Origin of the sequence: Streptomyces sp. NPDC002809 (genome assembly GCF_040295435.1) — a bacterium.
Classification (GTDB): domain Bacteria; phylum Actinomycetota; class Actinomycetes; order Streptomycetales; family Streptomycetaceae; genus Streptomyces.
In genome coordinates this window covers 1-57671 of sequence record NZ_JBEOVJ010000035.1, presented here as the reverse complement: position 1 = coordinate 57671, position 57671 = coordinate 1, and the positions used below count along the sequence as shown (strand labels likewise).

Sequence of the window (57671 nt, the reverse complement as noted above, 5' to 3'; positions counted from 1 at the left end):
CCAGGACCGGCGGCGGTACGCGGGCGGCATCCTCGTCGTCTCGCCGACGCCGCTGCTGGTCGCGTACACCGAAGGCGTGCTGCCCTCGCTCGGTGAGGAGGGCCAGGTCGCGATCCGTGCGGTCGGCTCCCTGTCCGACGAGGCGGCCGGCACCGAGGGCGCCACCACCTACGACGAACCGGCCGTCGCGCGGATCAAGGGCTCCTCACGGATGCTCCACGTGCTGCGCAAGGCGGCCCGCGGGGCGCTGGAACAGCCCGTGCCGCGTCCGGCGGCCCAGGAGGGCCAGCTGGCGTTCGGAGAGGCCGACGAGGCCCCTCAGGAGGCCGGCACGCCCACCCGGCTCAGGGTGGTGGCCTTCGGCGCCCGCGTCGAGCTGCACGAGGACGAGCTCCGGCGCATCCGCAACAACGTGCTCAGCGGCACCGCACCGGTCAACCTGCTGCGCCCGCGCGCCCGCAAACTGCTGCTCGACGCGCTGTGGAACAGGTCGTCGGGCCGGGGCCGCTACACCGATCAGGAGCTCGCGGCCGAACTGCGCTCGTCGTTCGACGAGGACGTCTCGACCGAGACGCCGTTCATCGAATTCCTGAACGCCTGGTGGCCCGAGCTCACCCCGCGCGGGGTGCTCGCGGCGATGGCCGACGAGAAGCGGCTGGCCCGCTGGGCACGCCGGACCCTCAACCAGGGCGAGGTGCGCCGGTTCGCGCGCTCCCTGAAGCGGCTGGACGCGGAGGGCCGCGGGCCTCTCTCGGTCCACGACGTGGCCATCCTCGACGAGCTCCAGACCCTGCTCGGCACCCCGAACCGGCCCAAGCGCAAGCGCGAGTTCGATCCGCTGGACCAGCTCACGGGGCTGGAGGAGCTGATGCCGCAGCGCGAGGAGACCCAGTGGGAGCGGGCCGAGCGGCTCGCGGCGGAGCGCACGGAGTACGCGCACGTCATCGTCGACGAGGCGCAGGACCTCACGCCCATGCAGTGGCGGATGGTCGGCCGACGCGGCCGGCACGCGACCTGGACGATCGTCGGGGACCCGGCGCAGTCCTCCTGGTCCGATCCGGACGAGGCGTCGGCGGCCCGTGACGAGGCGCTGGGCAGCCGCCCGCGCCGGAACTTCACGCTGACCGTCAACTACCGGAACCCGGCGGAGATCGCCGAGCTCGCCGCCAAGGTCCTGGCGCTCGCGATGCCGGGCATGGAGTCACCGGCCGCGGTCCGCTCCACGGGCGTGAAGCCGCGCTTCGAGACCGTGCGGGACGGCGATCTGGCCGCCACCGTGCGCGAGGAGGCGCGGCGGCTGCTCGGCGAGGTGGACGGCACGGTCGGTGTCGTCGTCGCGATGAACCGGCGGGCGCAGGCCCGTGGGTGGCTCGCGGAGCTCGGCGAGCGCGTGGTGGCGCTGGGCAGCCTGGAGGCTAAGGGCCTGGAGTACGACGCGACGGTGGTCGTCTCGCCCGCGGAGATCGCGGACGAGTCCCCGGCGGGGCTGCGGGTGCTGTACGTGGCGCTGACACGGGCGACCCAGCAGCTGACGGTCGTCTCGGGGGAGCGGGACCTGCCCGACGAGGACGGGGTGCCGGACCTGCTCAGGGACTGACGGGCCCCGGACGGCGGGGCGCGGAGCCTTTTCGCGGTCAACCTGCGCTCGGGGAATCACTTCTCCGGGGTGTTTGTTAGCCTGGAGTCGGCACCGGCTCGATCCAAGCCCCCGGGCCCAACCTTCGTCGCTTCGAGCGACCACTTGCCGCGAGGCGAGCATGGCGGGTCGGTGCCGTTCAACTGAAGAAGACAGACCCGCGTCACCCTCCGGTGACGCGGGTCTGTTTCTGTTTACGGGTCCGGCGGGGTTCCGCCGGACCCGCCAAATCTCGTATGGTGGAAAACTCTTTCCGAAGAGCGGCAGTCATTACCGGCTACTCGCCGGTAGGTGCGAATATCGGAAGGCGTGTCCGGCGGCTACAGATCCGGCCACGCATAGCAATGAAGCTAAGGAAAGCGAAGGACTCGGCCATGGCAACGGCGCCCAGCGTCTCGTACTCGATGACGGTCAGGCTGGAGGTGCCCGCGAGCGGCACAGCGGTCTCCCAGCTCACCACGGCCGTGGAGTCCTCCGGCGGCTCGGTCACCGGCCTCGACGTGACCGCTTCCGGCCACGACAAGCTGCGGATCGACGTCACGATCGCAGCCTCCTCCACGTCGCACGCCGACGAGATCGTCGAAGGCCTGCGCGACATCGAGGGCGTCATCCTCGGCAAGGTGTCCGACCGTACGTTCCTCATGCACCTCGGCGGCAAGATCGAGATGCAGTCGAAGCACCCCATCCGCAACCGTGACGACCTCTCGATGATCTACACCCCGGGTGTGGCCCGGGTCTGCATGGCGATCGCCGAGAACCCCGAGGACGCGCGGCGCCTCACGATCAAGCGCAACTCCGTCGCAGTCGTGACGGACGGCTCCGCGGTGCTCGGTCTCGGCAACATCGGCCCGATGGCCGCCCTCCCCGTGATGGAGGGCAAGGCGGCCCTCTTCAAGCGCTTCGCGGGCATCGACGCCTGGCCGATCTGCCTGGACACCCAGGACACCGACGCGATCGTCGAGATCGTCAAGGCGATCGCCCCCGGCTTCGCGGGCATCAACCTGGAGGACATCTCCGCGCCGCGCTGCTTCGAGATCGAGGCCCGGCTGCGCGAGGCCCTCGACATCCCCGTCTTCCACGACGACCAGCACGGCACCGCCATCGTCGTCCTGGCCGCCCTGACCAACGCCCTGCGCGTGGTGGGCAAGGGAATCGGGGACGTACGGGTCGTCATGTCCGGCGCCGGAGCGGCCGGTACGGCCATTCTGAAGCTGCTCATCGCCGCAGGCGTCAAGCACGCGGTCGTCGCCGACATCCACGGTGTGGTGCACGCCGGCCGCGAGGACCTGGTCTCCGCCGACGCCGACTCGCCGCTTCGCTGGATCGCCGACAACACCAACCCCGAGTCCGTCACCGGCACCCTCAAGCAGGCCGTCGTGGGCGCCGACGTCTTCATCGGCGTCTCGGCCCCGAACGTGCTGGACGGCGCCGATGTCGCGGCCATGGCCGACGGTGCGATCGTGTTCGCGCTTGCGAACCCGGACCCCGAGGTCGACCCGGCAATCGCACGTCGGACGGCGGCGGTTGTGGCCACCGGCCGCTCGGACTTCCCCAACCAGATCAACAACGTCCTGGTCTTCCCCGGCGTCTTCCGCGGGCTGCTGGACGCCCAGTCCCGCACCGTCAACACGGAGATGATGCTCGCCGCCGCGCGCGCCCTCGCCGACGTCGTCGCCGAGGACGAGGTGAACGCGAACTACATCATCCCGTCGGTCTTCAACGACAAGGTCGCCGGAGCCGTCGCGGGAGCCGTCCGGGAGGCCGCGAAGGCGGCCGGTACAGCTGTGACGGGCCCCACGTCCGTCTGATATCCGGCGCGTCGCGGGTCGCGGCGCCCCAAACGCCCCTTTAGGGTGGGCGGGCGACGCGTCCCGCAGAGCCCCGCATCCGCTGCGGACCGCTTTCGGGGAGTCGACGGAACGTCACCACGACGAGGCAGTGGTGCTTTTCGTGTGACTCCGGAGGGTGCCGGATTGGCTTTCCCGCCGCAGGTGGGGGCAGGATGCTTCCTCAGGACTACGTCCAGGGGAGACCCCACAGGGCGCGAGGTTAAGAGGGTCCGGTTGCGGATCCTCTTAGGACAGACCCGGGTCCGGGAACTGTCCGAGGGCCCTGGCAGCATCGGCTTCGATCTCACGCCTCACAGGCAAGAAGAACACGGGAGTAACAACATGAACCGCAGTGAGCTGGTGGCCGCCCTGGCCGACCGCGCCGAGGTGACTCGCAAGGACGCCGACGCCGTGCTGGCCGCGCTCGCCGAGACCGTCGGTGAGATCGTCGCCAAGGGCGACGAGAAGGTCACCATCCCCGGTTTCCTGACCTTCGAGCGCACCCACCGTGCCGCTCGCACCGCTCGTAACCCGCAGACCGGCGACCCGATCAACATCCCGGCCGGCTACAGCGTGAAGGTCTCCGCGGGCTCGAAGCTCAAGGAAGCCGCCAAGGGCAAGTAACACCCCTGGGTACGACGAAGGGCGGTCACCCCGACCAGGGGTGGCCGCCCTTCGGCGTACGGGCCGCAGAACGCCGTTCCGGGCCTCCGGAGGCGCAGTCCCGGGGGCCCGGGCCCCCGGGACGCGTCCTCAGACCAGCGAACCGCCCGGCAGCTCCACCTTCGCGCCGAGCTTCTCCAGCTTGTCCATGAAGTTCTCGTAGCCGCGGTTGATCAGGTCGATCCCGTGCACCCGGGATGTCCCCTGGGCCGCCAGGGCGGCGATCAGGTACGAGAAACCGCCGCGCAGGTCCGGGATGACCAGATCGGCGCCCTGCAGCTTCGTCGGCCCGGAGACGACCGCGGAGTGCAGGAAGTTGCGCTGGCCGAAGCGGCAGTCGCTGCCGCCCAGGCACTCGCGGTAGAGCTGGATGTGTGCGCCCATCTGGTTGAGCGCCGAGGTGAAGCCGAGCCGCGACTCGTACACCGTCTCGTGCACGATCGACAGGCCTGCGGCCTGCGTCAGCGCCACGACCAGCGGCTGCTGCCAGTCGGTCTGGAAGCCGGGGTGCACGTCCGTCTCCAGCGCGATGGCGTTGAGAGCGCCGCCCGGGTGCCAGAAGCGGATGCCCTCGTCGTCGATCTCGAAGGCACCGCCGACCCGGCGGAAGGTGTTCAGGAACGTCATCATCGAGCGCTGCTGCGCGCCGTGGACGTAGATGTTGCCCTCGGTCGCCAGCGCCGCGGACGCCCAGGAGGCGGCCTCCAGGCGGTCCGGGATCGCCCGGTGCGTGTAACCGTCGAGGCGGTCGACACCGGTGATCCGGATGGTCCGGTCGGTGTCCATGGAGATGATCGCGCCCATCTTCTGCAGTACGCAGATGAGGTCCTCGATCTCCGGCTCCACGGCCGCGTTGGACAGTTCGGTGACACCCTCGGCGAGCACCGCGGTCAGCAGCACCTGCTCGGTGGAGCCGACCGAGGGGTACGGCAGCCGGATCTTGGTGCCGCGCAGCCGCTGCGGGGCCTCCAGGTACTGGCCGTCCGCCCGCTTCTCGATCGTCGCGCCGAACTGGCGCAGCACGTCGAAGTGGAAGTCGATGGGCCGGCCGCCGATGTCGCAGCCGCCGAGCCCCGGGATGAACGCGTGGCCCAGCCGGTGCAGCAGCGGGCCGCAGAAGAGGATCGGGATGCGCGACGAGCCCGCGTGGGCATCGATGTCGGCGACGTTCGCACTCTCGACATGAGTGGGGTCGAGGATCAGCTCGCCCGGTTCGTCACCGGGACGGACCGTCACACCGTGCAGCTGCAGCAGCCCGCGCACCACCCGCACATCGCGGATGTCGGGCACGTTGCGCAGCCGGCTGGGCCCGCTGCCGAGCAGCGCGGCGACCATTGCCTTCGGCACCAGGTTCTTGGCGCCTCGGACGCGGATCTCGCCCTCCAGCGGGGTTCCGCCGTGGACAAGCAGGACATCGTCTGTGCCGGTCATGAATCTCGCGTTCCGGAGTGGTCGGGCAGGGGGCCAACCGAAAGGGTAATGGCCCGGCACCCCCCTTCCATAAGAGAGCGGGGGGTGTACGAACGTCATGAATCCGCCACAACACGCTGTGCTCCCCCGATCTTGCGGAGGGTTACCGTCCGGATCGGCCGTCGGGCCGTGCGCTCCTTGTGCACCCGTGCGCCCTGAGCTGCGCTCGGGCACCCTGGGCGACGAGGGAGTCACTTGGCCCCCGCGAACGCCGAAGATGCGGGATCATTTCTGCCATGACGGAGGTGTCCTCGCTCACAGGGCGACTGCTCGTGGCCGCACCCGCCCTCGCCGACCCGAATTTCGACCGCGCGGTGGTGCTGCTCCTCGACCACGACGAGGAGGGCTCGCTCGGCGTGGTCCTGAACCGCCCGACCCCGGTCGGCGTCGGTGACATCCTCGCGTCCTGGGCCGAGCTGACCGGCGAGCCGGAAGTCGTCTTCCAGGGCGGCCCCGTCTCGCTGGACTCGGCGCTCGGTGTGGCGGTGATCCCCGGCGACGAGGGCCCCCTGGGCTGGCGCCGGGTGTACGGGGCGATCGGCCTGGTGGACCTGGAGACGCCCCCGGAGCTGCTGGCCGCGGCCCTCGGCTCGCTGCGGATCTTCGCCGGTTACGCGGGCTGGGGCCCGGGCCAGCTGGAGGCGGAGCTGTCCGAGGGTGCCTGGTATGTCGTCGAGTCGGAACCGGGTGACGTCTCCTCGCCGCGTCCGGAAAGCCTCTGGCGGGCGGTCCTGCGCCGTCAGCGCAGCGAACTGGCCATGATCGCCACGTATCCGGACGACCCTTCGCTGAACTGATGCCCGGTCTTTCAGTACGCTTGGCGGTTATGAGCACTCTTGAGCCCGAGCGCGGGTCAGGCACCGGAACCCTCGTGGAGCCGACACCACAGGTGTCGAACGGCGACGGCGACCACGAGCGCTACGCCCATTACGTCCAGAAGGACAAGATCATGGCGAGTGCCCTGGAGGGCACCCCCGTGGTCGCACTGTGCGGCAAGGTCTGGGTACCGGGGCGCGACCCCAAGAAGTACCCGGTCTGCCCCATGTGCAAGGAGATCTACGAGTCCATGGGCGCCGGCGGCGACAAGGACAAGGGCAAGGGCGGCAAGGACAAGAAGTAGTCCCAGCGGCACCACGAACAGCCCGGGAGAGCCCCCGGGGCACGCAGGCGCGTGCCCCGGGGGCTCTTCCGTGTGCGGGGCCGCGGGCGTTGCACGGGCTGCGTCCGTGGGTCACAGAGTGGTCGAGACCACTTGTCGGCGCCCTGGTCCGGACCTACCCTCCTGCAAGTTGTGCAGAACGAAACGCGCGTTGCATATGTTGCAACGCCTACCGGTAGGGGTTCCCGGATGAAGTTTTCTGCCCGAATCGCCGCCCCGGCCGCGGCGCTTGTGCTGGCCGGCCTGACCACCACCGCCTGCGGTGCGCCGCAGACCTCCGGCACCGGCGCCGAGGGGGACGAGAAGACCGGCACGCTGCGCGTCTGGCTGTTCCAGGAGGTCGGCAACAAGCCCAAGGAGAAGGTCGTCGACGCCGCCGTCGCCGGCTTCGGGAAGGCCCACAGGGGCGCGAAGGTCGAGATCGAGTACATCCCGGTCGAGACCCGCGCCCAGCGCGTCAAGGCCGCGTTCAACGACCCGAAGAGCGCCCCCGACCTCATCGAGTACGGCAACACGGACACCGCCGGCTACGTCAGGGACGGCGGACTGGCCGATGTGAGCGCCGAGTTCGCCGCCTGGGACGAGGCCAAGGACACCGACCCCGCCGCCAGGCAGTCCGTGACGGTCGGCGGCAAGGTCTACGGGGCGCCGCTCTTCGTCGGCGTACGGGCGCTGTACTACCGCACCGACGTCTTCGCGGAGCTGGGGGTCGAGGCCCCCAAGTCCCAGGCCGAACTGATCTCCACCGCGAGGAAGATCCACCGGGAGAAGCCGGATCTGTACGGTCTCGCGGTCGGCGGCGCGTACACCTACGGTGCGATGCCGTTCATCTGGGCCAACGGCGGCGAACTGGCCGACGGGAGCGGCTCCTCGTACAGGGCCTCCATCAACAGCGACGAGGCGCGCAAGGGCATCGAGGCCTACACCTCGCTCTTCGGCGACACCAACTGCCCGGCCGCCAGGTGCGCCGCCATGGGCGGCAACGCGACCGTCACCGCCTTCGCCGCAGGCAAGGCCGCCATGGCCATCGGCGGCGACTTCAGCCACACGGCCGTCGAGGCGGGCACGGTGAAGGGGAAGTACGCCGTGGTGCCGCTGCCGGGAGTGGCCGAGGGCTCCGTCGCCCCGGCGTTCGCGGGCGGCAACAACATCGGCGTACTGAAGAGCAGCACGCACCGCACCCTGGCCGTCGAGCTGATGAAGGCGCTCACCGGCAAGGGGACCCAGGCGAGGATGTTCGACGCGATGGGCTTCCTGCCGACGTACACGGACGTGCGGGCCGATGCCGCGAAGCGGGAACCGTTCGTCGAACCGTTCGTCAGGACGCTGGGCGCGGGCGCCAGGTTCGTCCCCGCCTCGCCGGCCTGGGGGCAGATCGACTCCTCGCTGATCCTGCCGACGATGTTCCAGGAGATCGTCAGCGGCCGTAAGGACGTGGCGAAGGCCTCGGACGACGCGGCGAGGAAGATGGACGCGGCGTTCGCCGACGCGGGCTGACGATGACGGCGAACAGCACGGCGTACGAAGCGCCCCCCGTACCCGGAGCGGACGTTCCCCCTCCCCGCCCGCTCCGGCGCCGCGGCCGCCCGGCCTCACCCGCCGGGCGGCCGGGCTGGACTCCCTGGCTCTATCTGCTGCCCGCACTCGTGGCGATCGGCGGGCTGCTGGTCTACCCGGTCTACCAGCTGGGCCTGATCTCCTTCCTGGAGTACACCCAGGCCCAGGTCAGCGGAGGCGAACCGGCCACCTTCCAGGGCTTCGGCAACTACGCGACGCTCTTCCGCGACAGCCAGCTCTGGCAGGTGCTCCTGGCCACCGTGGTCTTCGCCGCGGCCTGCGTCCTGGCCACCCTGCTGACCGGCTGCGCGCTGGCCGTCCTGCTGACCCGGGTGCGGGCCGTGCCCAGGCTCGCGCTGATGATGGCCGCGCTCGGTGCCTGGGCCACCCCGGCGATCACCGGCTCGACCGTCTGGGTCTTCCTCTTCGACGCCGACTTCGGGCCGGTGAACCGGCTGCTGGGGCTCGGCGACCACTCCTGGACGTACGGGCGCTACAGCGCCTTCGCGCTGGTGCTCCTCGAAGTCCTGTGGTGCTCGTTCCCGTTCGTGATGGTGACCGTGTACGCGGGCATCCGGGCGATCCCCGCCGAGGTGCTGGAGGCGGCCGCGCTGGACGGGGCCTCGCAGTGGCGGATCTGGCGGTCGGTCATGGCGCCGATGCTGCGGCCGATCCTGGTCGTCGTCACCGTCCAGTCGGTCATCTGGGACTTCAAGGTCTTCACCCAGATCTACGTCATGACCAACGGCGGAGGCATCGCCGGCCAGAACCTGGTGCTCAACGTGTACGCGTACCAGAAGGCGTTCGCGTCCTCGCAGTACAGCCTCGGCTCGGCGATCGGTGTCGTGATGCTGGTGATCCTCCTGGCCGTCACGCTCGTGTATCTGCGCCTGATGCGGCGCCAGGGGGAGGAACTGTGAGTCTGCCGTCCCTGTTGCGCGTCCGCCGGCCCGGCCGGCTCGCCGCCGAGGCCGCGGCCCTGCTGATCGCCGCCGCCGTCGCCTTCCCGCTGTACTGGATGGTGCTCTCCGCCCTCAAGCCTGCGGGCGAGATCCAGTCCGCGCACCCGCGGCCCTGGACGCTGTCGCCGTCCCTGGACTCCTTCCGCCGGGTCTTCCAGCAACAGGACTTCGGGCGCTACTTCCTGAACAGCCTGCTCGTCGCCGGCACGGTCGTCGTGGCCTCCGCGCTGATCGCCTTCCTGGCGGCCACGGCGGTGACCCGGTTCAGGTTCCGCTTCCGGACCACCCTGCTGATCATGTTCCTGGTCGCGCAGATGGTGCCGGTCGAGGCACTGACGATCCCGCTGTTCTTCCTCATGCGGGACTTCGGCCAGCTGAACACGCTCGGCTCGCTGATCCTGCCGCACCTGGCCTTCTCGCTGCCGTTCGCGATCTGGATGCTGCGCGGCTTCGTCAAGGCCGTCCCCGAGGCCCTGGAGGAGGCCGCGTACATCGACGGGGCGAGCCGTACCCGGTTCCTGTGGCAGATCCTCTTCCCGCTGGTCCTCCCGGGGCTGGTGGCGACCAGCGTCTTCTCGTTCATCTCGACCTGGAACGACTTCCTGTTCGCGAAGTCCTTCCTCATCAGCGACACCTCCCAGTCGACGCTCCCGATGGCGCTGCTGGTCTTCTTCAAACCGGACGAAAACGACTGGGGAGGGATCATGGCAGCCTCGACGGTGATGACCGTGCCCGTGCTGGTCTTCTTCGTACTCGTACAGCGACGCCTGGTCTCGGGACTGGGCGGAGCGGTTAAGGACTGACGTCATGGACATGGAACTGATCCCGGCGCCCGTGAGCGTCGGTGACCAAGGGCGGTGCGGATTCCTCCTGGATCCGTCCACCACCATCGCGGCGGCACCCGGCACCGAGGGCACCGAACGGTGGCTGCGCGCCACGCTCGGCGCCGCCTTCGGTCTGCCGCTCGCACCGGGCGGCGAGGACGCCGCGCGCGCGATCCGGCTGCGCGTCGACCCGGCGTTGGCGTCCGAGGGCTACCGGCTGACCACCCAGCCCGACGAGAGCGTCGTGATCACGGGCGGCAGCCCCGCCGGAGTCTTCTGGGGAGCCCAGACGCTGCGTCAGCTGCTGGGTCCTGAGGCCTTCCGCCGGGCGCCCGTCGACGGCCGCACCGAGACCGCCCTCGCGTTCACGGACATCGAGGACCGCCCCCGCTTCGGCTGGCGCGGCCTGATGCTCGACGTGGCACGGCACTTCCTGCCGAAGGACGACGTCCTGCGCTACCTCGACCTCCTCGCCGCCCACAAGCTGAACGTCTTCCACTTCCACCTCACCGACGACCAGGGCTGGCGCGTCGAGATCAAGCGTTACCCGCGCCTGACCGAGGTGGGCGCGTGGCGTTCGCGCACGAAGTACGGCCACCGGGCGTCCGAGCTCTGGGACGAGACGCCGCACGGCGGCTACTACACGCAGGACGACATCCGCGAGATCGTGGCGTACGCCGCCGAGCGCCACATCCGGGTCGTCCCCGAGATCGACATCCCGGGCCACTCGCAGGCCGCCATCAGCGCCTATCCGGAGCTGGGCAACACCGACGTCACCGACACCACCGCGCTGACCGTCTGGGACAACTGGGGCGTCAACCCGAACGTGCTCGCCCCCTCCGACCACACCCTGCGCTTCTTCGAGGGCGTCTTCGAGGAGCTGCTGGAGCTCTTCCCCGCGGACACCTCGCCGTTCGTCCACGTCGGCGGCGACGAGTGCCCCAAGGACCAGTGGAAGCAGTCGCCGGCCGCGCAGGCGCGCATCAAGGAACTCGGCCTCGCCGACGAGGACGGGCTGCAGTCCTGGTTCATCCGCCACTTCGACACCTGGCTCACCGCGCGGGGCCGCCGGCTCATCGGCTGGGACGAGATCCTGGAGGGCGGGCTGGCCGAGGGCGCGGCCGTCTCCTCGTGGCGCGGGTACGCCGGCGGCATCGCGGCCGCCGAGGCCGGGCACGACGTCGTGATGTGCCCGGAGCAGCAGGTGTACCTGGACCACCGTCAGCACGGCGGCCCCGACGAGCCGATGCCCATCGGATACGTCCGCACCCTGGAGGACGTCTACCGCTTCGAGCCCGTGCCGCCGGGGCTCTCCCCGGAGGCGGCCCGTCATGTCCTCGGTGCCCAGGCCAACGTCTGGACCGAGGTCATGCAGAACCGGTCCCGCGTCGACTACCAGGTCTTTCCCCGCCTCGCGGCCTTCGCCGAGGTCGCCTGGTCGGCCCTGCCCGCCCCCGCGGACCGGGACTTCGCGGACTTCGAGCGCCGGATGTCCACGCACTACGCGCGACTTGACGCGCTCGGTGTCGACTACCGGCCGCCGGGCGGCCCGTTGCCGTGGCAGCGGCGCCCCGGTGTCCTCGGGCGCCCGATCGAGGGAACACCCCCGAACGTGTGAGTCCGGACGCCGTCCGGTTGCCGCCACCACCGCCCCCGGGGCCGTGGTGGCGGCGTCGTTCGGGAGGGGAACCCACCCGGGGAAGCCTCCGCCCACCGGAACGGATATGTCGTACAAGCACGTGTAAGCACGGCAATTCGCACTCCGTGCCGAAGAGGTGCGAAACGGGATCATTCCCCTGGTCGGGGACGGATACTCCCTTCGTGGACCCTCGCGTCGGGCCGGTCCGAAGATGTGCCAGAGTTGCCACGTCCGGGCCTTGAGCACGTACCGTACGGCGAAACAGGCCGGACGCCGGGACACCGGGAAGGGGCAGCTGGGTTGACCACGCACGCACCGCAGGCGACGCAGTCCGTCACGCTGCCTGCCTCGCTGGACGAGGCCGTGGCGGCACTCGGCGCCATGCCCGCCGCCGTCCCCGTGGCAGGCGGCACGGACCTGATGGCGGCTGTCAACAAGGGGCTCCTGCGCCCCTCCGGGCTGGTCGGTCTCGGCCGGATCAGCGAACTCCGCGGCTGGCACTACCAGGACGGCCACGCCCTGCTGGGCGCCGGTCTCACCCACGCACGCATGGGGCGGCCCGACTTCGCCGCCCTCATCCCCGCGCTCGCCGCGTCCGCGCGCGCGGCCGGCCCGCCCCAGATCCGTAACGCCGGAACGCTCGGCGGCAACATCGCCACCGCCGCACCGACCGGCGACGCCCTGCCGGTGCTCGCCGCCCTGGAGGCCGAGCTCGTCATCGCGGGCCCCGGTGGCGCGCGCCGCGAGATTCCGGTCTCGCACCTGCTGGCAGGCCGCGAGATGCTGGAGCCCGCCGAGCTGATCGGCTTCGTCCGCGTCCCCCTGCTGCACGCCCCGCAGGTCTTCCTCAAGGCGACCGGACGCACCGGCCCCGGCCGTGCCACCGCCTCCGTCGCGATCGTGCTCGACCCGGCCCGGCGCGGCGTGCGCTGCGCGGTCGGCGCCATCGCGCCGATGCCGCTGCGGCCGCTGGAGGCCGAGCACTGGATCGCCTCACTGATCGACTGGGACGGCGAACGAGGCCTGGCCCCCGACGCGCTGGCCGCCTTCGGCGAGTACGTCGCCGCGGCCTGCATCCCGGACCAGGCACCACCGGCCGACGGGGGTCAGGCGCCACCGCTGCCTCCCGCCGTACTGCACCTGCGGCGCACCGTCGCCGCGCTGGCCCGACGCGCGCTGGGGAGGGCACTGTCGTGAGCAACGAGGACCGCACCGATCAGCACGGGGGCTGGGAGCCCACCCCGCAGAGCGGCGAGTACGACGCGGAGGCGACCGCCTTCGTCCACCTGCCGCCGGAGGACCTGGCGAACATCCCGCTGGCCGCACCCGGCCAGGGATACGTGCCGCCGATGATCCTTCCGCTGACCCCCGCGGCCGGCCTCGACCCGGCGGCCACCGGCAGCTGGCTCGTCCAGACGCCGGACCAGCAGGACCAGCACGGCAGGCCGGACCCGCAGGGCCCCGGTGCGGAGCCCGCGCCCGCCGCGGTGCACTGGCCGGACCCCAACCAGCAGCAGACACCGTACGGATACCCGCAGCCCGGGTCGCAGTCGTCCCAGGAGTACCCGGACCGGTACCCCGTGGACCCGGCCGCCACCGGCCAGTGGAACTTCGCCGAGTCCGGAGGCCCCGCCGAGCCGGCCGGCCACACCGGACAGTGGACGATCCCGGTCGCCGACGGCGAGCTCCCGGAGGAGTCCGGCGAGTTCTCGGCCTCCGCGCTGGCCGCCGGCCTGTACGCGGACCGCACCCCGCCGGCCACGCTGCCGGGCGGTGCGCCCGCGCCGTGGGCGACGCAGGAACCGCAGCCCGGCGCCAGGGACACCCCGGTGCTGGGGACGGACCTGGGCCACCTGCCGGAGCCCGCCTCCGGCGAGCCGGCCGACGTCCCCGCGGACGAGCCCGGCCCGGACCCGGTCGCCGGCCCCGTGGCGGAAGCCGTCCCGGGCACACCCGAGGACCCCGCGCACCGGACCCCGGTGGACGAGGCCGCGCCGGACGCCGTTCCCGAGGGCGACGCGCAGCAGCCCGCCCCGGAGCAGCCCGACGCGGCTGCCCCGGACAACGCGGCCCACGACGACACGGCTCACGACGACACGGCTCACGACGACACGGCTCACGACGACACCGCCCACGACGACACCGCCCAGGACAACGCGGTCCCGGACAACGCGCCTCCGGACGAAGGGGAGCCGGCTGACGCGGCCCCCGACGACGTCGTCGCGGAGGCCGTGCCCGCCGCCCCGCTCGACCTGCCCAGTGAGCATCCCGCCGCCTCCTACGTGCTCCATGTGAACGGTGCCGACCGGCCCGTCACCGACGCCTGGATCGGCGAGTCGCTGCTCTACGTACTGCGCGAGCGCCTCGGCCTCGCCGGCGCCAAGGACGGCTGCTCGCAGGGCGAGTGCGGTGCCTGCAACGTCCAGGTGGACGGCCGTCTCGTCGCCTCCTGCCTGGTCCCCGCGGCCACGGCGGCGGGCAGCGAGGTCCGTACGGTCGAGGGCCTGGCCGTCGACGGCGAGCCGTCCGACGTCCAGCGGGCCCTGGCGCACTGCGGTGCCGTCCAGTGCGGCTTCTGCATCCCCGGCATGGCGATGACCATCCACGACCTGTTGGAGGGCAACCACGCCCCCAGCGAGCTGGAGACCCGACAGGCGCTCTGCGGCAACCTCTGCCGCTGTTCCGGTTACCGCGGCGTGCTCGACGCCGTGAACGAGGTCGTCGCGGGCCGCGAGGCCGCCTCCGAGGCGGCCTCCGTACCCGCGCAGGAAGTCGCGGAGCCTGACGAGGCCCGCATCCCGCACCAGGCGGCGCCGGGCGCGGGTAGTGTGCAGGCCCATCTGCAGGACGGAGGGATGGCGTGAGCAACGACGCGGCCACCGCTGCGGGCGCGACCCACACGGCGATCAGCATCCCGTCACTGGACGGCCCGGGCGGCCCCGAGACCGAGCAGCCGCTGCTCGGCCTGGGCGCCTCCCTGCCGCCCGCCGACGCCCGCGCGAAGACCGAGGGCACCTTCCCGTACGCCGCCGACCTGTGGGCCGAGGGACTGCTCTGGGCGGCCGTGCTCCGCTCCCCGCACCCGCATGCCCGCATCCTGTCCATCGACACCTCGGCCGCCGCCGAGATGCCGGGCGTCCGCGCGGTCGTCACCCATGAGGACGTCCCCGGCGAGAGCGACTACGGCCGCCTCGTCGTCGACCGGCCCGTCTTCGCGTCCGACCTGGTCCGCCACCACGGCGAACCGATCGCCGCGGTCGCCGCCGACCACCCCGACACCGCCCGGCTGGCCGCTGCCGCGATCGCCGTCGAGTACGAGGTGCTGGAACCGGTCACCGACCCGGAGAAGGCGTTCGCCGCCGAGCCGCTGCACCCCGACGGCAACCTGATCCGCCACATCCCGCTGCGCTACGGCGACCCCGAGATCGTCGGCGAGGTCGTCGTCGAGGGCCTGTACCGCATCGGCCGTCAGGACCCGGCCCCGATCGGCGCCGAGGCCGGACTCGCCGTGCCCCGCCCCGACGGCGGCGTGGAGATCTACACCGCGTCCACCGACCCGCACACCGACCGGGACCTCGCCGCCGCCTGCTTCGGCCTCGAACCGGACCGGGTGAAGCTCGTCGTCACCGGCGTGCCCGGCGCGACCGGCGACCGCGAGGACCCCGGCTTCCAGCTCCCGCTCGGCCTGCTCGCGCTGCGTACCGGCTGCCCGGTCAAGCTGGCCGCCACCCGCGAGGAGTCCTTCCTCGGTCACGCCCACCGCCACCCGACCCTGCTCCGCTACCGCCACCACGCGGACGCCGAGGGCCGCCTGGTCAAGGTCGAGGCCCAGATCCTCCTGGACGCGGGCGCGTACGCCGACTCCTCGTCCGAGTCCCTGGCCGCCGCCGTCGCCTTCGCCTGTGGTCCGTACGTGGTCCCGCACGCCTTCATCGAGGGCTGGGCGGTCCGTACGAACAACCCGCCGTCCGGCCACGTCCGGGGCGAGGGCGCGATGCAGGTCTGTGCCGCGTACGAGGGCCAGATGGACAAGCTGGCGGCCAAGCTCGGTATCGAGCCCGCCGAACTGCGGCTGCGCAACGCCCTGTCCACCGGCGACATCCTGCCCACCGGACAGACGGTGACCTGCCCCGCCCCGGTCGCGGAGCTCCTGCGCGCCGTACGGGACTTCCCGCTGCCCTCGCTGCCCAAGGACACCCCTGAGGACGACTGGCTGCTGCCGGGCGGCCCCGAGGGCGCGGGTGAACCCGGCGCCGTGCGGCGCGGGGTCGGGTACGCGCTCGGCATGGTCCACATGCTCGGCGCCGAGGGTGCCGACGAGGTCTCCACGGCCACGGTCCGGGTCCACGACGGCATCGCCACCGTCATCTGCGCCGCCGTCGAGACGGGGCAGGGCTTCTCGACGCTGGCCCGTCAGGTCGTGCAGGAGACGCTGGGCATCGAGGAGGTGCACGTCGCGTCCGTCGACACCGACCAGCCTCCGGCGGGTCCGGCGACGCACGGCCGCCACACCTGGGTCTCCGCCGGAGCGGTCGAACGCGCGGCGAAGATGGTCCGCACCCAGCTGCTCCAGCCGCTGGCCCACAAGTTCGGCATGTCCACCGAGCTGCTCCAGATCGCCGACGGCAAGATCACCTCGTACGACGGGGTGCTCTCCACGACCGTCGCTGAGGCGATGGACGGCAAGGAGCTCTGGGCCACCGCCCAGTGCCGCCCCCACCCCACCGAGCCGCTCGACGAGTCGGGTCAGGGCGACGCCTTCGTCGGTCTCGCGTTCTGCGCGATCCGTGCGGTGGTGGACGTCGACATCGAGCTCGGCTCGATCCGTGTCGTGGAGATGGCGATCGCCCAGGACGTCGGCCGGGTCCTGAACCCGTCCCAGCTGGCGACCCGGATCGAGGCGGGCATCACGCAGGGCATCGGCACCGCCCTGACGGAGAACCTCCGCACCGCCCGCGGCCTCATCCGCCACCCCGACCTGACGGGTTACGCCCTGCCGACCGCGCTGGACGCACCGGACATCCGCATCGTCAAGCTCGTCGAGGAACGCGACGTGGTGGCCCCCTTCGGCGCCAAGCCCGCCTCGGCGATCCCGGTCGTGACCTCGCCGGCCGCCGTGGCCGCGGCAGTCCGCTCGGCCACCGGACGCCCGGTCAACCGCCTCCCGATCAGGCCCCAGGCGGCCGTCGCCGCGCCCAGGACCTGATCCCGGCCCCCGGCGCGGTGACGGAGGACATGGCCGCGCCGGGCCGGACCGGGTCACTATGTGCGGATGCACCCCTTTGAGACGGACCGCCCCGAAAGCGGTCCCACCCTGGCGCAGCTCCTCGCGCTGATCGCCGCCGGGACGGTCGATGTCGTCGCGGCACCGTGCGGCACCGATGTGCGGGTGTCCGACGTGGTGCTGCACGACCCTGGCGACGACAGGGACGAAGAGACGTGGGCGGCCACCGGCCTGGTCCTGCTGGCCGTCGGCGTGGAGGCCGCATCGCCCGAGGCGGCCGACGTCCTGCGGGCCGCCGACCGCGCCGGAGCGGCGGCCGTGGTGATGCGGCGCGGCACCCGGGGACCCGGGACGGCTCTGCTGGACGCTGCGGAGCGGGGGCGTACGGCCTTGCTGACCCGCGGGCCGGGGCAGGGCTGGACCGAGGTGCTCGGCCGGTTGCGGACGGCGCTGGCGCACAGCGTCCCCGACCGGTCCGCGGGCGCGGGCGGGGTGGACGGCCTGCGGCTGGGCGATCTGTCGGGCCTGGCCAACACCGTGGCGGATCTGGTCGGCGGCGCGATCACGATCGAGGACCCGCAGTCGCGGGTGCTGGCGTACTCGCGCATGGACCACGAGCCCGATCCGATGCGCAGGCTCACGATCCTCGGCCAGGAGGTGCCGCGCTGGCGGGTCACCGAACTGCGGGAGAGCGGCTTCTTCCAGGCACTGTGGAACACCGACGACGTCGTGCGGCTCCCCGCCGACGACCGGTACGCCGAACGGCTGGCCGTCGCGGTGCGGCACGGCTCCGAGGTGCTCGGCTCGATCTGGGCCGCAGGCGACGGGCGTCCGCTGGCCGACGACGCGGTGGCGGCCCTGCGGACGGCGGGCCGCGCGGCGGTGGCACATCTGTCGCACCACCGCACATGGGGCCGGGCCGCGGCCCGGGCGCGTGAGGGCGCGGTGCACGCGCTCCTGGCGGGCAGCGCGCAGGCGGCGCACGACGTCGGGATCGTGCGGGGCCGGCCCTACGCGGTGCTGGTGGCGGAGGCGTACGACGGTCCGCAGCCCGCGCCGGGTGACGTCGGGCAGCGGGTGCTGGACGTCCTCGCGCTGCAGGCCGCCGCCTACCGCCCCGGGTGTGTGACCGCGCGGTCGGGCCGGCGGCTGTACGCCCTGGTGCCTGCCGCCGACGGCGAGGCGGACCCCGCGCGCACCCTGCTGGCGACGGCCCGGGGGCTGCCGCGCGGCGCGGTCTTCGCCGGCGCCGGGCCCGTGGTCGCGGATCTGGCGGAGCTGCCCGCCTCCCGTGACGCGGCGGAGCTGGTGGTGCGGGTGCTGAGGGAGCGGGCCGCACGCCTGCCGGCCGGCGGGGCCGTTTCGGCGGTGGCCTCGTACGCGGAGGTGGCGGCCGAGGCCGCGGTGCTGCGGCTGCTCGACCGGGTGGAGCCGCTGTGGGGATCCGTGCGCGGGCCGGTGCACGCGATGACCGAGCACGACCGGGCGCACGGATCGCGGTACGGCGAGTCGGTCGCCGCACACCTCGACGCCTTCGGCGACACCGCCGCCGCCGCGCGGCACCTCAATGTGCACCCCAACACGCTGCGGTACCGGCTGCGCCGGGCCAGGGAGCTGTTCGGCGTCGACCTGGCCGATCCGGCCGTGCGGCTCCTGGCGGACGTGGGGCTGCGACTGGGGCGGCGTACCGAGTGAGCCGGGGGCGCCGACTGTGACCCGACATGATCATTTGGTTGTGGTGCCGGACAGGAGAGCCGTCCAGGTGTGGTCGTGAACGACGAAGACATGACGGGCTCCGCACCCCGAAGCTGGGCACAACGGCCCGCGTCCCGATGGACGCGGTGCACGAGCGACCCCCAGGAGTGTGGTTCAGGTGACTTCCGGTTCGGCCCCCCAGCGCAAGCGCGCCCGCGAGGCGGCGCTGGCCCGTGCCGTCGAGGACGGCCTGCTCGGCCCCGGCGCGCCCCTGGTCGGCCTCCTCGACGTCGACGGGGTGCTGGCCGCGGTGGACGCGCTGAACGAGGCGTTCGAGGGACCGGCCACCGTCCAGCACACCTTCGCGGCCAAGGCATGCGGACTGGTGCCGGTCCTGCGGCTGCTCGCCGAGGCCGGCATGGGCTGCGAGGTCGCCTCACCCGGCGAGCTGGAGCAGGCCCTCGCCGCCGGCTTCACGCCCGACCGGCTGGTCTTCGACAGCCCCGCGAAGACGGTCGAGGAGCTGGAGTTCGCGTTGGAGCACGGCATCGCGATCAACCTGGACAACTTCCAGGAGCTGGAGCGCGTCGACCGCCTGTTGGCCGGCCGCGAGCCGTCGGGACCCATCGGGCTGCGGGTGAACCCCCAGGTCGGCGCGGGCGCCATCGGAGCGATGAGCACCGCGACCGCGACGTCCAAGTTCGGCGTCGCCCTGCGCGACCCGGGAGCCGTGGACGCGGTCGTCGACGCCTTCACGCGGCGCCCCTGGCTCGACCGCCTGCACGCGCACGTCGGCTCCCAGGGCTGCCCGCTGCCGCTCATCGCCCAGGGTGTCAGCGCCGCGTACGAGCTCGCGGAGCGGATCAACGGGCAGCTGGGCCGCGCACAGATCACCGGCCTGGACATCGGCGGCGGCCTGCCCGTCAACTTCACCGACGAGGACGACCGCCCCACGTACGGCGACTACGTCCGCGAACTGCGCGCCGCCGCCCCGGGACTCTTCGACGGCCGGTACACCCTCGTCACCGAGTTCGGCCGCTCGCTGCTGGCGAAGAGCGGCACCATCGGCTCGGTCGTCGAGTACACCAAGTCGGCCGGCGGCCGGCGGATCGCGGTCACCCACGCCGGTGCCCAGGTGGCCACCCGTACCGTGTTCATGCCGGACGCCTGGCCCCTGCGCGCCGGTGTGTTCGACGCGGCGGGCCGGCCCAAGGAGGGCCCGCTCCAGGTCGTGGACATCGCGGGGCCGTGCTGCTTCGCCGGGGACCTCACCGCCATCGCCCGTGAACTCCCGGCGATCGAGCCCGGGGACGTGGTGGCGCTGTACGACACCGGGGCGTACTACTTCTCCTCGCACTTCTCGTACAACTCCCTGCCCAGACCCGCTGTGTACGGCTACCGCACGGACGCGGCCGGGCAGGTCCGTCTCGCCCTCGTCCGCGAGGCCCAGAGCGTGCGCGAAGTCGTCGAGGAGAGCGGCCTCTCGCACGCGGACGCCCTCGTGGCGCTGTGCGCGGACGGCTCGGAGCCGGCGGGGAAGCAGGAGGTGGCGGGGTGAAGCGGGTCCTCATATCCGCCGACATGGAAGGGGCGACGGGCACCGTCTCCCCGGCGGACGTCGAAGCGGGGACACCGCGCTACGAACGCTTCCGCCGCCTCCTCACCCGGGACGTCAACGCCGCGGTCGCCGGATTCGCCGACGCGGGTGCGGACGAGATCGTCGTCAACGACGCCCACTGCGGCATGGACAACGTGCTCATCGAGGAACTCGACCCGCGCGCCGTCCTCATCGTCGGCCGCCACAAGCCGCTCGGCATGATGGAAGGGCTGGAGGACGGCCTCGACGCGGTGGCGTTCGTCGGTTACCACACCGGCGCCGGCGAACAGGGCGTCCTCGCGCACACCTACCTCTCGCACAGCATCCTCGGCGTCCGCATCGACGGCGAGCCCGTCGGTGAGGGCCACTTCAACGCCCTGGTCGCCGCCGAGGCCGGCGTCCCCGTCGTCCTCGTCACCGGCGACGACGTGACCTGCCGCGAAGCGGCCGTGTACGCACCCGGCTGCCGGACCGTCACCGTGAAACGGGCGATCTCCCGGCACGCGGCCGTCTGCCGGACCCCCGCCGTCACGGAGGCCGACATCCGCCGTGAGGCCGCCGCGGCGCTCTCGTCACCCCCGCCGCGCCCGGCCCCGCGCCCCGCACCGCACGTGGTGGAGGTCGACGTGGACAGCCCGCACCTCGCGGACCGTGCGGGCGCACTGTCCGGAGTCGAACTGTCCGGCCCCCGGACCGTCCGCATCCAGACCCCCGACGCCGTGACGGCGCTGCGCCGCTTCCGGTCGCTCAGCTGGGTGATCGGCGGCGGTCGCGAGGGCGACTGGACCTGAGACCACCGCCGCCCCGGCGGCCCCGGCGGGATCCCTGCCGCGGGGCCGCCGCTTCCCGACGGCGCGCCCGCACCCGCCCGAGGGGTTTCCCCGCCCCCTTGTACGACGTTGCCCCTGACTGGAGCTGCCATGACTTCTTCCGTACCGCAGAAAGAGCCGCAGAGCCCGCAACCGGAACTCAGCCGCTCCCTGCGCAACCGCCACATGTCCATGATCGCGATCGGCGGCGCGATCGGCGCCGGACTGTTCGTCGGCAGCGGCTCCGTGATCAAGACCGCGGGCCCCGCCGCGATCGTGTCCTACTGCCTGGCCGGTGCCCTGGTGCTGTGCACCATGCGGATGCTGGGCGAGATGGTCGTGGCGAAGCCGTCCGCGGGCTCCTTCGCCGACTACGCCCGCACCGCCATCGGGCCGTGGGCGGGCTTCACCATCGGATGGCTGTACTGGTACTACTACGTCATCATCGTGGCCGTGGAGGCCGTCGCGGGCGCTGCGATCCTGCACGCGTGGCTCGATCTGCCGCTCTGGGTCCTGGCCATGGGCCTGATGGTCGTGATGACCGCGACCAACCTGCTCTCCGTGAAGTCGTTCGGCGAGTTCGAGTTCTGGTTCTCGTCCGTCAAGGTCGCCGCGATCGTGGCCTTCCTGATCGTCGGCGGTCTCTACGTCTTCGGCGCCTGGCCGGACTCGTCCTTCGACTTCTCCAACCTGACCGCGCACGGCGGCTTCACCCCGAACGGCTTCACCGCCATCTTCTCCGCGATCGTCGTGGTCATCTTCGCGTTCGGCGGAGCCGAGATCGTCACCATCGCCGCCGCCGAGAGCAAGGAGCCCGAGCGGTCGGTGGCCCGTGCCACCACCGGCATCATCTGGCGGATCATCCTCTTCTACGTCGGCTCCATCGTCCTGGTCGTCACCATCGTGCCGTGGGACAGCGCCCAGGTCCTGGCCAGCCCCTACGTCGCGGCCTGGAAGATCATCGGGCTGCCGGGCGCGGGCGTCGTGATGGACATCGTGATCCTCACGGCCGTGCTGAGCGTGCTCAACTCCTCGGTCTACGTCTCCTCCCGGATGCTGCGGGCGCTGGCCACCCACGGCGACGCCCCCACGTGGCTGGTGGCGACGAACAAGCGCCAGGTCCCGGTCCGCGCGATCCTGGCCGGAACAGTGGTCGGCTGGATCTCGGTTCTCCTGGCCTATCTGTCCCCGGACACGGTCTTCACGTACCTCGTGAACTCCTCGGGCGCGATCGCCATCTTCATGTACCTCATGATCGGCGTGTCCCAGCTGCGCATGCGGCGCCGGCTGGAGCGTGAGGCGCCCGAGCGGCTGACCCTGCGGATGTGGCTCTTCCCGTATCTCACCTGGGTGGTGATGGCCGGGTTCGCGGCCGTCCTGGTGGCCATGGCGGTCATCGCCGACCAGCGCACCCAGCTGCTGACGAGCCTCGGCAGCCTGGCCGTCGTCCTCATCGCGTACGCGGTCCGCAAGGCGCGCGGCGCGCGCCCGCTGCCCGCCGAAGCCGCCGACGGGGGCGCCCAGGAGCCGGACGCGGTGTCCACGCGCTGACCCCGCCCACGACGAAACCGCCCGCCCCCGCTACAGCGGGAGCGGGCGGTTTCGTCGTGGAGACCGTGACCGGATTCGAACCGGTGTAACTCGAGTTGCAGTCGAGCCCCTGAGCCTCTCGGGCACACGGTCGGGCGGTGTTGCGTGGTGCGATGGCTCGACCGTACGGCCGCGGCGGCGCGGCGGACAAGAGTGCGGGCCGCCGTGCAACGCGACTGCCATGCGGCGTTCACGATCCTCGCGGTTGCGCGCGCTCCGGTCCTACGACCAACGGACGAGAACCCGGGCGACCCGCGACAGGTCCCATGCCGTATTTCGCCCCTTACTCTTGGGCTCATGACCGCCCTGGAACCGCGCGACGCCGATGTCTCGCCCCCTGCCGAAGACATTGACGCCACCCGCGGCCCGGCCGTCGCCCCGAAGCCGGAGGGCGTCCTGGGGCGGACCTACCGGGCGCTCAGTATCGGCATCGTCTCCGTCGTCTTCCTGATCGCCTTCGAGGCGACCGCCGTGGGGACCGCGATGCCGGTCGCCGCCCGTGAGCTGCACGGCATCCCGCTGTACGCGTTCGCGTTCTCGGCGTACTTCACCACCAGCCTCTTCGCCATGGTGCTGTCCGGCCAGTGGGCCGACCGGCGCGGCCCGCTCGCACCGCTCGCCACGGGGATCAGCGCCTTCGGCGCGGGGCTGCTGCTGTCCGGGACCGCGGGCACGATGTGGATGTTCATCGCGGGCCGGGCGGTGCAGGGACTGGGCGGCGGGCTGGTGATCGTCGCGCTGTACGTGGTGATCAGCCGGGCCTACCCGGAACATCTGCGGCCGTCGATCCTGGCCGCGTTCGCCGCGAGCTGGGTGATCCCGTCCGTCGTGGGACCGCTGGCCTCCGGGAGCGTCACCGAGCACCTGGGCTGGCGCTGGGTCTTCGTCGGCATCCCGGTGCTGGTCGTCTTCCCGCTGGCGCTCGCGCTGCCCGCGATCCGGCGGACGGCGTCGGGCCCGGCGGACCCGGCGGCGCCCGTGGAGTCGTACGACCGCCGGCGCATCGCGCTCGCGCTCGGCATCTCGCTGGGCGCCGGACTGCTCCAATACGCCGGGCAGGAGCGGAACTGGTTCTCCCTGCTGCCGGCCGCCGCCGGTGTCGCCCTGCTCGTCCCCGCGATCCGCGGTCTGCTGCCCCCGGGCACCGGCCGCGCTGCGCGCGGGCTGCCCGCGGTGGTGCTCCTGCGCGGAGTGGCGGCCGGGTCGTTCATCGCCGCCGAGTCGTTCGTCCCGCTGATGCTGGTCACCCAGCGCGGGATGTCCCCGACGATGGCCGGGCTCTCGCTCGCCGCCGGCGGCGGGACGTGGGCGCTCGGCTCCTACGTGCAGTCCCGGCCCCGCATGGAACCGCACCGCGACCGGCTGATGGTGGGCAGCATGGTGCTCGTCGCGGCGGCGATAGCCGCGGCTCCGGCCGTGCTGATCGACGGGGTGCCGGTCTGGACGGTCGCCGTGGCCTGGGCCTTCGGCTGCTTCGGCATGGGCATGGTGATCGCCTCGACGAGCGTGCTGCTGCTGAAGCTGTCCGCGCCGGAGGAGGCGGGCGCGAACTCCGCGGCCCTGCAGATCTCCGACGGCCTCTCCAACGTCCTGCTGCTGGCCGCGGGCGGCGCGGCGTTCGCGGCGCTCGGCGGGGGAGCGGTGGGGGCCGTGCACGAGGCGGTGGAGGCGGGCGGCTCCGGCTCGCACCCGGGGGCGTTCGCGGTGGTGTTCCTGCCGATGGCGGCGGTGGCGCTGGTGGGGGCCTGGGTGGCTACGCGGGTGCGGACGTCGTAACCGGTACCGGTTCGGCCCCACGCCCATCCGGACGTCGACGAAGCGGCCGCACTGCTCCAGTCCCTGGCGATCAACCATCCGCCCTTCGACGGCAACAGACGCACCGCCCGGCTTTCGTGCATGACCTTCCCGGCGATGAACGGCGTCGACCTCCGCCCGCACACCGACGCGGCGGAACGCCTGGTCATCGCCGTCGCCACCGGCGACATGGACGAGGCCGAGGCCATCTCCCAGGGGCTGCGGGAACTGGTCGTCGACGCGGTGTGAGAGCCGTCGCAATTACGTACGGGGCGGCGCAGTCCGAGGCGGATCGCCCCCCGTCCCCCGGTAGGGTGGCCCGGTTGTCGTATCGCGTACGGGCCCGTCCCGGTCCGTGCGGACAGCACCACACGTACCCGAGAGACCCGAACCGGAGACCGTGACTACTACCGCCTCCCACCACCTCTCACCCGCCTTTCCCGGCCGCGCCCCCTGGGGCACGGCCGGCAAGCTGCGAGCCTGGCAGCAGGGCGCCCTCGAGAGGTACATCCAGGAGCAGCCGCGCGACTTCCTCGCAGTCGCGACCCCCGGCGCCGGGAAGACCACCTTCGCGCTGACCCTCGCCTCATGGCTGCTCCACCACCACGTCGTGCAGCAGATCACCGTCGTCGCGCCGACCGAGCACCTGAAGAAGCAGTGGGCGGAGGCGGCCGCCCGGATAGGGATCAAGCTCGACCCCGAGTACAGCGCGGGCCCCGTGAGCAAGGAGTACCACGGGGTCGCGGTCACGTACGCGGGTGTCGGCGTCCGCCCGATGCTGCACCGCAACCGGTGCGAGCAGCGCAAGACCCTCGTGATCCTCGACGAGATCCACCACGCCGGTGACTCGAAGTCCTGGGGCGAGGCCTGCCAGGAGGCGTTCGACCCGGCGACCCGTCGGCTCGCCCTCACCGGCACCCCGTTCCGCTCCGACACCAACCCGATCCCCTTCGTCGCGTACGAGGAGGGGAACGACGGGATCCGGCGTTCCTCGGCCGACTACACCTACGGCTACGGCAACGCGCTCGCCGACGGCGTCGTCCGCCCCGTGATCTTCCTCAGCTACAGCGGCAACATGCGCTGGCGCACCAAGGCCGGTGACGAGATCGCCGCCCGGCTCGGCGAGCCGATGACCAAGGACGCCATCGGCCAGGCCTGGCGCACCGCGCTCTCGCCCACCGGCGACTGGATCCCCAACGTCCTCAGCGCCGCCGACAAGCGGCTGACCGAGGTCCGCAAGGGCATCCCGGACGCCGGCGGGCTCGTCATCGCCACCGACCAGGAGTCGGCACGCGAATACGCCAAGATCCTCAAGAGGATCTCCGGCGAGAAGGTGACCGTGGTCCTCTCCGACGAGAAGGCCGCGTCGAAGAAGATCGACCAGTTCACCGAGGACGAATCGCGCTGGATGGTCGCGGTCCGCATGGTGTCGGAAGGCGTCGACGTGCCGCGCCTGGCCGTCGGCGTGTACGCGACCACCATCTCGACGCCCCTCTTCTTCGCCCAGGCCGTCGGCCGTTTCGTCCGCTCCCGAAGGCGCGGCGAGACCGCCTCCGTCTTCGTGCCGACGATCCCGATGCTCCTCGACTTCGCCAACGAGATGGAGGTCGAACGGGACCACGTCCTCGACAAGCCCAAGAAGGGCAGCGACGAGGAGAACCCGTTCGCCGAGGAGGACAAGCTCCTCGCCGACGCCGAGAAGCTGGAGGACGAGGAGACCGAGGAGCAGCTGCCCTTCGAGGCGCTGGAGTCCGACGCGGTCTTCGACCGGGTGCTGTACGACGGTGCCGAGTTCGGCATGCAGGCACACCCGGGCAGCGAGGAGGAGCAGGACTACCTCGGCATCCCGGGGCTGCTCGAACCCGACCAGGTGCAGTTGCTGCTCCAGAAGCGGCAGACCCGGCAGATCGCGCACAGCCGGCAGCGGCCGGCCTCGGAGGCGGACCTGCTGGAGAAGCCGGCCGAGGACCGTCCGGTGGTCACGCACAAGCAACTGCTGGGGCTGCGCAAGCAGCTGAACACCATGGTGTCGGCCTACACGCACCAGAGCGGCAAGCCGCACGGGGTCATCCACACCGAGCTGCGCCGGGTGTGCGGCGGGCCGCCGAGCGCGGAGGCCACGGCCGGGCAGATCGAGCAGCGGATCAAGAAGGTCCAGGAGTGGGCCACCCGCATGACGTGAGCCGGTATCGGCGGGCACGCACCGGCCCGGCGCGGGGACAGCTGTCCTCACGCCGGGCCGGCGTCATGCGCGGGCCGCTACCAGACGAACGCCGCGGACTGGACGGACGTCGCCACACACGGCACAGTGGCGGACGTCGGGGACGAGGTCACGATCTGCAGTGACCAGTTGGTGGCGGTCGCGGGAGCGGCAAGCACCACGGAGTTGGTGCTGTTGCCGGTCGCCAGCGTGCCGGAGCTGAGCTTCAGCGGCCCCAGGGTGATCGGGTTGGGGTAGCTCATGCCCGGGTTGGCCTTGGCGGAGAACTGGACCTGACTGGTGACGCCGCCCACGGTCTTGGAGACCTTGAGCGTCGTCGTGATGCTGTTCGGGTCGGCACTCGAACCGGACGGCATCGTGATCGCCGACGACGTGAGCTTGATCGTCTTGGTCGTGCCGTTGTCGGCGGCGGTCAGGGTGGCGAGACCGCTGCCCCACGAGCCGCAGTCGAAGGTGGCCGTCGCGGTGAGCGGAGTCACCGCGGAGGCCGTCGGGGCGGAGAGGGCGAGCAGTCCGGCTGTCGAACACGCCGCCGCCAGGATCAGCGGCAGGCGTCTTCGGCCGGACGCGTGGGTTGAAGAGATCGACATGACGGGTGGAACTCCTTCCGGTTTGAATTTCGCGGATCCGCCGTCTCGCTGCACTCGGTGCATTCGCTGTACGTGCGGATCTGCGTGCCGGGCCCGGCATGTCGGGTGCAGTGAAACGGTGATCTTCGAAGAAGTCAACAGGTATGCGAAAAACGTCTGCCAAAATCCGTTTGGGGCATTTCAGAAAAGGATCAATCGGCTCTCTCTTGACTTCTCTGCACGTGACCTCCTCAATGTGCGCAATCAATGGTCCATGAAAGGGTGTCAGGTGATCCGACGACGAAGACCCGGTGTGACCGGTCTGCTCGCGGCCTGCTTCGTACTGTCACTGGGCTGCGTCGGGGCGACGGCCGCACCGTCCCCGCCCGCCGATGCGGTCGCCGCCGCCGGGACGGTGACCCCGACCGTGCACTGCGTCCTGCCCGCGGGTCAGGGAGAGGCGACCGGGCCGCAGCAGATGACCGTCGACCTGTCGCCGGCCGTCGTCGAACCGGGCGGCAAGGTGCACGCGAAGGTGACACTGGGCCCGTCCCCGGCCACCAGCCAGATCGCCCTGGAGGACGTGCCGACCACCATCAGCCTCGACCTGGCGATGTCCGGCGGGGCCACGGGCACCGTCACGGTGCGGGGCGCCGAGTTCGGCATGAACGTCCCGGTCGGCACGCCCATGGAGTTCCCCCCGTTCGAAGGCGACTTCCTGCTTCCGGCGGACGCCTCGGGCGAGATCTCGCTGGCTCCGATCCGCACGCTGACGCAGACGAAGGTGTTCGGATCGGTCTTCGAGACACCCTGCGACATCGTCGACGGCGGCGGCTCCATCGGCACGGTCACCGCGGAGGGCTCCGCCGCGGAGCCCGCCACCCTGACCGCGCCCACCGACCCGGTACGCCCGAACACCGCCGTGAAGCTGGGCGGATCGGGATGGACCCCCGACGCCTCTCCGGTGCCGTCCCTGTGCGCGGTGGGCGGTGGGGGCTGCGACCCGCTGAAGTTCACCGCCCACGCCCTCAGGATCGACTCCTACGGCACACTCACCGGCACCGCGACCCTCAGTGAGGCCGGAGCCGTACCCGACGGCAGCTACGTGGTGAAGGTCAACGACGGGACGAAGGAGGCCACCGCCCCCCTCACCGTCCAAGCGGTCGCGGCCGGCAACCGGGAGATAGAGCTGTCTTCGGACAGCGGCCCGGTCGGCAGCGTGATCACCGTCAGCGGCCGGAACTACAACCCGGACCGCTGGATCAACGTGATCGGCCTCGACGCCTCGGGCGCGACGCTCGACGACAGCGCGGTCTACGTCAAGAGCGGCACGGACGGCACCTTCGCCGTCGAGTTCACCGTCATCTCCGATGCCGTCGCCGCCGTCCAGGCCGACGAGGGCAACGACCCGGCGACCGTACGCACCGCCCCGTTCACCGTCACCACCGGTGGCGGCGGGGGCGGCAGCACGGCCGAGCAGCAGTTGAGCACCCAGGTCAGGGCGGGAACGCTCTCCATGACCCAGGACGGTGACACCGTCGACTTCGGTACGACGGTCCTGGGCGCGGACAGCGGCGTGCAGAGAGCCCACCTCAACCGGGTGGAGGTGCAGGATGCCCGCGGCGTCAACAGCGGCTGGTCCCTGACCGCCACCCTCACCGGCTTCACGAGCGCCGACGGGGGCACCATCCCGGCCGGTGCGGTGCGGTGGGCGCCGGCCTGCACGGCACAGGACGGGAGCGTGGGGGCGCCGGTCGCCGGATCGCCCACCGCGCTCGGGAGCGAGGCGGCGAGCCTCTGCCGGATGAATCCGGACGGATCACGTCCGTTCACCGGCGGGAAGTTCGACGCCGAGGCGGGGCTCGCCCTCACGGTTCCCGAATTCACCCGGCCCGGAGATTACAGCGCCACCCTGACCCTGACCCTGCTGTGAGTTCGTAAAGGTCATCGAGGCCGCAGGGCCGTCAAGGCCACAGGGGTCATCAGGGAAAAGCACCGAGGACGCCCGTCTGTTCCGTACGGCAATGGAGCAGGCGGGCGTCGTCCATTCCGCATTCGGATCAGTCGCATTCCGTTTCCTTTGGAGGAGCCGCATGTTCGCGCATCGCAGACTCACCGGAAGACAGCGCCGCCCGGCATGGCGCCGCGCCGTAGCCCTCGGCGCCGGAGCCGTGCTCGCGTGGACCGGGGGAACCGTCGCACTCGCCCCCCTCGCCCACGCCGGCACCATCACCCCGACCGTCCACTGCACCCTGCCCGCCGGCCAGGGTGAGGCGACCGGGCCCCAGCAGTTCGGCATCGAGCTGACGCCCGACGTCGTCGACCCGGGTGGCAAGGTCCACGCGAAGGTGACGCTCGGCCCGTCCCCCGCCACCAGCGGACTCAGCCTCAACGACGTGCCCACCACCCCGAGCGTCGACCTCGCCATGTCCGGCGGCGCCACCGGTACGGTCACCGTCACCGGGCCCGAGGTCACCCTCGACGTCCCCTCCGGGAAGCCGATCGAGATCCCGCCGTACGAAGGGGACTTCCTCATCCCCGCCACCGCGAGCGGCCCGATCACCTTCACCCCGCTGCGCAACGTCACCCGCACGAAGGTGCTCGGCTCCACCTACACGACGACCTGTGAGATCACCGCGGGCGGCGGCTCCATCGGCACCGTGACCGCGGAGGGCAGCGCCGGCCAGCCGGCCACCCTCATCGCCCCCACCGCACCGGCCCGGCCGTCCAGCTCCGTCGCCCTGTCGGGCAGCCGCTGGACCGTGGGCGCCACCCCCGTACCGTCGCTGTGCGCGACCGACGGCGGCGGCTGCGACGCCGGGAAGTTCGCGAGCAGCTCCCTCGCGATCAACAGCTCCGGACAGCTGACCGGCAGCGCCGTGCTCGCCGCGGCCGGCGCGGTGCCGGACGGCTCGTACCTCGTGAAGGTCGGCGACGGTACGAAGGAGGCGACCGCACCCCTGACCGTCACGGCCTTCGTCCCCGACGGGCCCCGCGCGATCGCCCTGTCCCGCGGCAGCGGACCGGTGGGCAGCGTCATCACCGTCAGCGGCAGCGACTACTACCAGGACCGGTGGATCAACACCGTCGGCCTCGACGCGACCGGATCGACGCTCGACGACACGGCCGTCTACGTGAAGAGCCGCCCCGACGGCACGTTTGCCGTGGACTTCACCGTGTCGGACCCGGCGATCGCCTCGATCCAGGTCGACGAGGGCAACGATCCGGCCACCGTGCTGACCACTCCGTTCACCGTGACCGAGGCCACCGCGACGCTCTCCGCGGGCGTGGCCAAGGTCAAGCCGGGCGGCGCGATCGGCGTGTCCGGTGACGGCTGGCCCTCGGGCGTCACTCCCGCCGCTGCCCTGTGCGCGGCCGACGGCAGCGGCTGCGCCGCGGCCGGGATCAGCGGCTCCACCCTGCGGATCGCGGCCGACGGCACGCTCAGCGGTACGGTCACCGCCGCCGGATCCACCGCCCGCGGCGTCTACGCGCTCCGGGTCACCGCCGGCAGCGCGCAGGCCCTCACCCAGCTGACCGTCGCCCCGACCTTCGTCGTCCTCACCCCGGCCGCCGGACCGAAGGGCACCGCGGTCACCGTTCTCGGCCAGGGCTTCGCGAAGGTGGCGACCGTGTCGATCGTCGGGCTGCGGGCCAACGGCTCGCAGACCTCCGACCCGGTGCGCACCAAGGTGGTCGGCCTCGACGGGGCGTTCTCGCAGACCTTCACCGTCAACGCGGCCGACACCGTCGCCCTCCGGGTCCGCGAGGTCCTCGTCAACCCGCGCACCGAGACGGCCGCCTTCACCGTCCAGGACGGCACCGTCCCCGCCGGGGCCTCCTTCGCGCTCTCGCCGCCCGAAGGACCGCCCGGCACGGTCGTCCAGGTGACCGGCCGGGGCTTCGCCCCCGTCGCCACGGTCTCCGTCACCGGACGCACCGCTGACGGCAAGCAGACCGCCGACTCCTACGTCACCCGGGTCATCGGACTCGACGGCACCTTCGCGCTCAACTTCACCGTCCGGGACCCGGCGACGAAGGCGATCAGGGCCTGCGAGGTACTCGTGAACGGAAAAACCGTCCAGCAATTGTTCACAGTGAGTTAACGCCGGTTCACATCCGGTGTACGGAGCGTCGCGAGGGAGTCGGCCGACATGGACGCGCGTAGATGCGCGCCGGTCGGCCGACGTCCCGCTGACCGGCACTTATGCTCTTCCGGCACAACCGTGGTTTCGTGAGCGCCCGGATTCTGGACGAGGTCTTCCGCTGAGCGGACTGGCTCGCTACTGTCCCAAAAATGTGAACGCCCCGTGGCAACGCCGCCGCGGAGCGCAGCCGGTGCCTGGCCAGGCCGGCGGCCTCTCCGTGCGTCGCCGCTGGGACCGGTGACGCACAATCCGTGGGAACAGCCGCCGCCGCTCACCAAAGAGGGAGAGGGCGTCGTGACCGCGGAGACCTCCCAGACGCTCGACCGAGGACTGCGTGTCCTCAAGCTGCTCGCCGACACCGACCACGGCCTGACGGTCACCGAGTTGTCCAACAAACTCGGCGTCAACCGCACAGTGGTCTACCGTCTGCTCGCCACGCTGGAACAACACACCCTGATCCGACGAGACCTGGGCGGCCGGGCGAGAGTCGGCCTGGGCGTTCTGCGTCTGGGCCGACAGGTGCATCCGCTCGTACGGGAGGCCGCGCTGCCCGCGCTGCGTTCCCTGGCCGAGGACATCGGGGCCACGGCCCACCTCACGCTGGTCGACGGCTCGGACGCGCTTGCCGTCGCGGTCGTCGAACCGACCTGGACGGACTACCACGTGGCCTACCGGGCCGGCTTCCGTCACCCCCTCGACCGGGGCGCCGCGGGCCGGGCGATCCTCGCCGCACGGCTGAAGCCGGTGGCCGAGACGGCCTTCACCCTCACCCACGGAGAGCTCGAAGCGGGGGCCAGCGGAGCCGCGGCCGCGCTGATGGGAGTGACGGGCGTCGAGGGCAGCGTCGGCGTGGTGATGCTCGCGGACGCCGTCCCGGAGCGAGTGGGGCCCCGGGTGGTCGACGCGGCGCGCGAGGTCGCGGACGCGCTTCGGTAGCGGGGCCCTTGGGTGGGCGGCCGTGGGGGTCCTTGGTGCGGGGTTCCGTGGTGCGGGGTTCCGTCCTCAAGCGCCGGACGGGCTGTTTGTGCGGGTCCCCCGCGGGGTTCGCCGCTACCCGGTGGTGGGGTCCGGGGCCCCTCCGGGGCGTCTCCTCAAACGACGAACGTTCCGCCGGTACGCAGAGCGGTCCGGGTATCTGTTCGTCGTCCTGCGGGGACTCCCCTGCACGGCCCCGGACCGGCCGTCCTGCGTCTGCGGCAGTCGCTGGGCCGGTGTGCAGACGCGACTGATGCCGGGTGGGGACGTGCAGGGGAGTCCCCGCAGGAAATGGCGTACGACCCGGGTACATCGCGATCCCGGGTGCACACGCCATTTCTGAGGAGACGCCCCGGAGGGGCACCACCCCCACCCACCGGGCAGCGGCGAACCCCGCGCCCCACGGGAACACCCGCACCAAAGCCCGTCCGGCGATTGAGGACGGAACCCCGGCAGTGGTGGGGCCGAGACCCGCAGCGCGCGCGGGCCGTTAGATTGGGCGGGTGTTCACACGTCGCTCGCGCCCCCGCACCCTCGCCCTGTGCGCCCTCCCGGTCCTCGCCCTCTTCGGCGTCGCCGCCTTCGCACCGCTGCCGTTCACGCTGGCGCAGCCGGGGACGACGACGAATGTGCTCGGTGACGACCACGGCACTCCCGTGATCAGCATCGAGGGCACTCCGACCCGGCCCACCGATGGCCAGCTGCGGATGACGACGATCGTGGCGACCGGACCCGACGCCGATGTCGGGTTCGGCGACGTGATCGACAGCTGGTTCCGTACGGACCGGGCGGTCATGCCGCGCGACTCCGTCTACCCGTCCGGCGGCTCCGAGAAGGAGATCGAGAAGCACAACCTCGACGACATGGTGAAGTCGCAGGACTCGGCGGTCGACGCCGCTCTGAACTACCTCGGCAAGAAGCCCGGCTCGGTCGACGTGACCCTCCACCTCGCCGACGTGGGCGGCCCCAGCGCCGGCCTGTTCTTCGCGCTCGGCATCGTCGACAAGCTCGACGGCGACGGCTCGGGCGGCGATCTCACCGGCGGCCGCACCGTCGCCGGTACGGGCACCATCCAGGCGGACGGCGAGGTCGGCGCGGTCGGAGGTGTCTCGCTCAAGACGCAGGCGGCCCGGCGCGACGGGGCCACCGTCTTCCTCGTGCCGAAGGCGGAGTGCAAGGAGGCGAAGTCCGAACTGCCGAAGGGGCTTCAGCTGATTCCGGTCACGACTCTGAAGGGTGCGGTGTCCTCGCTGAGGGCACTGGATCACGGGGGGAAGGTCCCGAGCTGCTGACCGCGGGCGGTCCGCAGGGCCGCCGGGACCGCTACGGCTACGCGGTGCGGGGTGTGCGCGGCGACAGGGCGGTCCGGTCCGGCAGGACGCGCAGGCCCAGTTCGACCATGGTCCAGCCGAGCCGTGTGCGCAGGTCCTTGCGCGGGGCGACGGGGCGCTGTGCAAGGCGGAAGGCGTCCGCCCGGTCGCGGAGTTCGGCGGAGCGGATGCGGTGGAGCTGAAGGTGCGTCTCGGGATGCATGGCGGGTGGTCCCTTCAGTCGGTGGGGCGCGGAAAGACGTGCAGTTGGGTGCGGACGACGGCGGATCCCTCGGTGTCCTCGGGGACACGTCCGCGGTAGCTGTTGACCAGTTCGTGGACCTTGTCGGCGAGTTCCCTGGAGAGTTCGGGGGTGAGCCGCACCTTGAAGTCGCTGAGGTCGGAGCCCTCGTACCACTCCCGGGGCCACTCGTGCATCGTGCCGAGCCAGGTGTTCAGCTCCTGTGCGTGCATCGTCGCGACCTCGTGGAGTACGACGCCCATGGCGCCGCGCACCTCGGGATCGGGGTCGTACAGGAACTCCGGGTCGAAGGAGGCGCCGGCGTGCACGGCCCGCCACCAGCGCTCGCGTCCCTTGCCGAGCGTCGGGTCGTCCTCGACGAAGCCGTACGAGGCCAGCTGCCGCAGGTGGTAACTGGTGGCGCCGCTGGACTCGCCCAGCCGCTCGGCGAGGCCCGAGGCGGTCGCGGGTCCGAACTCGCGCAGCGAGCTGAGCAGCCGCAGACGCAGCGGGTGGGCGAGGCCCCGCAGGGAGCGGGCGTCGATGCTGAGGACCTTCGGGTCCGGCGCGGTGGCGGTGTTGTCGTCGCCGTCTGTCGTTGGCATGCCTCCACCGTAGAGTTACAAAGACAGCTTTGCAACATGTCTTTGCAACATCTTCTTTGGAAGTCTCCCCCGGGGCGCCCTCCCCGGAACCGGCAGCCCCGTCACCCCTCCTCGATGAACCCCTCCTCGATCAGCCACTCCTTCGCCACCTCGTGCGGGTCCTCCCCGTCGACGTCCACCTTGGCGTTCAGCACCTGTGCGACCTCCGTGGTCAGCCGTGCGCTGAGCGGGTCCAACAGGTCGGCGATCACCGGGTACTTGTCGAAGGTCGCGGTGTGGATGACGGGCGCCGCGTTGTAGTTGGGGAAGAAGTGCTTGTTGTCCACCAGCACGTCCAGGTCCATCGCCTTGATGCGGCCGTCCGTGGTGAACACCTCGCCCAGCAGGCAGGAGTCGGACTTGGACACCTGGGTGTAGACGATGCCCGCGTCCATCTTCTTGATGTTGGCGGCCGGGATCGACATCCCGTACGCCTTCTCCATCCCGGGCAGTCCGTCGTTGCGCGAGGCGAACTCGTTCTCCACGCAGATCGTCACCGCCGAGGGGTTCTTCTTCGACAGTGCGGCGACGTCGGAGAGCGTCTTCAGGTGGTACTTCGCATTGTTCTTCTTGCTGATGGCGAGCGCGTAGGTGTTGTTCAGGGTGGACTGCGGCAGCCACGTCACCCCGTTCTTCCGGTCCGCGTCGCGCACCGCCTCCCACTGCTCCAGCGGGTCGGTGATGGGTTTGGCGTGGCCCAGATACGTGATCCAGCCGGTGCCCGTGTACTCGTACATCGCGTCGGCGTCGCCCTGCGCGATCGCCTCGCGGGCGCTGATGGAGCCGGGCAGGTTCGTCCGGTCCAGGACCTCGGCCCCCGCGGCCTTGAAGATCAGGCCGATCATCTGGCCCAGGATGATGTTCTCGCTGAAGTTCTTCGAGGTGACGGTCAGTGAGGCGCCGTCCAGCGGCTGACCCTGCACGGACGGCCCCGGCACCACGTCGTCCACCATCGGTGAGCCGCTCTTCAGCCCGCACCCCGCCAGCGCGAGGGCCAGGGCGGCCGCACCCGCCAGGACCGTACGCACGCGTCGCTTCCTCATTGCCCCGCCTCCAGTCCGCGCGGCGTCAGCGCCACCTCGACCAGCGAGGCCAGCCAGTCCACCAGCAGCGCCAGCACCACCGTCAGCACGGAACCGAGCACCAGCACCGGCATGCGCTGCGTCTGGATGCCGGACGTGATCAGGTCACCGAGCCCGCCGCCCCCGCCGAACGTGGCCAGGGTCGCCGTGCCCACGTTGAGCACCAGCGCGGTCCGCACACCGGCCAGGATCAGCGGCACGGCCAGCGGGAGTTCGACCCTCCTGAGCGTCCCCATCGCCGACATCCCGATGCCGCGCGAGGCCTCCACCAGCGTCGGTTCGATCGCCTTCAGGCCGGCCACCGTGTTGGAGAGCACCGGCAGCACCGCGTAGATCACCATGCCGGTGATCGCCGTCGACGGGCCGATGCCCAGCCAGATCACCAGCAGTGCCAGCAGACCGATCGCCGGGGTCGCCTGCCCGATGTTGGCGATTGCGGTGACCACCGGAGCGGCCTTGCTCAGACCCCGCCGGGTCAGTGCGATGCCCAGCGGAATGGCGATGATCAGCACCCAGAACGTCGAGATGGCCGTCAGCCGGACGTGCTGCCACCACCGCAGCTGGACCGTGTCGCCTGCCAGGGAGTTCTCCGCGATCGAGTCGAGGTCGACGTTGGTGATCCATACGTACGTGATGACCAGCACCACCGCGAGCGCGGCGGGGACGAGCACGAGCTTGCGCCAGGTGAGGCGGCGCGGGGGTCCGGCCGGTGGCGGGGCAGGCTCCTCCTCGTCGTCGTGGAAGGCGAGCCCCTTGACGTCGTGCTCGCCCGGCGGGCGGTCCCGGTCGGACGCGGGGGCGTTCCCGGGGGAGCGGGGGCCGGACGGGGAGTCGTTGCTCATGCGCCCGCGCCCCCCTCCAGCTCCTGGACGGTCTGGTGGGTGCGCAGCTCCTCCAGGTCGTGCTGGTGCTCGATGGCGGTGAGCCGGTCGGCCTCCAGGAGCTCGTGCACGGAGTTCATCAGGGTCTGCATGTCCACGACGCCGATGAACTCCCCGCGCCGCCCGGTCACCGCGACCCGCCCGCCGCTGTCGATCAGCACCGCCTCCAGTGCGTCGTGCAGCGTCGCGTCCCTGGTCACCGTGTCGTGCACGAGCTGCCCGGCCCGCGCCAGCGAACCGCGGGCCCGCATCAGGTCGCCGCGCCGCAGCCACTTGTACGGGCGGTTCCTGCGGTCCAGCATCAGCAGTTCGTTGTGCGGCCCGCTGCGCAGCTTGTTGAAGATCGACTGGAGCGGGTCGTCGACCGTCACCGTCGGGAACTCGGCGATCTCCACCTCCCGTACGCGGGTGAGGTTGAGCCGCTTCAGTGCCGCGCCGGCCCCGACGAAACCGGAGACGAAGTCGTCCGTCGGATTGGTGAGGATGGCCTCAGGGGTGTCGAACTGCGCGATGTGCGAGTGCTCGCGCAGCACCGCGATCCGGTCGCCCAGCTTGATCGCCTCGTCGAAGTCGTGCGTGACGAAGACGATCGTCTTGTGGAGCTCGTGCTGGAGCCGGATCAGTTCGTCCTGGAGGTGGTCGCGGGTGATCGGGTCGACCGCGCCGAACGGTTCGTCCATCAGCAGCACCGGCGGATCCGCGGCCAGCGCCCGGGCCACGCCCACGCGTTGCTGCTGCCCCCCGGAGAGCCCGCGCGGATAGCGGTCGTGGAACTCGCGCGGGTCCAGACCGACCAGATCGAGCATCTCCTCGACCCGGTCCTTCACCTTCGACTTCGACCAGCCCACCATCTTCGGTACGAGGGCGATGTTCTCGGCGACCGTCATGTGCGGGAAGAGCCCGGACGACTGGATCGCGTAACCGATCTTGCGGCGCAGCTTCACCGGGTCGATGTCGGTGACGTCCTCGTCGCCGATCCTGATCCGCCCGGAGGACGGCTCGATCAGCCGGTTGATCATCTTGAGGGTGGTCGACTTCCCGCAGCCGGACGGGCCCACGAAGATGACCGTCTCGCCGGCCTTGATGTCCATCGACACGTTGTCCACGGCCGGGCTCGGGTTCCCCGGATAGTGCTTGGTCAGGTCCTCCAGCTGGATGGTGGCGCCGGAGGTGGCGGCGGCGGCCGGTTCGGGTTGGGCCTCTGCCACGGTCTCAGACACGGATCCCCCTCGGGATGGTGAGCCGCCCCAGCAGGACGTAGGCGGCGTCGAAGAGCAGAGCGAGGACGACGATGCCGAGCGTGCCCGCGAGCACCGAATTGATCGCGTTGGCACTGCCCAGCGAGGCGATGCCGCGGAAGATCTCGTTGCCGAGACCGGGCCCGGAGGCGTACGCGGCGATGGCGGCGATCCCCATCAGCATCTGGGTGGAGACCCGGATACCGGTGAGGATCGGCGGCCAGGCGAGCGGCAGTTCCACCTTGGCGAGCCGGGCGATCCGCGACATCCCGATGCCCTTCGCCGCGTCCACGAGCGCCGGGTCGACGCCGCGCAGCCCGACGATGGAGTTACGGACGATGGGCAGCAGCCCGTACAGCGTCAGGGTGATCACCGTCGGCGCCACCCCGAGCCCCACCAGCGGGATCAGCAGGCCGATCGCGGCGAGCGACGGAATGGTCAGGACGGTCGCCGTCGAGGTGATCGCCACCGAGGACCCCCAGCCGCTGCGGTAGCTGACCACCCCGATCAGGACGCCGAGCACGGTGGCGATGACCATGCACTGAAAGACGGCGCTGACATGCTGGAACGCGTCGGTGAGCAACTGCTGGTGACGATTTCCCAGGTACTCCCAGAAGCTCACACGCCACTCCTCGGCTCAGTCGGTGTCCTGCGCCGCCTGTTCGACGAGCGGGATGATGCGCAGGGGTACGGGGTTCTCCATGACGATGGCCGTGGAGGCCCGGACAATGCCATCAAATCCGACAACCCGGTCGATCACCCGCTGGAGATCGGCGTTGGAACGGGCCACCAGCCGGCACAGCATGTCGCCGTGCCCGGTGGTGGTGTGCAGCTCCAGCACCTCCGGTACGCCGCCCAAGTGGGCTCGCACGTCGGCGCCTTGGCCCTGCTTGATCTCCAGCGTCGCGAAGGCGGTGACGGGATAGCCGAGGGCGGCCGGGTCGACGTCCGGACCGAAGCCGCGGATGACGCCATTCGACTGAAGACGGTCCAGGCGCGCCTGCACGGTCCCGCGCGCCACGCCGAGCCGGCGCGAGGCCTCCAGGACGCCGATCCGGGGTTCACGCGCCAGCAGCACGATGAGCCGCCCGTCCAGGTGATCGATCGCCACGGCCGGCCTCCGGAAGGTCACTGTGATGGTCATCATGTACAGATAGCCCGCCCATCATGGCGAGATGCTGGGCAGATTGCCCAGTGAATTCACGAACTGTTGCGCACCTTGCGAAGCGGCGGGAACCTTCGGACATGACTGAGACGATGCACAGCACCCCCGGGACAGCGCGGCAGGCCGATCCCTTCCCGGTCAAGGGAATGGACGCGGTCGTCTTCGCCGTCGGCAACGCCAAGCAGGCCGCGCACTACTACTCGACGGCCTTCGGCATGAAGCTGGTCGCCTACTCCGGACCGGAGAACGGCAGCCGCGAGACCGCCAGTTACGTCCTCACCAACGGCTCCGCCCGCTTCGTCCTCACCTCCGTCATCAAGGCGTCCACGGACCACGGCCGCTTCCTCGCCGACCACGTGGCCGAGCACGGCGACGGCGTCGTCGACCTGGCCATCGAGGTCCCCGACGCCCGGGCCGCGTACGCCTACGCCGTCGAGCACGGCGCCCTCGGCCTCGCCGAGCCGCACGAGGTGAAGGACGAGCACGGCACCGTCGTCCTGGCCGCCATCGCCACGTACGGCAAGACCCGCCACACCCTCGTCGACCGCAGCGGCTACGACGGCCCCTACCTCCCCGGCTTCGCCTCCGCCGCCCCGATCGTCGAGCCGCCGGCCAAGCGCACCTTCCAGGCCGTCGACCACTGCGTCGGCAACGTCGAGCTCGGCCGGATGAACGAGTGGGTCGGCTTCTACAACAAGGTCATGGGCTTCACCAACATGAAGGAGTTCGTGGGCGACGACATCGCCACCGAGTACTCCGCGCTCATGTCCAAGGTCGTCGCCGACGGCACGCTCAAGGTCAAGTTCCCGATCAACGAGCCGGCCGTCGCGAAGAAGAAGTCCCAGATCGACGAGTACCTGGAGTTCTACGGCGGCGCCGGCGTCCAGCACATCGCGCTCGCCACCAACGACATCGTCGCCTCCGTGCGGGCGATGCGCGCGGCCGGCGTGCAGTTCCTCGACACCCCGGACTCGTACTACGACACCCTCGGCGAGTGGGCGGGCGAGACCCGGGTGCCCGTCGAGACCCTGCGCGAGCTGAAGATCCTCGTCGACCGCGACGAGGACGGCTACCTGCTGCAGATCTTCACCAAGCCGGTCCAGGACCGGCCGACGGTCTTCTTCGAGATGATCGAGCGCCACGGCTCGATGGGCTTCGGCAAGGGCAACTTCAAGGCCCTGTTCGAGGCGATCGAGCGCGAGCAGGAGAAGCGCGGCAACCTCTGATCCACGGCAGCCTCCGGCCGACAGCGGGGGAGCACCACGACGGGCGGGCCGGACATCCGGCCCGCCCGTCGTGCCGGTGCGCCACGGGGTGTCAGCGCCCCGCCGGTGACCGCGCGGCCGACGGCTTCGCCGCGATGCGCTTCGCGCCGCCCCCTGCCGCGGCCGCCTTCGGCGCGCCCGGCTTCGCCTGGTGCCCCGGCGGCCCTCCCGCCGGGGCCGGGGCCTCACCGGGAGCAGGCGCCTCCCCGGCGGGAGCCTCGGGCTCCACCGGGCGGGGCTCCGGCTCGGCAGCCGGCGCGGGCTCCTGAGCCGGAGCCGGCGGGGCGGCCGGCTGCATGTCCTGCGGACCACCGGACAGGGGAAGCCCCAGCGTGTCCAGCGCCTCCTGGGCCCGGGGCGCGTCCAGCGGCGAGAACTGCGGGTTGGTGCGCAGGGCCTCCTCCAGATGGCGGCGGGCCGGGCCGAAGTCCTTCAACGCCCGCTGGACCATGCCCAGGTGAAACGCGTACGACGCGTTCTGACCGCCCGAGTCGACCGCCCGCTCCGCGTACTCCAGTGCCGAGTCCGGATCGCCGGAGCGGTGCAGCGCCCAGCCCAGCGCATCGGCCACCGCCGCGCTGTGGTGGCCGCGGCCCCACGCCGCCCGCAGCAGCTCCACCGCGGCGGACGCGTCGCCGTGGGCGGCCTCGAACCGGCCCAGGAGCAGGGAGTCGTCCACACCCCGTGCCTTGGTCCGGGCCAGCGCCCTGCGCAGCTGCGTGTACTGGTTCACCGAATCGCCGTCCAGGCCGAGCGACTCGTACAGCTCGCCCAGCTCCAGCATGTACGCCGGGCGCGGCGACTTCGTCAGCGCCGCCTGGTAGTCGCGCTGGGCCTCGTCGGTGCGCCCGAGGGCCGCCAGCGCGCGCGCCCGGCCGGCGAGGGACGGGTGATGGGCGGGATCGGTGCGCAGAGCGGCCCCGTACTGCGCCACCGCCTCCTCCGGCTCACCCCGCTCCCAGGCCAGCTCGCCCAGCCGGGACAGGCAGGCCGCCTTCTCCGCGGGCGTCTTCGCCCGGTTGGCGGCGTCCTGCGCGGTGGCCAGCGCGTCCTCCCGCCAGCCCCGGTCCCGGTACATCTGTGCCGTCAGCCCCAGCGCCGGGACACCGGACCGCAGCGCGGCGTACTTCTCCACGGCCTTCGTCGCCGACGTGTAGTCACCGAGGCCGTTGTACGCGTCGACCAGCTCCGGGTACACGGTCCACTGCTTGGGCTGCCGGGACCGGACCGTCTCGCCCCACTTCTTCGCCGTCACGTAGTCGTGCCGGGCGTTGGCGAGCGAGGCGAGACCCACCCAGGCCGCCTCGTTCCCCTGCTCTCCCGGCTGCGCGTCCAGGGACCGCTTCAGCGCCTGCTCGGCCCGGGCGTAGTACGCCGCGTCCGACGCCCGCTGCCCCCACTCCACGTATGCCGACCCGAGCACCGCCCACGACCGCGCGTCCGACGGATGCGTCCCCACCCACTTCTGCCGGTCCCCGATGAGCGCCGTCAGATCGGAGAGCGACGCGGGGGAGCCCGCGGCCGTCGCGCTCATCGCCCGCGAGACCGGACCCGGCAGCGGTGGCGCCGCGTCCTGGTCGTCGTCGGGCACCGCGACCACCGCACCCGTCACCAGCACAGCCCCCGCCACCACACCGAACGCCGCCCTGCGCAGGGTCGTGCGCAGCGAGGCGGGCGGGGGCTCGGCCAGGGACGCGGGGTCGGGCGGCGACTCGTAGGGCGCGGTGCGGGGAGTCTCGAGGTCGTGGTCCGGCCCGTGGGCCGTCGGGGTCTGCTCTGGCGTGACGTCCATGCCGATCACTCTGCGTCAGTACGAAGAACACACCGCGCCTTGCGAACGCTGCCGCAGACGGGTTCACACCAATGGGCCCGGGTGCCAGTCTTGGATCATGGACGATCTCCTCGAACTACTGCGTGCGGGTCTGCCGGCCGAGGCACTGGTCACCGATCCGGACATCACCGCCACCTACGCCAACGACATGGCCAGCTTCTGCGACGCGGGCACACCCGCCGTCGTCACGCTCCCCCGCACCGTCGAGCAGGTCCAGCACATCATGCGCACCGCCACCGCGCTGCGCGTCCCGGTCGTCCCCCAGGGCGCCCGCACGGGCCTGTCCGGGGCGGCCAACGCCTCGGACGGCTGCATCGTGCTCTCCCTGGTGAAGATGGACCGGATCCTGGAGATCAGCCCCGTCGACCGCATCGCCGTCGTCGAACCGGGCGTCATCAACGCCGTCCTCTCCCGGGCGGTCAACGAACACGGGCTGTACTACCCGCCGGACCCCTCCAGCTGGGAGACGTGCACCATCGGCGGCAACATCGGCACCGCGTCCGGCGGCCTGTGCTGCGTGAAGTACGGGGTCACCGCCGAATACGTCCTGGGCCTCGACATCGTCCTCGCGGACGGACGCCTGCTCACCACCGGCCGCCGCACCGCCAAGGGCGTCGCCGGATACGACCTCACCCGGCTCTTCGTCGGCTCCGAGGGCAGCCTCGGCATCGTCGTCAAGGCCGTGCTCGCGCTCAAGCCGCAGCCACCGCGGCAGCTCGTCCTGGCCGCCGAGTTCCCCAGCGCGGCGAGCGCGTGCGACGCCGTCTGCCGCATCATGGAGCGCGGTCACACACCGTCACTCCTCGAACTGATGGACCGTACAACAGTCCGTGCCGTCAACAGGATGGCGAACATGGGCCTCCCCGACACCACCGAGGCACTCCTGCTCGCCGCCTTCGACACCCCGGACCCCTCCGCCGACCTCGCCGCCGTCGCCGGACTCTGCACCGCGGCCGGAGCCACCGAAGTCGTCCCCGCCGACGACGCGGCCGAGTCCGAAATGCTGCTCCAGGCCCGGCGGATGTCGCTCACCGCGCTGGAGACCGTCAAGTCGGCGACCATGATCGACGACGTCTGCGTACCGCGCTCGCAGCTCGGCGCCATGCTCGAAGGCACGGCGGCCGTCGCCGAGAAGTACGACCTCACCATCGGCGTCTGCGCGCACGCGGGCGACGGCAACACCCACCCCGTCGTCTGTTTCGACCACACCGACGCCGACGAGTCCCGGCGGGCCCGCGAGTCCTTCGACGAGATCATGGCGCTCGGCCTCGAACTCGGCGGCACCATCACCGGCGAACACGGCGTGGGCGTGCTCAAGAAGGAGTGGCTCGCCCGGGAACTCGGCGACGTGAGCGTGGAACTGCACCGGGGCATCAAGCAGGCCTTCGACCCGCTCGGTCTCCTCAACCCGGGCAAGGTCTTCTGACGCACCTGCCCCAGATCCCCTCCCGGCTCTCAACTCTCCCCGTCCTGCGACTCGTCCGACGGCCACGGGTCGCTCATCCACAGGTCGTCGGCCGGCAGCGGCGCGAGCAGCTCGGCCAGCGCATCGTCGATGCCGAGCCGCTCGGACTCCGTACCCGGCGGAACGATGCCCAGCGTCCGCTCCACCCAGGTGGCCACCGCGGCCGACGGCACCTCCAGCAGGGCGTTGCCGTCGGGCGAGGTCAGCGCCACGCAGATGACGCTGCGCCCGTCGACCTTCGTCGGCCAGATCCGCACGTCCCCGTGCCCGCAGGGCCGGAACACCCCTTCGACCAGCAGATCCCGGGCGAACGTCCAGTGAACGGGGGCGTCCGAGCCGATGTGGAAGGTGATGTGCACGGCGTAGGGATCCTCGGTGCGATACGTCAGCCGGGCGGGCACGGGGATGCTGCGCTCGGGCGACAGGACCAGCTTGAGTTCGAGCTCTCGTTCCACGACGGTGTTCATGAGGTGCGTCCTTTCGATGCCTGTGGGCCGGTCGCACGACCGCCCGCACAGGGAGAGAGCACCCTCCCCGTCATCCATTACGCGACTTCGGGAAAAATATTTCGGGGGGACCGGAAAGTGGCCCAAACGCCAGGACCGGCCCGGTGGCGGGCGGGCGTCTGATAGATGTGGACCCTTGTATTGGGACCGACCCGCAATTGGGGGGTGGGCGACGCCGCCCCCAGCCGCCGGCCGGTCCAAGGCCTCGAAGAGATACGGGACCACGGTGATGAGCGCCCCAACCCCGGCACCCGGTGACGACAGCCCCCGCGAGGGGTACTACCCCGACCCGTCCATTCCCGGATACGTCCGGTACTGGAACGGCGCCTCGTGGGTGCCCGGCACCAGCCGGCCCGCCCCGCAGCAGGGTGAGCCCCTGCCCACCGCACCCTCCGAGGAGGAGGCCGGACCGCACGCCGCCACGCCCGGACCCGCCGCGGTGGAGGAGACCGGACCGGTCTTCTTCGACGAGGAGCCGTACGAGGGGAACCGCCCCGAACCCGCCACCGCCTGGCAGGCCGACGCCTCCCGGCAGACCGGCTTCGGCGGCGAGCGCGACCGGCGGGTCTCCTGGGGCGGCGCGCCCGGACCCCAGGGCGGACCCGCCGAGGCCGGTCCCCGGACACCCCCGGGCGGCACCCCGGACACCGGCGCCCCCGTACCCGCGGACCGGGCGCCCGCCGACCCGCGTCTCCCCGTCCCCGCGGACCCCACCCGCGGTGCGCTGCCGGGCATGCGCGACGGCGGCGGCCCGGCCCCCGAGAACACCGTCGCCATCCGGGCCGGCCGTCCGGGCCGCCCCGCCGGCCCCGGTGGCGGAACCGGCGGCACGCCGCGCCCTCCCGCAGACGGCACCGTCACGATGCGCGCCGTGGGACCGGGCGGCAGGACGCCGGGTCCGCGCGACGCGCAGCAGCCGCCCGAGGACGGCACGCTGACGATCCGTGCGATCACCCCGGGCACCGCGCCGCCCGCCGCCCCGCAGCCAGCCGCCCGGCAACCCGCCGCACAGCAGCCCTCCAGGCCCGCTCCGCAGGTCTCTGCGCCCGCCCCCGCCCCGGCCGGGCAGTCCGCGCCCGTCCCGGCCCCCGCGGCGCTCAACAGCCCGCTCACGCCCGGCCCCGGCGGCGGCTCCGCCTCCTGGGCGCAGCAGGCCCATCAGCTGGCCCGGCCCGAACAGAACGCCGGGCCGCAGGCGCCCGCACAGCAGCAACGGCCCGCGTTCCCGCAGCAGTCCCAGCAGGCGCCGCACCCCGACCAGCCCGTCGTGCCCTGGAAGCCCCCGGTCGACGACCACTTCCAGCAGCTCGCCGCGGCCCGGACGGCGGCCCGCCCGGCGGCGCTCGGCAAGCGGCTGGCCGCCCGGCTCATCGACACGGTCGTGCTCGGCGCGCTCGTCGGCGCCGTCGCCGTGCCGCTCGCGTCCCGGGCGGCGGACCACGTCAACGAGAAGATCGACGCGGCCAAGCTGTCCGGCGAGACGGTCACCGTCTGGCTGCTGGACTCCACCACGGCCTCCCTGGGCGGTGCGGTTCTCGGCGTCTTCCTGGTGCTGGGCATCCTCTTGGAGGCGCTGCCGACCGCGAAGTGGGGCCGTACGCTCGGCAAGAAGCTCTGCGGACTCGACGTACGGGACATCGAGTCCCACGACGCGCCCGGCTTCGGTGCCGCCCTGCGCCGCTGGCTGGTCTACGGGGTGCTGGGCCTGCTGGTCATCGGCGTGGTCAATGTGCTCTGGTGCCTGATCGACCGGCCGTGGCGCCAGTGCTGGCACGACAAGGCGGCCCGCACCTTCGTCGCGGGCTGAGAAGAGGCCGGGGGAGCGACCCGCACGGCTGACGGCCCTTCGGGTGAGGGCCGTCGGACGGATTCCGTTCCCCCGAACGCACCTGAGCCGTTGCGGGCGCCCGTGGGGCGGGGTGCACTGCCCGCATGAGCAACGATCAGCCGACGTCCGGTCAGCCGCCCGAGGACGACCCGTTCTCCAAGAAGCCGGACGGGTCCCAGCCGCCGCCGTCGTCGGGCTCGCCCTACGGCAGCGCGCCGCCGCCCCCGCCGCCGTACGACCCCGGTCCGTACGGCGGCGGTCAGTTCGGCGGTACGGATCCGCTGGCGGGCATGCCACCGCTCGCCGAGCCCGGCAAGCGGATCCTGGCCCGGCTGATCGACTTCCTGATCATCTCGATCCCGCTGTACCTGATCTCGCTGCCCTGGGGCGGCGCGGTCGAGGTGTCGGACAACAACAACGACGACAACGTCAGTGACGTCTTCGCCCAGACCTACAGCGGGCATCAGCTGCTCTGGTCGCTGATCGCCCTGGCGGTCTACGTCGCGTACGACACGTACTTCACGCACAAGGACGGCCGCACTCTGGGCAAGCGGCTGCTGAAACTGCGCGTCGCGATGCTGAACGACGGCCGGGTGCCGGACACCGGCAGTGCGTTCCTGCGGGCCGTGGTGCTGTGGTTGCCGGCGCTGCTGTGCTGCCCGTGCCTGTGGTGGCTGATCAACATCGTGCTGATGTTCACGGACAAGCCCTATAAGCAGGGGCTCCAGGACAAGGCGGCCAAGACGGTGGTGGTGGTCACCAACTGACGGCAGGCCGGGAGGGCGTCGGCACCCTCCCGGCGGTGGCGGTCAGCGGCGCAGCGAGTGCTCGCCCACCCGCTCCGATGCGGCGCGTGCCGCCGGGATCCTGCTCTGTACGGGGTCGAGGGTGCGGCCCTCGGGTTCGGCAGCGGCGGGGACGGCGTCGCGGTGTACGGACACCGCGGCCCTTGTCCTCGCCGCTTTCGCTGTCTTCCTGCGCGCCGGCAGGGGAACGGTGACGGCCACCAGCAGACCGAGCGCGAGCGCGGCCGTACCGATGACGGCGATGCCGATGCCCGATTCGGTCCGGGACAGCAGCAGCATGGCGAGGGTCGAGAAGACGACGGTCACCGAACCGTAGGAGAGCTGTGCAGCAGTGGGACGCGGCATGGCGGTATCCGTCCTCGGGACGTCGGATGGGCAGTCTCTCGACACGGTCTCGCTGTCAAGTGACTCTACGACGGTGAATGCCCGAGCGGAACGGGTAGTAAGCGTCACCTAACCCACGGTACCGTTGCACGGGGGGCGCACGGAGTCATCTCGCGCGCCGCTGGGGGGCTTTGGCGCGCCGGTCGAGCACGGGATGGTCGTCCGGATAGCGGAAACGCGCTCCTGCATAGTGCACTTGGTCTGTTCAAGTCAAGGTCTGTCTTTTCTTCCGTAACTCCGGTCGAATGTCGTCACTTGTGACGCGTTACCGCGCGCGGCCCCTTTACACCTCAAAGGCCGTAGCCGCGGGCGCCGGGGAGGACTGCATCACGTGATCATTAAAAGACGGGCGCTTCGCACCGGGGCGGTTGTCGTGGCCATGGCTGCGACCGCCGCCACCGCATCCGCCTTCGCCACCGCTCAGGCAGATGACCAGACGTCAGGAACCGCTGCCACCACGATCGACCGCCGGGACCCGGGGTCGGCCAAGGGCGACGCGCACGACCTGGAAGGCCCGTTCAGCAAGCAGCAGGACGCCCAGCGTCAGGCCGCCCTGGAACAGGTCATATCCGGCGAGAAGAAGGTGTCGACGCGCGACGGCTCCAAGGTCGTCAAGCTCGACGACAAGAAGTACGTCGAACTCGGCCGCGAGAAGACCGACAAGATCTTCACCGTCCTGGTGGAGTTCGGCGACCAGGTCGACAACACGACCATGTACGACCCGGACGGCGACGGCCCCAAGCCCGCCGTCCCGAAGTACGGCGGCACGGCGGGACCGGCGCACAACAAGATAGCCAAGCCGGACCCCAAGAAGGACAACAGCACCGCCTGGCAGGCCGATTACAACCAGGCCCACTTCCAGGAGCTGTACTTCGGCGAGGGTGCCGGCAAGAACTCGCTCAAGACGTACTACGAGAAGACGTCCTCCGGGCGCTACTCGGTCGAGGGCGAGGTCTCCGACTGGGTCAAGGTCCCGTACAACGAGGCCCGCTACGGCTCGAACTACTGCGGTTCGACCAACTGCGCCAACGCCTGGGACATGATCAAGGACGGCGTGAACGCCTGGGCCGCCGACCAGAAGGCCAAGGGCCGTACGCCCGAGCAGATCAAGACGGACCTGGCTCAGTACGACCAGTGGGACCGTTACGACTACGACGGTGACGGCAAGTTCAACGAGCCCGACGGCTACATCGACCACTTCCAGATCGTGCACGCCGGCGAGGACGAGTCCGCGGGCGGCGGCGCCGAGGGCAAGAACGCCATCTGGGCGCACCGCTGGTACGCCTACGGCACCAACGCCGGCGCGACCGGTCCGGCCGAGAACAAGGCCGGCGGCACGCAGATCGGTGACACCGGCATCTGGGTCGGCGACTACACCGCACAGCCCGAGAACGGCGGCCTGGGCGTCTTCGCCCACGAGTACGGCCACGACCTCGGCCTGCCGGACCTCTACGACACGACCAACACCGCCGAGAACTCGGTCGGCTTCTGGTCGCTGATGTCGGCCGGTTCCTGGCTCGGCACCGGTAAGAACAGCATCGGTGACCTGCCCGGCGACATGACCGCCTGGGACAAGTTCCAGCTGGGCTGGCTGGACTACGACGTGGCCAAGGCCGCGACGAAGTCCACCCACAAGCTGGGTGTGTCCGAGTACAACACCAAGAACAAGCAGGCACTCGTCGTCGAGCTGCCCGACAAGGCCGTCACCACCGATGTCACGACGCCCGCCGAGGGCGCCAAGCAGTGGTGGAGCGACATGGGCGACGACCTCAGCAACACGCTGTCGCGTCCGGTCGACCTGACCGGCAAGTCCAAGGCGTCCCTGGACCTTTCGGGCTGGTGGGACATCGAGGCCGACTACGACTACCTCTACACCGAGGTGTCGGAAAACGGCGGCACCAGCTGGTCCGCGATCGACGGCACCGCCGACGGCAAGGCCATCCCGCGCGACGCCAGTGACAAGCCGGCCCTGACCGACGTCTCCGGCAAGTACCAGAAGCTCTCGTACTCGCTGGACGCCTACGCCGGCAAGAAGATCGACATCCGCTTCCGCTACGCCACCGACGGCGGCGCGGGCGGCATCGGCTTCGCCGCCGACACCATCTCGGTCAACGCCGACGGCGCCGCGCTCTTCACGGACAACGCCGAGGGCGACGACAACGGCTGGACCGCCAAGGGCTTCTCGCGGGTGGGCGCGTCCTTCACCAAGGACTACCCGCAGCGCTACATCGCGGAGAACCGCCAGTACGTCTCGTACGACCAGACCCTCAAGGTCGGCCCGTACAACTTCGGCTTCGCCAACACCCGTCCGGACTGGGTCGAGCACTACCCGTACCAGAACGGCCTGCTCATCTGGCTGTGGGACAGCTCGCAGAAGGACAACAACGTCTCGACCCACCCGGGTCACGGCCTGATCCTGCCGATCGACGCGCACGCCAAGCCGCTGAAGTGGGCGGACGGCACGGTCATCCGCAACAAGATCCAGCCGTTCGACGCCCCGTTCAGCTGGTACCCCACCGACGGCTTCACGCTCCACAACGGTGACGTGGCCACGAAGATCAAGCCGCAGCTCGGCGTTCCGGTCTTCGACGACCACAAGGGCACCTACTGGTACGAGGAGAACAAGACCGGCAGCGTGCAGGTAACTGACACCAACACCCGGATCTCGATCATCAACGAGCCGTTCAGCGGCTCCACGGTGACCGTCCGCGTGGGTCCCTCGCACAAGTAACCCGGTAAAACAGCAGGTCAAAGCATGATCGGCCGTCGCCCTCTAGCGGGCGGCGGCCGATCGTGTTTAGGTGCCTCTTGTTCGGATTCCTATTGACACGACGTCTCACGGGGGAGCGCGGAGCATGGCAGGCGGAGGATTCAGCAAATTGCCGAACGGCAGCGTGGTCGTCGCGATCACACTGCCGAGTCCGATGGGAGGCGTGGGGCCGGACACCCCGGTACGCGTCCTGGTACACGCGGTCAACCGGGCCCGCGCCCTGACCAGGCTGCGCAATCTGGGCCTGCGCGCCGTCTACCTCCGCGGCAACGCGGAGCCGCCCACCCCGGACGAGATCACCGCCGTCCTGCACCACCCCGACGGCCTCCTGTGGCGCGCGAGACCCGAGCGGGCCCAGGAGCTCTGGCACCCGATACGAGCCCTGCTGAGGCCCGCCCTGCCGGCCCGGCAGAGCTGAGGACCGTCCCGCCGTACCCGGCCCGGCAGCCCTCAGGGCCTCGCGTCCGGGCCCGCCGCCGCTCAGACCACCGGCTTGCCGGAGAGCACCACGCCCGCGTCCCGCATCTCGGCCAGTGCCCGGTCCGTCGTCGCCTCGGCGACGCCCGCGGTCAGACCCAGCAGTACGTGTGTGGCGAAGCCCTCACGGACGGCGTCGAGCGCGGTGGCCCGGACGCAGTGGTCGGTCGCGATGCCGACCACGTCGACCTCGGTGACCCCGCGGTCGCGCAGCCACTCGGCCAGCCCCGCCCCGTTCTCGTCCTGACCCTCGAAGCCGCTGTACGCGGCTGCGTAGGCACCCTTGTCGAAGACGGTGTCGATCGCCCCCGAGGCGACCGCGGGGGCGAAATTGGGGTGGAAGCCCACCCCTTCCGTACCGGCGACGCAGTGCACGGGCCAGGAGTGCTCGAAGTCCGGCGCCTGCGAGAAGTGGTCACCCGGGTCGATGTGGTGGTCACGGGTGGCCACCACGTGCCGGTAGCCCGGCTGGGCCTCACCGATCAGGTCGGTGATGGCGGCGGCGACGTCGGCGCCCCCGGCCACCGCGAGGCTCCCGCCCTCGCAGAAGTCGTTCTGGACGTCCACGACGATCAAGGCGCGGTGCATGGCGGGTGTCCTTCGGTGGGGGAGGGGGAGGGGTGTGAGGGATGCGGGGTTACGGGGGTGGCATCGAGCCTAGGGAATCAGGCCCGGCTTAGGGAGGGGGTGCTCGCGCAAATCAAGCCCGTCCGGCCAAAATCGAGTCCAGCCGTGCGAAACCTGCCCGTCCGGCCGAATTCAAGCCCGGCCGGGCAAGTCGACCCGTCCGGCCAATACCGAGCCCGTCCGTGCAGAACCGAGCCGGGCCGTGCGGAACCGGGCCGGGCTGTGCGGAACCGAGCCGGGCCGTGCGGAACCGAGCCGGGCCGGCAGGATCAAGCCCGTCCGGCGATTGAGGACGGAGCGACTGCCGGACGCCCCCGGCACCCCGCACCGCACCGCACCCCGCACCGACCCCACGCCGCAACCCACCCCGCACCCTCACACGTACTCGGTGGGCAGCACCGGCTCGCCCCGCGACAACTGCATCGCCGACATCGGCAACCCCGCCCGCGAAGCGATATGCCGCTCCCGCGCCGCGTCCAGCGGCTCGCGTGCGACCACCTCGCCGCCCCTGACCAGCTCCACCAGCAGCTGCCGGTCCGCCAGCTCCGGCGGCACCGGACCGGTGCCGATCACCTCGGCCTCGGCCACCCCGTCCTCGTCCAGCCGGCGAGCCGCCCACTTGCGACCGCCCTTCGAGGACTTCGCGCCCAGCGACTTCTTCGCCACCGGCCGCAGCTCGTCCGCCGGGTCGGCCGAGGAGGCGCGGGCGACAAGCTTGTAGACCATCGAGCAGGTGGGGTGCCCGCTGCCGGTCACCAGCTGCGTTCCCACCCCGTACGCGTCCACCGGCGCCGCGGCCAGCGACGCGATGGCGTACTCGTCCAGGTCCGACGTCACCACGATCTTCGTGCCCGTCGCGCCCAGCTCGTCCAGCTGCTGGCGCACCCGGTGCGCGACCAGCAGCAGGTCACCCGAGTCGATCCGGACCGCACCCAGCTCCGTCCCGGCGACCTCGACAGCCGTACGGACCGCCGCGGTGACGTCGTACGTGTCGACGAGCAATGTCGTGTCACGCCCCAGCGAGTCGACCTGGGCCCGGAACGCGTCGCGCTCGGAGTCGTGCAGCAGGGTGAACGCGTGGGCGCTCGTGCCGACCGTCGGGATGTTGTAGCGGAAGCCCGCGGCCAGGTCCGACGTCGTGTCGAAGCCGCCGATGTACGCGGCACGGGCCGAGGCCACCGCCGACAGTTCGTGGGTGCGCCGGGCACCCATCTCGATCAGCCCGCGCCCGCCGGCCGCCGCCGACATCCGCGAGGCCGCCGCGGCGATCGCCGAGTCGTGGTTGAGGATCGACAGGATCACCGTCTCCAGCAGCACGCACTCGGCGAAGGAGCCCTCGACCCGCAGGATCGGCGAGCCCGGGAAGTACACCTCGCCCTCCGGGTAGCCCCAGATGTCGCCGCTGAAGCGGTAATCGGCCAGATAGGCGAGTGTGGGCCCGTCGACGACGTTCTGGTCGCGCAGGAAGGTGAGCATCTCGTCGTCGAAGTGGAAGTTCTCCACCGCGTCCAGGACCCGCCCGATGCCCGCGACGACGCCGTAGCGCCGCCCCTCGGGCAGTCGGCGGGTGAACGCCTCGAAGACCGAGCGCCGGTCGGCGGTGCCGGCCTTCAGTGCGGCCTGCACCATCGTGAGCTCGTACTGGTCGGTGAAGAGCGCGGTCGACGGCACACCGACCCGTCGCCCAAGGTCCGCTGAGTTCATGCCGGGGATGCTACCCCTATTTCGTCAAAGTGACGAGATGGGGGTGTCGGGCCCGCCGCGCCACCGGCCCCGTTTGTGCGATGCGCCTTCGCGAGTGGCAGCATGGGGTAGGTGAGCGTCGCCCCCGTAGAGATCGAACGTCCCGAATCGGCCGAGGAGAACCTCGTTGTCCCCGAGCCCGACGTCCCCTGGGTGACGCTGGTCCACAACGACCCGGTCAACCTCATGAGCTACGTGACCTATGTCTTTCAGGCCTATTTCGGCTATTCCAAGGACAAGGCGCACAAGCTGATGCTCGACGTCCACCAGAAGGGCCGCGCCGTCGTCTCCAGCGGCAGCCGCGAAGAGATGGAACGCGACGTCCAGGCCATGCACGGCTACGGACTGTGGGCCACCCTCACCCAGGACCGCAACTGACCCCCTCGGCACTCCCAGCCCCAGCCCCCGCCCCGCCCGACCACCATCGGAGAGAACCCATGGCCGGCCACTTCGAGGCCACCCCCGGCGGCGGCGCGGCCGTCGCGCTCGACGAGGTGGAGATCGCGATCCTGCGCTCCCTCGCCGTCCAGCTGCTCGAACTCATCGGCCCCGGCGACGAACCCGCCGAGGGCGAGGACCCGCTCGCCGCCCTGTTCGCCGAGGGCCCCAGCGAACCGCCCTCCGACCCCGCCCTGGCCCGCCTCTTCCCCGAGGCCTACGGCGACGACGACACCGAACTGCGCGCGGCGTCCGCCGAGTTCCGCCGCTTCACCGAGAACGACCTGCGCACCCGCAAGCGCGACGACGCCCTCGTCGTCATCCGCACCCTCGACGCGCTCACACCCGTCGGGGACGACGCCGCCGTGCTCACCCTCACCGCCGACGAATGCCGCAGCTGGCTGGGCTCCCTCAACGACCTCCGGCTCACCATCGGCACCCGCCTGGAGGTCTCCGACGAGGACGGCGGCGAGGACGGCTCCCTCTACCGGCTGCCCGACAGCGACCCGCGCAAGCCGATGGTCATGGCCTACCTCTGGCTGGGCGCGCTCCAGGAAACGCTTGTCGAGACGCTGATGCCGTAACGCGAAGCGCTTGCGGGACTGCGCGGTGTTCGCTCAACGGGCGCTCAAATCCGAATAACGATCGCGTCACCTGATCGGTCTTTTTTGCAGCGCCAGGACACCGTTGTCCGCTTTTTCCTGTGGTGTGCGCCACATAATGTCCGGTGGATCGCCGATGTGGTCGTGATAAATCTTCACGACCACTCGGGGACGCCACCCCTGTTCCCGGGTAGGCGCTACGAGCCGGCAACCGCCGGCGGCACTCCATCCATATCCGGGGGGATCAGGACCTGATCCGCAGCCGAAAGGCGCGGATCGGCGTGGAGAAAGGCGCACCACATGACATCGGCGCAGGTCGACGACAAGGGACAAGAAGGCCCGCACGCCGCAGCCGCGGATGCCACCACTTCCGCCGAGGGCTACCAGAGAGCACTCGGTGCCCGCCAGATCCAGATGATCGCGATCGGCGGGGCCATCGGCACCGGCCTCTTCCTCGGCGCGGGCAAGGCCATCGCCAAGGCCGGCCCCAGCCTCGTCCTGGCGTATGCCGTCGCGGGCCTGGTGATCTTCTTCATCATGCGGGCCCTGGGCGAACTCCTCATGTACCGCCCGGTCTCCGGCTCCTTCTCGGAGTACGCCCGCGAATTCATCGGCCCCTTCGCAGGCTTCGTCACCGGCTGGACCTACTGGCTGTTCTGGGTCGTCACCGGAATTACCGAAGTCACCGCGGCAGCCCAGTACATGACGTTCTGGTTCGACATTCCGCAATGGGTGTCCGCACTGATCTTCACGATCATCCTGTACGGCGTGAACCTGATCTCCGTGAAGCTGTTCGGTGAACTCGAATTCTGGTTCTCCATGGTCAAGGTCACCGCCATCGTCGGCATGATCCTCATCTGTGCAGGAATTCTCACCCTCGGCTTCTCCGACGCGGGCGACACCGCGTCCGTCACCCACCTGTGGTCCGACGGCGGATTCTTCCCGCACGGCATCAAGGGCACCCTGATGACCCTGCAGATCGTGATGTTCGCCTTCCTCGCCGTCGAGCTCGTCGGCGTCACCGCCGGCGAGTCCAAGGACCCCAAGACCGTCCTGCCCAAGGCCATCAACACCGTGCCGTGGCGCATCGCCGTCTTCTACGTCGGCGCCCTCGTCATGATCCTCTCGGTCGTCCCCTGGACCGAGTTCTCACCGGACGTCTCCCCGTTCGTCGAAGCCTTCGAGAAGATGGGCCTCGGCCTCGGGGCGGGCATCGTCAACTTCGTCGTCCTGACCGCGGCGCTCTCCTCCTGCAACTCCGGCATGTACTCCACCGGACGCATGCTGCGCGACCTCGCGCTCAACGGCCAGGGCCCCAAGTTCTTCACCCGGCTGACGAGGAGCGGCACCCCTCTCGTCGGCACCACCGTCTCCGCCGCCCTCATGCTCGTCGGCGTCTGGATCAACTACCAGTGGCCCGGTGACGCCTTCACCTACGTCGTCTCCTTCGCCACCATCTCCGGCATGTGGGCCTGGATCATGATCCTGATCAGCCAGCTCCGCTACCGGCGCCTCGCCGACCGCGGAGCCCTCCCGCAGTCCACCTTCCGGGCCCCCGGAGCCCCGTACACCAGCGTCTTCGCCCTCGCGTTCATCGGCGTGGTCATCGTCATGATGGGCATCGACAAGGACACCAGGATCTCGCTCTACTGCGCCCCGCTGTGGGCCCTGATCCTCGGCGTCTCGTACCTCGTCCTCAAGGCCCGCAACCCCGGGAACAAGGCCTTCGCGGGCCGCTGAACCACAGGCCCCCGACGGACCGGTCCCACGATGCGGGCCCCCGCGTACCACTCCTCGGTACGCGGGGGCCCGTCGTCCTATCCTGGGCGCCATGCTGACCATCACCCAGGCGCTGTACGACCAGATCGTCGCGCACTCCCGCGCCGACCACCCCGACGAGGCGTGCGGCGTGGTCGCCGGGCCCGCCGGAACAGGCCGCCCCGAACGCTTCATCCCCATGCTCAACGCGGCCCGCTCGCCCACGTTCTACGAATTCGACTCGGCCGACCTCCTCAAGCTCTACCGCGACATGGACGACCGGGACGAGGAACCGGTGATCGTCTACCACTCGCACACCGCGACCGAGGCCTACCCCTCCCGCACCGACGTCACGTACGCCAACGAACCCGGCGCCCACTATGTCCTCGTGTCGACCGCCGACGCCGACGATGCAGGACCCTTCCAGTTCCGCTCGTACCGCATCGTGGACGGCGAGATCACCGAGGAGGACGTCGAGGTCGTCGACGCCCACCCCGCGCCCTGACCTCGGCGCCAGCACCCACCCGCGACGGACGGACAGGGCCACGCACCCGGCCCTGTCCACCTGTCGAACGCGAACCATCCATCAGGTGAGATCACATACCGGATTCCGGACCGGGAATCGATACGATGAGCCCATGGTTCCCCATGACGTGAGCGACAAGACGCCGGGCACGCTGCTCGTGGCGCGCCTGCACGTCGACCTGTGCCGACTCGCCAGCGCGATCTGTACGAACCACCGCACCGCCGGCCGCGAGGCCTGAGCCGGGCCGAGGCCCGGCGCCGCCCCACCGGACGCAGCCCTTCACGTAACACTCCCTGCGCGGGGGCAGAGCCGCGCGCCGCACGCCGACCGCCAACACTCCGCTTCGACAGGAGCCCACGCCATGGCCATCGAGGTCCGCATCCCGACCATCCTCCGCACCTACACCGACGGCGCCAAGGCCGTCGAGGGCAACGGGGACACCCTCGCCGACCTCTTCACGGACCTGGAAAGCCGCCACACCGGCATCCGTGAGCGCATCGTCGACGGCGAACAGCTCCGCCGCTTCGTGAACGTCTACCTCAACGACGAGGACGTCCGCTTCCTCGACGGCATCTCCACCAAGCTCAGCGACGGCGACAACGTCACCATCCTCCCGGCCGTCGCCGGCGGCATGAACTGATGCGCTATGACAGCCCGCTCGCCGCAGTGGGCAACACCCCGCTCGTCCGCCTGCCGCGGCTGTCACCGGCGGACGACGTCCGCATCTGGGCCAAACTGGAGGACCGCAACCCCACCGGCTCGATCAAGGACCGCCCCGCGCTCCACATGGTCGAGCAGGCCGAGAAGGACGGCCGGCTCACCCCCGGCTGCACCATCCTCGAACCCACCAGCGGCAACACCGGCATCTCCCTCGCCATGGCGGCCAAGCTCAAGGGCTACAGCATCGTCTGCGTGATGCCGGAGAACACCTCCCAGGAGCGACGCGACCTGCTCGCCATGTGGGGCGCCGAGATCATCTTCTCCCCGGCAGCGGGCGGCTCCAACACCGCCGTCCGCGTCGCCAAGGAACTCGCGGCCGAGCACCCCGACTGGGTGATGCTCTACCAGTACGGCAACCCCGACAACGCGGGCGCCCACTACGCCACCACCGGCCCCGAGATCCTCGCCGACCTCCCGTCGATCACCCACTTCGTCGCAGGCCTCGGCACCACCGGCACCCTCATGGGTGTCGGCCGCTACCTGCGCGAACACGTCGACGGAATCAAGATCGTCGCCGCCGAGCCGCGCTACGACGACCTCGTCTACGGCCTCCGCAACCTCGACGAGGGCTTCGTCCCCGAGCTCTACGACGCCTCCGTCCTCACCACCCGCTTCTCCGTCGGATCCGCCGACGCCGTCACCCGCACCCGCGAACTCCTCCAGCAGGAGGGCATCTTCGCCGGAGTTTCCACCGGTGCCGCACTCCACGCGGCGATCGGCGTCGGCAACAAGGCGGTCAAGGCCGGCGAGAGCGCCGACATCGTCTTCGTCGTCGCGGACGGCGGATGGAAGTACCTGTCGACGGGCGTCTACACCGCCCCCACGACAGAGGCGGCCATCGAAACACTGCAGGGCCAGCTCTGGGCGTAACCGCCCACGCCTTCGGCCTCCCGAACGCCGGGGGCCCCCGGCCGCACAGGTCCGGGGCCCCCCGCGTTGGCCGGTCCCGGGGCAGCGACCCCGGAACCCCCCGCCCCGATCCCCCCCCGGGCGTGATGCGCGG

49 protein-coding genes, 1 tRNA gene and 1 pseudogene (1 of these 51 running past the window's edge) are annotated in these 57671 nt (G+C 71.1%); 36 read left to right on the top strand and 15 right to left on the bottom strand.

Annotation, left to right across the window (positions count from 1 at the left end; all coding sequences use genetic code 11):
* The 3 genes from ABT025_RS21475 to ABT025_RS21465 form a co-directional block, all read left to right on the top strand.
* On the top strand, window positions 1-1597 hold the 3' portion of the coding sequence (locus ABT025_RS21475) for a HelD family protein (protein ID WP_350996671.1). 782 nt of this gene lie to the left of the window's left edge; only the last 1597 of its 2379 coding nucleotides appear in the window; its start codon lies off the left edge, out of view; it ends in the stop codon at window positions 1595-1597.
* A gap of 413 nt (window positions 1598-2010) precedes the next feature.
* Window positions 2011-3444, top strand: a complete 1434-nt coding sequence (locus tag ABT025_RS21470) for an NAD-dependent malic enzyme (protein ID WP_350996668.1) — start codon at window positions 2011-2013, stop codon at window positions 3442-3444.
* 363 nt (window positions 3445-3807) lie between these two features.
* Window positions 3808-4089 carry an HU family DNA-binding protein gene (locus tag ABT025_RS21465; RefSeq protein WP_003968811.1) on the top strand — a complete coding sequence of 94 codons (282 nt, stop codon included), beginning with the start codon at window positions 3808-3810 and terminating at the stop codon, window positions 4087-4089.
* A gap of 129 nt (window positions 4090-4218) precedes the next feature.
* Here the strand turns inward: ABT025_RS21465 and murA are convergent, their stop codons facing one another.
* Window positions 4219-5559 carry a UDP-N-acetylglucosamine 1-carboxyvinyltransferase gene (gene murA, locus ABT025_RS21460; RefSeq protein WP_350996665.1) on the bottom strand — a complete coding sequence of 447 codons (1341 nt, stop codon included), beginning with the start codon at window positions 5557-5559 and terminating at the stop codon, window positions 4219-4221.
* 275 nt (window positions 5560-5834) lie between these two features.
* On the opposite strand from murA, the gene ABT025_RS21455 reads away from it, so the two are divergent.
* From ABT025_RS21455 to ABT025_RS21395, 13 genes are all read left to right on the top strand, one after another.
* Window positions 5835-6395 (top strand): YqgE/AlgH family protein, encoded by a 561-nt coding sequence (locus ABT025_RS21455; RefSeq protein ID WP_350996662.1) that lies wholly within the window; start codon window positions 5835-5837, stop codon window positions 6393-6395.
* A 29-nt stretch (window positions 6396-6424) separates the two neighbouring features.
* Window positions 6425-6718 (top strand): DUF3039 domain-containing protein, encoded by a 294-nt coding sequence (locus ABT025_RS21450; RefSeq protein ID WP_148018922.1) that lies wholly within the window; start codon window positions 6425-6427, stop codon window positions 6716-6718.
* A 228-nt stretch (window positions 6719-6946) separates the two neighbouring features.
* On the top strand, window positions 6947-8254 hold the full coding sequence (locus ABT025_RS21445; protein WP_350996658.1) for an extracellular solute-binding protein: 1308 nt from the start codon (window positions 6947-6949) through the stop codon (window positions 8252-8254).
* A 2-nt stretch (window positions 8255-8256) separates the two neighbouring features.
* Window positions 8257-9234 carry a carbohydrate ABC transporter permease gene (locus tag ABT025_RS21440; RefSeq protein WP_350996656.1) on the top strand — a complete coding sequence of 326 codons (978 nt, stop codon included), beginning with the start codon at window positions 8257-8259 and terminating at the stop codon, window positions 9232-9234.
* Entirely contained in the window at window positions 9231-10079 is an 849-nt protein-coding gene (locus ABT025_RS21435; protein ID WP_350996653.1) for a carbohydrate ABC transporter permease, read from the top strand. Before ABT025_RS21440 ends, ABT025_RS21435 begins: the two co-directional genes overlap by 4 nt.
* 4 nt (window positions 10080-10083) lie before the next feature.
* Window positions 10084-11718, top strand: coding sequence for a beta-N-acetylhexosaminidase (locus ABT025_RS21430; RefSeq protein ID WP_350996650.1), 1635 nt, complete (start codon window positions 10084-10086; stop codon window positions 11716-11718).
* Window positions 11719-12039: 321 nt separating this feature from the next.
* A complete protein-coding gene (locus tag ABT025_RS21425; RefSeq protein ID WP_350996647.1) occupies window positions 12040-12936 on the top strand; it encodes an FAD binding domain-containing protein in 897 nt (298 codons plus the stop codon).
* A complete protein-coding gene (locus ABT025_RS21420; RefSeq protein ID WP_350996644.1) occupies window positions 12933-14603 on the top strand; it encodes a 2Fe-2S iron-sulfur cluster-binding protein in 1671 nt (556 codons plus the stop codon). The genes ABT025_RS21425 and ABT025_RS21420 overlap by 4 nt, the downstream gene beginning before the upstream one ends.
* On the top strand, window positions 14600-16945 hold the full coding sequence (locus tag ABT025_RS21415; RefSeq protein ID WP_350996641.1) for a xanthine dehydrogenase family protein molybdopterin-binding subunit: 2346 nt from the start codon (window positions 14600-14602) through the stop codon (window positions 16943-16945). Before ABT025_RS21420 ends, ABT025_RS21415 begins: the two co-directional genes overlap by 4 nt.
* Before the next feature lie 66 nt (window positions 16946-17011).
* Entirely contained in the window at window positions 17012-18658 is a 1647-nt protein-coding gene (locus ABT025_RS21410; protein WP_350996639.1) for a PucR family transcriptional regulator, read from the top strand.
* A gap of 178 nt (window positions 18659-18836) precedes the next feature.
* On the top strand, window positions 18837-20216 hold the full coding sequence (locus tag ABT025_RS21405; protein ID WP_350996636.1) for a type III PLP-dependent enzyme domain-containing protein: 1380 nt from the start codon (window positions 18837-18839) through the stop codon (window positions 20214-20216).
* The gene (locus ABT025_RS21400; protein WP_350996634.1) at window positions 20213-21046 is read left to right on the top strand and encodes a M55 family metallopeptidase; all 834 of its coding nucleotides are present in this window, start codon (window positions 20213-20215) and stop codon (window positions 21044-21046) included. The genes ABT025_RS21405 and ABT025_RS21400 overlap by 4 nt, the downstream gene beginning before the upstream one ends.
* 129 nt (window positions 21047-21175) lie before the next feature.
* A complete protein-coding gene (locus ABT025_RS21395) occupies window positions 21176-22615 on the top strand; it encodes an amino acid permease (RefSeq protein ID WP_350996631.1) in 1440 nt (479 codons plus the stop codon).
* A 57-nt stretch (window positions 22616-22672) separates the two neighbouring features.
* On the opposite strand, the gene ABT025_RS21390 is transcribed toward ABT025_RS21395, so the two are convergent.
* Window positions 22673-22747 (bottom strand) — tRNA-Cys (locus tag ABT025_RS21390).
* A gap of 204 nt (window positions 22748-22951) precedes the next feature.
* Here ABT025_RS21390 and ABT025_RS21385 point away from each other — a divergent pair.
* From ABT025_RS21385 to ABT025_RS21375, 3 genes and pseudogenes are all read left to right on the top strand, one after another.
* Window positions 22952-24430: an MFS transporter gene (locus ABT025_RS21385; RefSeq protein ID WP_350996629.1), complete on the top strand. Its 1479-nt coding sequence runs from the start codon at window positions 22952-22954 to the stop codon at window positions 24428-24430.
* A gap of 21 nt (window positions 24431-24451) precedes the next feature.
* Window positions 24452-24697: pseudogene (locus ABT025_RS21380) on the top strand (Fic family protein); the annotation flags it as partial.
* Between the two features lie 151 nt (window positions 24698-24848).
* Window positions 24849-26630, top strand: coding sequence for a DEAD/DEAH box helicase (locus tag ABT025_RS21375; RefSeq protein WP_350996626.1), 1782 nt, complete (start codon window positions 24849-24851; stop codon window positions 26628-26630).
* Between the two features lie 77 nt (window positions 26631-26707).
* Here the strand turns inward: ABT025_RS21375 and ABT025_RS21370 are convergent, their stop codons facing one another.
* Window positions 26708-27259 (bottom strand): hypothetical protein, encoded by a 552-nt coding sequence (locus ABT025_RS21370; RefSeq protein WP_350996623.1) that lies wholly within the window; start codon window positions 27257-27259, stop codon window positions 26708-26710.
* 292 nt (window positions 27260-27551) lie between these two features.
* Here ABT025_RS21370 and ABT025_RS21365 point away from each other — a divergent pair, with 292 nt between their 5' ends.
* The 4 genes from ABT025_RS21365 to ABT025_RS21350 all read left to right on the top strand — a co-directional run bounded on the left by ABT025_RS21365 (window position 27552) and on the right by ABT025_RS21350 (window position 33653).
* A complete protein-coding gene (locus tag ABT025_RS21365) occupies window positions 27552-29171 on the top strand; it encodes a WxL domain-containing protein (protein ID WP_350996620.1) in 1620 nt (539 codons plus the stop codon).
* Window positions 29172-29331: 160 nt separating this feature from the next.
* Complete coding sequence (locus ABT025_RS21360; RefSeq protein ID WP_350996617.1) at window positions 29332-31344, top strand: hypothetical protein; 2013 nt, start codon at window positions 29332-29334, stop codon at window positions 31342-31344.
* 336 nt (window positions 31345-31680) lie between these two features.
* Window positions 31681-32322 carry an IclR family transcriptional regulator gene (locus tag ABT025_RS21355; RefSeq protein ID WP_350996614.1) on the top strand — a complete coding sequence of 214 codons (642 nt, stop codon included), beginning with the start codon at window positions 31681-31683 and terminating at the stop codon, window positions 32320-32322.
* A gap of 542 nt (window positions 32323-32864) precedes the next feature.
* Window positions 32865-33653, top strand: coding sequence for a YlbL family protein (locus tag ABT025_RS21350; RefSeq protein WP_350996611.1), 789 nt, complete (start codon window positions 32865-32867; stop codon window positions 33651-33653).
* Window positions 33654-33690: 37 nt separating this feature from the next.
* On the opposite strand, the gene ABT025_RS21345 is transcribed toward ABT025_RS21350, so the two are convergent.
* From ABT025_RS21345 to ABT025_RS21315, 7 genes are all read right to left on the bottom strand, one after another.
* A complete protein-coding gene (locus tag ABT025_RS21345) occupies window positions 33691-33894 on the bottom strand; it encodes a hypothetical protein (RefSeq protein WP_350996608.1) in 204 nt (67 codons plus the stop codon).
* Between the two features lie 14 nt (window positions 33895-33908).
* The gene (locus tag ABT025_RS21340; RefSeq protein ID WP_350996605.1) at window positions 33909-34517 is read right to left on the bottom strand and encodes a helix-turn-helix domain-containing protein; all 609 of its coding nucleotides are present in this window, start codon (window positions 34515-34517) and stop codon (window positions 33909-33911) included.
* A gap of 101 nt (window positions 34518-34618) precedes the next feature.
* Complete coding sequence (locus ABT025_RS21335; protein ID WP_350996602.1) at window positions 34619-35599, bottom strand: glycine betaine ABC transporter substrate-binding protein; 981 nt, start codon at window positions 35597-35599, stop codon at window positions 34619-34621.
* The gene (locus tag ABT025_RS21330; RefSeq protein WP_350996600.1) at window positions 35596-36480 is read right to left on the bottom strand and encodes an ABC transporter permease; all 885 of its coding nucleotides are present in this window, start codon (window positions 36478-36480) and stop codon (window positions 35596-35598) included. The genes ABT025_RS21335 and ABT025_RS21330 overlap by 4 nt, the downstream gene beginning before the upstream one ends.
* Entirely contained in the window at window positions 36477-37739 is a 1263-nt protein-coding gene (locus tag ABT025_RS21325; protein ID WP_350996597.1) for an ABC transporter ATP-binding protein, read from the bottom strand. Before ABT025_RS21325 ends, ABT025_RS21330 begins: the two co-directional genes overlap by 4 nt.
* Entirely contained in the window at window positions 37732-38379 is a 648-nt protein-coding gene (locus ABT025_RS21320; protein WP_350996595.1) for an ABC transporter permease, read from the bottom strand. Before ABT025_RS21320 ends, ABT025_RS21325 begins: the two co-directional genes overlap by 8 nt.
* Before the next feature lie 15 nt (window positions 38380-38394).
* Window positions 38395-38868, bottom strand: coding sequence for an Lrp/AsnC family transcriptional regulator (locus tag ABT025_RS21315; RefSeq protein ID WP_266779334.1), 474 nt, complete (start codon window positions 38866-38868; stop codon window positions 38395-38397).
* Window positions 38869-39002: 134 nt separating this feature from the next.
* On the opposite strand from ABT025_RS21315, the gene hppD reads away from it, so the two are divergent.
* A complete protein-coding gene (gene hppD / locus ABT025_RS21310) occupies window positions 39003-40148 on the top strand; it encodes a 4-hydroxyphenylpyruvate dioxygenase (RefSeq protein WP_350996591.1) in 1146 nt (381 codons plus the stop codon).
* A gap of 91 nt (window positions 40149-40239) precedes the next feature.
* On the opposite strand, the gene ABT025_RS21305 is transcribed toward hppD, so the two are convergent.
* Complete coding sequence (locus ABT025_RS21305) at window positions 40240-41979, bottom strand: tetratricopeptide repeat protein (protein WP_350996588.1); 1740 nt, start codon at window positions 41977-41979, stop codon at window positions 40240-40242.
* Between the two features lie 97 nt (window positions 41980-42076).
* On the opposite strand from ABT025_RS21305, the gene ABT025_RS21300 reads away from it, so the two are divergent.
* On the top strand, window positions 42077-43444 hold the full coding sequence (locus ABT025_RS21300) for an FAD-binding oxidoreductase (RefSeq protein ID WP_350996586.1): 1368 nt from the start codon (window positions 42077-42079) through the stop codon (window positions 43442-43444).
* 29 nt (window positions 43445-43473) lie between these two features.
* Here the strand turns inward: ABT025_RS21300 and ABT025_RS21295 are convergent, their stop codons facing one another.
* A complete protein-coding gene (locus ABT025_RS21295; RefSeq protein WP_350996580.1) occupies window positions 43474-43950 on the bottom strand; it encodes an SsgA family sporulation/cell division regulator in 477 nt (158 codons plus the stop codon).
* A gap of 268 nt (window positions 43951-44218) precedes the next feature.
* On the opposite strand from ABT025_RS21295, the gene ABT025_RS21290 reads away from it, so the two are divergent.
* Both ABT025_RS21290 and ABT025_RS21285 read left to right on the top strand, forming a co-directional pair.
* Window positions 44219-45796 carry an RDD family protein gene (locus tag ABT025_RS21290; protein WP_350996576.1) on the top strand — a complete coding sequence of 526 codons (1578 nt, stop codon included), beginning with the start codon at window positions 44219-44221 and terminating at the stop codon, window positions 45794-45796.
* A gap of 125 nt (window positions 45797-45921) precedes the next feature.
* On the top strand, window positions 45922-46584 hold the full coding sequence (locus tag ABT025_RS21285; RefSeq protein WP_350996573.1) for an RDD family protein: 663 nt from the start codon (window positions 45922-45924) through the stop codon (window positions 46582-46584).
* Window positions 46585-46626: 42 nt separating this feature from the next.
* On the opposite strand, the gene ABT025_RS21280 is transcribed toward ABT025_RS21285, so the two are convergent.
* Window positions 46627-46968: a hypothetical protein gene (locus ABT025_RS21280; protein ID WP_350996570.1), complete on the bottom strand. Its 342-nt coding sequence runs from the start codon at window positions 46966-46968 to the stop codon at window positions 46627-46629.
* A gap of 370 nt (window positions 46969-47338) precedes the next feature.
* Between ABT025_RS21280 and ABT025_RS21275 the strand changes: the two genes are divergently transcribed.
* Together ABT025_RS21275 and ABT025_RS21270 are read left to right on the top strand one after the other, a co-directional pair.
* Complete coding sequence (locus ABT025_RS21275; protein ID WP_350996568.1) at window positions 47339-49738, top strand: immune inhibitor A domain-containing protein; 2400 nt, start codon at window positions 47339-47341, stop codon at window positions 49736-49738.
* A gap of 124 nt (window positions 49739-49862) precedes the next feature.
* Window positions 49863-50195 carry a hypothetical protein gene (locus ABT025_RS21270; protein WP_350996562.1) on the top strand — a complete coding sequence of 111 codons (333 nt, stop codon included), beginning with the start codon at window positions 49863-49865 and terminating at the stop codon, window positions 50193-50195.
* Between the two features lie 62 nt (window positions 50196-50257).
* On the opposite strand, the gene ABT025_RS21265 is transcribed toward ABT025_RS21270, so the two are convergent.
* Complete coding sequence (locus ABT025_RS21265) at window positions 50258-50842, bottom strand: isochorismatase family protein (RefSeq protein ID WP_350996560.1); 585 nt, start codon at window positions 50840-50842, stop codon at window positions 50258-50260.
* 414 nt (window positions 50843-51256) lie between these two features.
* A complete protein-coding gene (locus ABT025_RS21260) occupies window positions 51257-52585 on the bottom strand; it encodes a nicotinate phosphoribosyltransferase (RefSeq protein WP_350996557.1) in 1329 nt (442 codons plus the stop codon).
* A gap of 111 nt (window positions 52586-52696) precedes the next feature.
* Between ABT025_RS21260 and clpS the strand changes: the two genes are divergently transcribed.
* The 7 genes from clpS (at window position 52697) to ABT025_RS21225 (ending at window position 57538) form a co-directional block, all read left to right on the top strand.
* Window positions 52697-53002 (top strand): ATP-dependent Clp protease adapter ClpS, encoded by a 306-nt coding sequence (clpS, locus tag ABT025_RS21255; RefSeq protein WP_018555894.1) that lies wholly within the window; start codon window positions 52697-52699, stop codon window positions 53000-53002.
* Window positions 53003-53061: 59 nt separating this feature from the next.
* Window positions 53062-53646 (top strand): DUF2017 domain-containing protein, encoded by a 585-nt coding sequence (locus ABT025_RS21250; protein WP_350996553.1) that lies wholly within the window; start codon window positions 53062-53064, stop codon window positions 53644-53646.
* Between the two features lie 318 nt (window positions 53647-53964).
* Entirely contained in the window at window positions 53965-55404 is a 1440-nt protein-coding gene (locus ABT025_RS21245; protein ID WP_350996550.1) for an amino acid permease, read from the top strand.
* Between the two features lie 91 nt (window positions 55405-55495).
* Window positions 55496-55927 (top strand): M67 family metallopeptidase, encoded by a 432-nt coding sequence (locus ABT025_RS21240; protein WP_350996547.1) that lies wholly within the window; start codon window positions 55496-55498, stop codon window positions 55925-55927.
* Between the two features lie 133 nt (window positions 55928-56060).
* A complete protein-coding gene (locus ABT025_RS21235) occupies window positions 56061-56186 on the top strand; it encodes a putative leader peptide (protein ID WP_261991849.1) in 126 nt (41 codons plus the stop codon).
* A gap of 123 nt (window positions 56187-56309) precedes the next feature.
* Window positions 56310-56588: a MoaD/ThiS family protein gene (locus ABT025_RS21230; protein WP_350996543.1), complete on the top strand. Its 279-nt coding sequence runs from the start codon at window positions 56310-56312 to the stop codon at window positions 56586-56588.
* Window positions 56588-57538 carry a PLP-dependent cysteine synthase family protein gene (locus tag ABT025_RS21225; RefSeq protein ID WP_350996541.1) on the top strand — a complete coding sequence of 317 codons (951 nt, stop codon included), beginning with the start codon at window positions 56588-56590 and terminating at the stop codon, window positions 57536-57538. Before ABT025_RS21230 ends, ABT025_RS21225 begins: the two co-directional genes overlap by 1 nt.
* The last annotated feature ends 133 nt before the right edge of the window (window positions 57539-57671 follow it).

Bases quoted from the DNA above. Each gene is read 5' to 3' on its own strand.
- ABT025_RS21285 (WP_350996573.1), top strand. From the start codon at position 45,922: ATGAGCAACGATCAGCCGACGTCCGGTCAGCCGCCCGAGGACGACCCG.
- ABT025_RS21235 (WP_261991849.1), top strand. From the start codon at position 56,061: ATGGTTCCCCATGACGTGAGCGACAAGACGCCGGGCACGCTGCTCGTG.
- ABT025_RS21270 (WP_350996562.1), top strand. From the start codon at position 49,863: ATGGCAGGCGGAGGATTCAGCAAATTGCCGAACGGCAGCGTGGTCGTC.
- ABT025_RS21250 (WP_350996553.1), top strand. From the start codon at position 53,062: ATGGCCGGCCACTTCGAGGCCACCCCCGGCGGCGGCGCGGCCGTCGCG.
- ABT025_RS21305 (WP_350996588.1), bottom strand. From the start codon at position 41,979: ATGGACGTCACGCCAGAGCAGACCCCGACGGCCCACGGGCCGGACCAC.
- ABT025_RS21240 (WP_350996547.1), top strand. From the start codon at position 55,496: ATGCTGACCATCACCCAGGCGCTGTACGACCAGATCGTCGCGCACTCC.
- ABT025_RS21295 (WP_350996580.1), bottom strand. From the start codon at position 43,950: ATGAACACCGTCGTGGAACGAGAGCTCGAACTCAAGCTGGTCCTGTCG.
- ABT025_RS21245 (WP_350996550.1), top strand. From the start codon at position 53,965: ATGACATCGGCGCAGGTCGACGACAAGGGACAAGAAGGCCCGCACGCC.
- ABT025_RS21410 (WP_350996639.1), top strand. From the start codon at position 17,012: ATGCACCCCTTTGAGACGGACCGCCCCGAAAGCGGTCCCACCCTGGCG.
- ABT025_RS21440 (WP_350996656.1), top strand. From the start codon at position 8,257: ATGACGGCGAACAGCACGGCGTACGAAGCGCCCCCCGTACCCGGAGCG.
- ABT025_RS21330 (WP_350996600.1), bottom strand. From the start codon at position 36,480: ATGAGCAACGACTCCCCGTCCGGCCCCCGCTCCCCCGGGAACGCCCCC.
- ABT025_RS21450 (WP_148018922.1), top strand. From the start codon at position 6,425: ATGAGCACTCTTGAGCCCGAGCGCGGGTCAGGCACCGGAACCCTCGTG.
- ABT025_RS21430 (WP_350996650.1), top strand. From the start codon at position 10,084: ATGGACATGGAACTGATCCCGGCGCCCGTGAGCGTCGGTGACCAAGGG.
- ABT025_RS21340 (WP_350996605.1), bottom strand. From the start codon at position 34,517: ATGCCAACGACAGACGGCGACGACAACACCGCCACCGCGCCGGACCCG.
- hppD (WP_350996591.1), top strand. From the start codon at position 39,003: ATGACTGAGACGATGCACAGCACCCCCGGGACAGCGCGGCAGGCCGAT.
- ABT025_RS21230 (WP_350996543.1), top strand. From the start codon at position 56,310: ATGGCCATCGAGGTCCGCATCCCGACCATCCTCCGCACCTACACCGAC.
- ABT025_RS21470 (WP_350996668.1), top strand. From the start codon at position 2,011: ATGGCAACGGCGCCCAGCGTCTCGTACTCGATGACGGTCAGGCTGGAG.
- ABT025_RS21225 (WP_350996541.1), top strand. From the start codon at position 56,588: ATGCGCTATGACAGCCCGCTCGCCGCAGTGGGCAACACCCCGCTCGTC.
- ABT025_RS21265 (WP_350996560.1), bottom strand. From the start codon at position 50,842: ATGCACCGCGCCTTGATCGTCGTGGACGTCCAGAACGACTTCTGCGAG.
- ABT025_RS21395 (WP_350996631.1), top strand. From the start codon at position 21,176: ATGACTTCTTCCGTACCGCAGAAAGAGCCGCAGAGCCCGCAACCGGAA.
- ABT025_RS21300 (WP_350996586.1), top strand. From the start codon at position 42,077: ATGGACGATCTCCTCGAACTACTGCGTGCGGGTCTGCCGGCCGAGGCA.
- murA (WP_350996665.1), bottom strand. From the start codon at position 5,559: ATGACCGGCACAGACGATGTCCTGCTTGTCCACGGCGGAACCCCGCTG.
- ABT025_RS21360 (WP_350996617.1), top strand. From the start codon at position 29,332: ATGTTCGCGCATCGCAGACTCACCGGAAGACAGCGCCGCCCGGCATGG.
- ABT025_RS21370 (WP_350996623.1), bottom strand. From the start codon at position 27,259: ATGTCGATCTCTTCAACCCACGCGTCCGGCCGAAGACGCCTGCCGCTG.
- ABT025_RS21465 (WP_003968811.1), top strand. From the start codon at position 3,808: ATGAACCGCAGTGAGCTGGTGGCCGCCCTGGCCGACCGCGCCGAGGTG.
- ABT025_RS21345 (WP_350996608.1), bottom strand. From the start codon at position 33,894: ATGCATCCCGAGACGCACCTTCAGCTCCACCGCATCCGCTCCGCCGAA.
- ABT025_RS21260 (WP_350996557.1), bottom strand. From the start codon at position 52,585: ATGAACTCAGCGGACCTTGGGCGACGGGTCGGTGTGCCGTCGACCGCG.
- ABT025_RS21290 (WP_350996576.1), top strand. From the start codon at position 44,219: ATGAGCGCCCCAACCCCGGCACCCGGTGACGACAGCCCCCGCGAGGGG.
- ABT025_RS21335 (WP_350996602.1), bottom strand. From the start codon at position 35,599: ATGAGGAAGCGACGCGTGCGTACGGTCCTGGCGGGTGCGGCCGCCCTG.
- ABT025_RS21455 (WP_350996662.1), top strand. From the start codon at position 5,835: ATGACGGAGGTGTCCTCGCTCACAGGGCGACTGCTCGTGGCCGCACCC.
- ABT025_RS21385 (WP_350996629.1), top strand. From the start codon at position 22,952: ATGACCGCCCTGGAACCGCGCGACGCCGATGTCTCGCCCCCTGCCGAA.
- ABT025_RS21280 (WP_350996570.1), bottom strand. From the start codon at position 46,968: ATGCCGCGTCCCACTGCTGCACAGCTCTCCTACGGTTCGGTGACCGTC.
- ABT025_RS21445 (WP_350996658.1), top strand. From the start codon at position 6,947: ATGAAGTTTTCTGCCCGAATCGCCGCCCCGGCCGCGGCGCTTGTGCTG.